Below are 57,671 nucleotides of genomic sequence, written 5' to 3' on the forward strand. Positions count from 1 at the left end.
AAGAAATATTTATTTTTTTATTAAACAGTTTACTCATTTATTAAATAAAGTTATCATACCTCCCAATCCGGATAATCATAACATATTTTGGAAAAATGTAGCATTTTTACAGAAAGTAAGATACATGTACACTAATTTATGGATATATTTATATTCTTCTTTATTTTCCATATTTAGTAGAAAGAAATAGATTATAGGCTGCTCTTTAGCTTGGTTTTTACAGAAAAAGCAATAAATATGCTTGAGCGAATGTTCGAACTTTTTTGAGAGAACGACGTTAGCTTATTATCAGGCAAGAGATTAGAGATTGCAAACGTGTAAGTAAAAAAATCGGGAATGTTTACAATGTAAGTGTTTAGTGCCTTTTCTTCAAGGCGATGGATTTGTTTTTGTTTAATCAATCATAAACATATTGTATTGCATACGTTTAATGTGAGAAAATAGGAGTGAAAACACTTTGATTTATCGTCAATGTTTATTTGCTTCGCTGGAGAATTTTCAAACTGTTCAAGTATATCTATCGTAGAATAAACTTTAAAGAGCAGTTTTTTTAATAGTGATAATGATGTAAATCTGCTGATTAACAAAAATTTCTGAGAATTGAAGTTGCCTTCTGAGGCTATGTTAATTACAAACCTCAAAAAATTCCCATATGAATTTCTGATCCTGGGTATTGAACTCCAATTAACCGGTATTTACCAATAAGTTCATCAGGGTTTGCTTCGGCTATTGGCTATTGCTATTGTGGGGCGTTGAATGAATTCGCGGTCTATTACATTTACGTTATAAATGGAGCTATACTCTTGCAAGGCATTATTTTCATTCTCAATTATCTATCACATATCTTCGGTTTCATAGTGAGAATTTATTTTTCTTGTTAATTGCTCTGTAATAAGCTTTATTTGTTATTCTTCATATTTGTTTGTAGGAAATCCTTTTGCTGTTTTACTGAGTACGTTATAAATATTTATGCGATAACTTTTCCTAAGTGGGCTTGAAATTACTCTGCTGTTCTTTGTTTCAGCTTATAATGCTGTTTTTTATTCTTATTGTTTTGTGCATATTGGATATCTTGAATATGAATATATTCAGCATTTTGTATAGGAACATCTGTTTGTTTTTGCTGTGGTAAAAGAGAGTTTTTCTCGTTCTCTTTGTATGTTTTTCTTTTTTCCAAATCTTCTAAAACCATTTATATTTGCCTATGAGATATTTCTGTTAGGTTTTTTATTTTTAAAAAAGAAAATATCTTTTCTTCTGCTGTTTATATTTTGTCCATTAATTTTTTAATTTGTTTAAGAATGTCATAAGAAACTATTTTATCTTGTGTGTAGTAGTTTTTTTCATTGATCTGTGTGGTTTGGCTTTCTTCATAAATGTTTGAAAATCCGAAAGCATAAAGTGCAGATTCTAGTTGTTTTATAACACAATATGTGTGCTGGATGTTTTTGCCAAGTTTCTGTTTAAGGGTGGTATTTGTTTTAAATATTCAGTGATCTCTATAGGATCTTTAATGTTTTTCAGACAGATATATAGTACATTTGATAGAAATGAGATTACCATTATTATCGAGATGATCTTGAAAGTTCATACCATCAAATTTAAGGGGTGATTTAATGATTTAGCCGTTGATAGAAATCCAGAGATAATACTGCGGCTTCTTTTAGGGTGTACGTAAATTTTGAAGTGATGGATTATCGGTTTGATCTGTTTCTATTTCTGATTTTGGAAATTCCTTTTTTCTATCATCTTCTTGTTTGGTAAAAATGAAATGCACATCCTCTTTCAGGTTATGGTTCGCAATACATCATTGAAATCAAATGGTAAGATCTTGTGATGTTTATAATCGCCTATTATACAGTGTATGGGCATTGATCATTTGAACGTAACCAGTTTTGTCTTTCACTTCATTCTCCATTACTGTTTATAGCTTTAGTCTCATCGATTATAATGGAGGAAAGGAGGAAGCTTTTTAAAACGCTTTGAATAACTTGAATAGTTTGAAAATACATCATACAAGCATAAACAGTTTTTCTCTTCTTAAGTGCCACAATTTTATCGTCATACTATTGCTGTCTATATCATCTAAAAAAACAAATGCTATACTGCTTTTAATAAAGCTGTGGTGTAGTCTACAATATTTTCAGTCTCCTAACGGAACGTTACTAAGAAAATTTCATCAGAGTTTATAGAAATTAGTTTGCCCAAAACTGTCTTGATACTTCCTATTTACTAACGGTTAATTCTTAGGATATGAAAGTTATATTTTATTTTTTATGAAAAATATCAATAAAAAATTCATAAAATATGAAGTTTTATGAAAGTAGAGGTTAATTATGGATAAAGCAATGTTAGAAGGACTTTGCAATTATGAAGATAATAAAGTGATGGCTGCCATTATATTTTGTCTGAAGAACGGGAATTCTCAAGAATCGTTAAAACAGCTTTTTGAATTTCAGGTTTTTCTTTATAATAAAATCAAATAATCTGTTCGGATTCTTTAATTTTAAAAGGGAGGATTTCACTAAAAAAATTAATAATTTCTATTAATCCACTTGTTCTTATTGAGCTTTTTATACCTGAAGCATTCAACATACTAGCAAAATAGATGGCAAAACTCCTAAATGGTTGGCTAGTTTTTTACTACCATGCTTATTTTTAGCTAATTGCTCATTAAGCCATGCCTTTAACTGATCTGATCGCATAAAACAAGACTTTTTCATATTAAATGAAAAATCAATAAAAAATATGAAATTTCCTCATTATGAGAAAAGAAACCTGCGTATAACAAAATATTTAGGTGGTTTTGTTAATGTTTTAAGTATTTTATAGAAATGTAAAGGTACTGTTTATCGCGTCACTTATTCTCAAAGACAAAGGTAGCGCTAACGGATATCCCCGTTGACTTATCAAATACAATTATTAAACTATGCATGTGCACATGGGATAGATTTGTGCCCTTATGATTTCTTTATCATGAATGCTTGCAGTTGTTAATGCAAGAGGGACAAGCATCCAATGTCGAAATTTGTAAAAAGTTCCAGTATTGATAGCGCATATGAAACTTTACAGCTTTAAGGAGATGATCAGGGCTGTAGAAAAAATGTGAATTCGTTAGCGACAATGGATGTCTATTTAATAGGCGCAGGCTTTATCACATCCGCGCACTAAGGTACTTTGATGATGTTATGGCTGGTAATTTAGGCGGCTTTATAGAAAAAGAAGACAACTTAAATTATGAAGGTGATTTTGGGCTTGATAGCTTTGCTATGGTTTCTGGTAATGCCAAGTTTTGAAGCATGCTACCATATGGCAACGCACGGTTTTTTGGCAATGCAGTAGTTTATGACAATGCTTTAGTTTACGGGCATGCCAAGATACGAGATCTCGCTAAGATTTATGGCAATGCTATTGTTTGTAACTATAAAAAATTTCGCTATGACGACAAAATTCACATGAATAAAGCCCTTAAGAATGGTGACGGCAAGGCGTGAGTAGAGTTTATACCGTCGTTAGCACTGATTGAAATCAGCAGATTTTTAGAGTTTGGAGCAAACAACTAGTGTGATGGCATGAATTGTAACCGTTTGCATGGCACTGTTTTGCATCATATTAGCATAGTTTAGAAGGGAAAATAAGGATGCGAGAGTGATTTATCACGCGTGGCACATGCGGTTTATTGCTTTCTTTTTTGATGGAATGCTAAGCCAAACAGATCGGTTATCATGACCGTCCTAAGAAATAAATGGAGATAAAATGATTTTAGATAAAAATATATTACTATTGGTGTTTGTATTGGTTTTATATTTGATTGTATGTGGTGTTATACTTGATTTTGCTTTGTATTATCGCTATCACTCTTAAGAGTATAAAAAAAACTCTTCAAAATTTTATAGAAGCCATCAGATAGAAAAGGCATGAATTTTCAGTGGAGCTTGTGAGTCAAAATAATGCGCATGATCAAGAGTTTAAAGCACGTAATCAAGAAATTGAAAAACTAACGCAAGAAATTGAACATTTTTATGGTGCTTTTAAAAGAAAAAAGTCAATAAAGTCAAAGGAGATAAATAAAGATGGGCGAGGGAAGTATTAGCACTGATAAATCATGTCTTATTATCATTTGTAATATGTGGACGTTTTTTAATCTTTATTTGAATTAATAAAGGGATTATATAATCTTGGAGAACATGATTAGAAATATGGATTGCATTGCAAAATGTTCCTAGTCATTTGAAATTATCCCAATAATTATTGTTTTGTTTCTCTATTCAACGAAAAAATCCGAGGCAAAAAATAGTTTCAAGCGTTTCTTCTCGATTATCAGATGCAGTGTGTTCAACTATAATGGTTATAGGTTTCCTGATTAGTAGTTATCCTGGATATATCTTAAAAAATAATAGAGAATGCACTGTTACCATCTATACTAAACAGATCAAAAAAGCCGCTTGGCTTTGGTTTTAGTATGGAGTCTATTAAATCAATATGTTTCGAGTTTATTATAGAAATTTTAACTACATCTTTATCTCTCTTAAGATCGTTAATATGGAGGGTAGAATTGAGATAGGATGCTTCAATAAATTGAAAGGAGCTGTTTTCTGCTATATTCTATGTAATTTATTTTAATTATTTGTTTTGTAAAATTATAGAGGACTAATGCCATGTTAATTTCTGTATCATTAGGACATCTTGTATTTAGTTCACCTCTTTCTCTATCTCTATATACATTATATACTTGCAATTTTGGTTTTAAGGCTCGCATTTTTTTCCGTATACAAGATGAAGATGTGCTCTTTTGCTGATTCCACTTGGCTTTTTAGGTGGTCTAATTGTTCTCTTACATTGCGTGACTCTTCTTTTTGGTTTTTAAATCTATCCATATTCCCAAAAATGATAGGAATAATGCATCGCAAACAGTATCCTTGATATCGGTTTTCGAGGTTACTTTGAAGAACATGCATGCAATGATAGCTCCCAGGATTCCTGTAGTTTTGAAAGAGCAGTTAATTAACGAAATAGAGGGAGTCAATTATTTTAGAGATTTGTGATCAACTTCAAGAGCTATTTGCATTGAGAGCAGGAAAAGAGGATAATTGCAAAGACATTTCGTATGCTGTCATGTAGTTTGAAAATAGAGTAAATTTAGATCATGAGGGAATGGCGTTGACCTATGGGATGGTTTTGAAGAATGTTTCATCATGATCATTTATGACAACGGTTAAACGGATTTTGTGTGATGAGATAGAGGATTTATCGGATACGTTTTTTCTTAGTACGCATGAGTTCGTGAAGTTGTATCGTGATTTAGAAAGCAATCTTTTGAGAAAAGCGAGTGTTGTTCGCAAAGCCAATTTAAATATATGTTAAAAAATGATGAAAGAAAAGACAACACAGGAAAACATTTTAACCCTTTATTTTTGTTCAAAAGTAAAAGTTTGAAAAGGTTTTAAAGGGATAGGAGGAGTAATGAAAATATTGGAGGATAGCAAAATAGTGGAATTTTCTGTTTGGTATTAGATTAGATATGTGGTCAAACGAAAAAAGCACCGTACAGAGCGATTTTATAAAGTTTATATTATAGTTGTATAATCAAAGATTTCTCTGTACGGCTAAATTTAAGGCAAATAGCCCTATTGGTAAAATTAAGAATAAAGATAAGCAAACCTTTTAAATGTCTTTTCTTAACAAAACGTGAACAAATAATTCAAAAAAATTATTGCAACGGCTATTAGTTATCCGTCATGGGGGAAGGGTAGCAGGGTGTTTTTACAACTTGTATAAGCATGAAGATGAGATGAATGAATATGAGGCTTTTAAAGGCGATTATACCGTGGAATGTCTGAGAAATTTAATTTTACGACTAAAGCATGAGCAAAAGTTTGTTTTTATAGCGTTATGGTATTTAAAAGTGTTGTCATTAGGAAAGATGAGCTATGAAGTTGTTGCAACTCAATATTTGAGGCAAGAGAAAAAATTCTAGTCAACGGAACCCATTGAGTTTAAAACAACTTACAAGGGAAAAGAACTTACTGAGAAAAACAAAGTCTAACAGAGAGAGATCTGTTTGATCCTAACAGAATTTTTTTCTGGATAGTAAAGAATAAAAAAGTATGGGGTACAAATATTGAAAAAATGGAAACAGAAACAGCACCTATTGGTTTTGATAACGAGTCTGTTAATTTGCATCATATGTTGCAAATACAAGATAGTCCTATAGTAGAGGTTAGCCAGTCATTCCACTAAAAACATATTTCTGTTATTTATATTTATCCCAAAACACAAAAATCACTTATCGATAGAGATATGTTTGAGAGGTGAAGACCAAAATATTAGAAGGAACGCACTAAGCGGTATAGAGAACATCAAAAAATTAATGGAGCAAACGAGAACATAAGAGATATTTGCTTTTGCGAAAATCAAGCATCTTGAAGATTTGTTTGAAAAGAAAGAAAAAACTGTTTTGAATAGTTTTAAAAAAAAATACAACGTTCGCAAATGGATAAAACACCACAACAAACGGCAGTGTGAAATAGAACAAAGAACAGCAGAGTGATTTCAAACACGATTAAGCGAAGTCACTGCATCAAATATTTACACTGTACTCAATAAAACAGCAAAAGGAACACCTAAAAGCAAATATGTGGGGTAGAAAATTAAACTCATCACAGAGCGTTTAACAGGAGAAATAAGCCAATCTTATACAACACCAGCTATACAATGGGGAATTGACCATGAGGATAATGTCATTGGAGAATATCTATTCATTTATAATATTAATGTCACAAAGTATGGATTTATCCAATACCTTACAATAGAAATGGCTGCTGCAAGTCTTGATGAGTTGGTTTGTGAGGACGGATTAGTTGAGATCAAATGTCCATAATCAACGACACATCTTCACTTTTTTGTCGATAATCAGATCAAGCTTGAATATAGCGCACAAATGCAATTTTAAATGGCTTGTACGGGATGCAAATAGTGTGATGTTATCAGTTATAACCCATGTTTACTGATAGCAGTTCGCTCGCACATGAAAATCAAACGCGTCGACAGTGATAAGAAACAAATTGAAGAGATTAATCAAGCTGTTGAAACCTTGTTAACAGAGATAGAACAAGACATGAAGCAGATCTTGACACAAGCTTCTTAACCTTATGAGGGTTCTCTCTCCTCCCAGCACCCCCATCCATTTACATAACATAAAAAATAGAAAGGTAATGAGATGATATTTGATGATGACGATAGATATGTAACGACTTGTGAGTGTGTAAAGCTTTTTAGTGTGTCCACAACAACGATTCGTAATTGGGTGCTTCAAGGGGTATTTTTAAAGTCATATAAGCTAGGGAGCGCAGTGAGGTGGAGAAAGAAATCTTAGCATTTACTCTAGAGAAAAATACCGAGCGAATAAGAACAAATTAGGTAAAATTGTATAAATTGCGAAGGGTGGACCAAAAGGTGGTCCGAAAATTGCTAATCAAAGAAACTGTATATTTCAATATGTTAAATGCAAAAAAAAACGGTGCCCAGACGCGGATTCGAACCACGGACACGCGGATTTTCAGTCCGCTGCTCTACCAACTGAGCTATCTGGGCACGTTTCACAAAATACGTGAACGTGTGCGGTTATAACATTAAAATTTTCTCTGTCCAGCTATCAAAAGAAAAATAATTGATTTTTTATAATTTTATTTCCAATTATAGTTGCTCTTGCCATAAAGTAAACTTGATAGGTATAGTGTGATACGTTAATGTTTTGCTATCAAGATACTGTCTTGTTGTGGTGAGACACGATGAACTTTTTGAAAGAAACAATTTAGGGGGATGATTAAGAGAAATATTTTTCACAAGGTTTCTGTTTAGCTTAAACTTACGAAGTAAATAGAGACTATTTTTGATATTTATCTAAAGAGGCTATAGGCACGGCCTTTGATAGTAATTGTTTTTCTTTAAAGAAAGGCAAGTCATCTAAAAGGGGAGAATAATGATAATATTAAAAAAACCAACTTGTCGTCCCAATAATCCTAATTTTTCTTCCGGTCCTTGTAGCAAGCGACCTGGCTGGACTCTTGAAGTTCTTAAAAAGGCGTTAGTTGGGCGTTCGCATCGATCGAGAGAAGCAGAATTAAGACTTGCTGAAGTCATAGATTTAACGCGTGAGATTCTTAAAGTGCCTTCTGATTATCGTATAGGGATTGTTCCTGCTTCAGATACCGGTGCTGTTGAGATATCTCTATGGTCTTTATTAGGTGAGCGTGGCGTTGATATGGCGGCATGGGAAAGCTTTGGTTTTAAGTGGATTACAGATGTAGTTGAGAAATTAAAGCTTTCTGATGTGCGTCGTTTTGAAGCCCCTTATGGAGAATTGCCGGATTTAACACAAATGGATTTTGATCGTGATGTTGTTTTTACATGGAATGGGACGACTGCTGGTGTGCGTATTCCTAACGCAGATTTTATTCCAGAGAGGCGAGCAGGATTGACAATTTGTGATGCAACATCAGCAGCTTTTGCGCAAAATCTTGATTTTTCAAAATTAGATGTTGTTACTTTTTCATGGCAAAAAGTTTTGGGAGGTGAAGCTGCACACGGTATGTTGATTTTAAGCCCTCGTGCTGTTGAGCGGCTTGAAAATTATGTTCCAGTTTGGCCTATACCGCAAATTTTCTGTCTAACAAAGGATGGAAAATTAAACGAAAATATTTTTAAGGGGGTAACTATTAATACACCCTCTTTGTTATGTATTGAAGATTTTCTTGATGCACTGAAGTGGGCAAAGGCACAGGGTGGTTTGCACGCATTAATGGCGCGAGTTGAGAAAAATTTTGCGGTACTTGATGCTTTTGTTCGCAAAACACCGTGGTTAGAATATTTGGCAAAAGATCCTCAAGTGCGTTCTAATACATCTGTTTGTTTAGATATTGTTGATCCAGTAGTTACGGCTTTAGATATTGAAAAGCGGATATCTTTTATAAAAGCGATTGTAAGTCGTCTTGATGAGGAAAGGGCTGCTTATGATATTGGTTCGTATAGAGATGCACCTCCAGGCCTTCGGATTTGGACAGGTATAACAATTGAGGCTTCCGATCTTGAGATTTTAACACCATGGCTTGAATGGGCATTTCAGGTCGAAAAAGCTCAACTTTAAGAAGTTGTAAGTGATTTTTATAACGCGGTTTTTTCTGAAAAAGAATATGGGAGATTATGATGCTCTTCTGTATCTTTGTATCAGACAAATGGTTTTCAAATATCGCACAAATCGTAAAAAGATTACGTAGGTAGTATGAGTGATTTATCAAATTTGGTAAAAGCAACAGCGATAAACTTTATAAATTTTTCTACTTTTTACAGCAAAAATAACTGATTTAAAATGAAGATATATTTTATATCTCACTATTTTTGTCCTTTATAATCGTAGAGCTGAAGATTGAGAAAAAGTTGAAATGAAGAGTCGCACTTTCTCTCAGGTTTCGTTATAAAGGAACGTTTGTTTTTGAATGCTGGTTTTGTTTGACCGAATACGATGGAGAAAGTTATGGCCAATGTAGTAGTTGTAGGGACGCAATGGGGCGATGAAGGCAAAGGTAAAATTGTAGATTGGTTGTCGGAGCGGGCAGATATCGTAGTCAGATATCAAGGTGGACACAATGCAGGCCATACATTAGTTGTTAATGGAGTTAATTATAAATTATCACTTTTACCATCTGGTTTAGTACGTGGGAAGTTATCAATTATCGGTAATGGTGTTGTCGTTGACCCTCATCATTTTGTAGCAGAATTAAAAAAACTACGTGATCAAGGTGTAAAAATTGCACCGGAAATTTTGCGTATTGCTGAAAATGCTCCGTTGATTCTTTCTTTGCATCGCGATCTTGACGCAACTCGTGAAAGTGGTATGTCGGGTTTAAAAATTGGTACGACAAAGCGTGGTATTGGTCCGGCTTATGAGGATAAGGTGGGGCGTCGTGCTATCCGCGTGATGGATTTGGCGGAAGCTGATACGCTTATGGCTAAGATTGAACGACTTTTGCGACATCATAATGCTTTGCGTCGTGGGATGGGCGTTGCAGAAATTGATTCTCAAGCACTTTATGATGAGTTGATGCAAGTAGCGGATGAAATTTTACCCTTTATGGATTGTACGTGGCGTCTTTTGGATGAAAGTTATCGGATGGGTAAGCACGTTCTTTTTGAAGGTGCGCAAGGTGCTTTATTAGATAATGATTTCGGGACTTATCCTTATGTGACGTCATCCAACACAGTTGCTGGGCAGGCGTGTACTGGCTCAGGTATGGGACCTAGTACAATTCATTATGTTTTGGGTATTGCAAAAGCTTATACAACACGTGTTGGAGAAGGGCCATTTCCGACAGAGCAGGTAAATGATATTGGCGAATTTCTTAGAATACGTGGGCATGAATTTGGCGTTGTGACTGGTCGAAAACGTCGATGTGGCTGGTTTGATGCTGTCTTAGTCCGTCAGATGGTAACGATTTGTGGTGTTCAGGGTATAGCATTGACAAAGCTTGATGTTTTAGATGGTTTGGATGAAATTAAAGTCTGTATTGGTTATGAACTTGATGGGAAAAGAATTGATTATTTACCCTCTTCTATGGGAGCACAATCCCGTGTAAAGCCTATTTACGAGACATTAGAAGGTTGGAAGAAAGCAACAGCGCATGCATTGAACTGGGAAGATTTACCAGTAGAGGCTACCAAATATATACGCTATATTGAAGAATTGATCGGTACGCAGGTGGCTTTATTATCCACGAGTCCCGAGCGTGAAGATACTATCCTTATTACGGATCCTTTCGCAAATTAATCATTATTTTTAGATTTCCATTTAGGTTTTCGGTTTGTTTTTGTGTTTTTCTAAGAAGAGAGAATTAAGAATGAAGGAGAGAAAACCACAAAAGAGCATTGTTTATTCTTTATATTCATTTTAAACTATTCGGATAGTTATATCAATATAAGTGATCATCAATTTAGACGGTTAAAATAAAAGTGTTTTTGGCTTTACGGCTGGGATTTCTTTTCTCAGTTTGAGGGAAATTATAGAGCATATGGTAGATTTCGTTGGAATCTTAAAAAAGGCAATCAATGTGCAAAGTAACGTTACACCACAATTGCGTAAGCGGATTTATAAGCGAGCTATCGAAACACTAGAACACCAATTTGTAGTAAGGACAATACCACAAGCAATAGAAGATAAGCAAAGAAAGATTTTACAAAGTGCTATTGCAACTGTTGAAGCAGAATATTTAGCGGTTGAAAAGGAATTGCTTTCTTCAGTTATTGGGTGGAATCTTAGAGGTGTAGCTGAAGCTGATAAACACACACAAACCTCTATATTGGCACGAGGTCATGAGTCTTCCGCTTCAGATGTATCAGATGCAGAGCCTGTCAATATGGAAGCTTGTTTGGCTTCTCAGCATACTGACAACAATACGTTAAGGAGTGCTCCTTTAGCTTCTCCTTCGCAAGGAGATGATCCGCACATTGTTTCGTATATTTTTTCTCAAGCTGTGCGTCGTGCTAATAGGTCATCGATGAAAAGGCGTATTGTAATAAGCACTGCTTTTGTTACGGGTTTTTTCACTTTAGTGATCGGTATTTGTTTTGTGGGTGGACGTGTATTTGTATTAAATGATTATCAGTTGTCTGGGGGAAATGTTCAAGCTTCTCATGTGTTACCGCAGGCACTTTCGGTCAAAAGGAAGCTAACGCAACGCTTATTAGAAGACGGGAGTGAAGTTGATACCGGTTTAGATCAAACGGCAGATTCTTCAAATGAAGAAGGAATCTCAACAGCTATTTCTAGCAATTTACAGTTAGTGGAACAGTTCGGTGAAGCTGTTTTTTATCAAGCACGTACGGATTATGATGCAGAAAAAGTAGCAACAGGGAGCGCACGTTGGACGCTTATAAAGGAATCTCGCGTGAAGGGAGCTCCAGAAGAATCGGCTATACAAGGTGATATAACAATTCCAGATAAAGGGTTATCATTACGGTTAATTTTACGTCGTAATACTGACGCGTCTTTTCCTGCTGCGTATATTATGGACCTTATTTTTATTCTTTCTGATAAATTTTCAGGCCAAGCTATAAGTAATGTTCAAGCATTAACTTTTAAAGCAAGTGAACAGTCCGTTGGGAAGGCTTTAACAAGCACTGTTACTGCGAAGATTGATGATGATTTTTTTCTTGTTGTTTTGAGCGGCAAACATCCATTTCTGAACCGAAATTTACAATTGATGCGGGAATTAGATTGGATGCGTTTGGTACTGACTGATAAAAACGGGCGTACAAACGAATTAACCTTCGCAAAAGGACCAATAGGTGAGTCTATTTTTAATAAGGTTATTGGAAAATGGCTTGAGTAACCAAAACAGCTAACAGTTCTTGGTAAGAAATAAACTCTCAATGTAGGTGATAGGAAAAGCTCTAAATAAAATTTTCATCACAAGAATTGTTCGGCAATTTAATGTAAAGACAAAGAGAAAACTTTTACTGGCTCTTTGTCATTTTAAAATGCGCAAAAATTGGAATCTACACTGAGCTTTGAGAGCTTTACACTTGATTTTGGGATAAAGCAGAAGCTTTAATAGAGCTTTGTACTTTTTCAAATGCACGCATTTCAATTTGTCTGACACGTTCCCGACTGATATTAAATTCAGCTGAGAGTTCTTCTAATGTCAGTGGTATATCGCTTAAACGACGTGCTTTGAAGATACGTTTTTCGCGTTCATTTAAATTATCCAAAGCGTTTGTTAGCATGGAACGACGATTTTCCAATTCATTTTGTTCGATTAAAGCTTGTTCCTGATTGTTGGAGTCATCCACCAGCCAATCCTGCCATTCGCTATTTTCACCTTCTTTTATTCGAAGCGGTGCATTGAGTGAAGTATCACCACCAAGCCGACGGTTCATTGAGACAACTTCATCTTCAGTGACATTTAATTGGGTTGCAATTTCTTTTACTTGCTCTGCGTTAAGATCACCATTGTCGAGTACTTGAAGTCTACTTTTTAACTTACGAAGGTTGAAAAACAAGCGTTTTTGATTAGCAGTTGTTCCCATTTTTACCAAACTCCAAGACCGCAATACATATTCCTGAATTGATGCTTTAATCCACCATATTGCATAGGTTGCAAGACGGAAACCGCGTTCCGGTTCGAAACGCTTAACGGCCTTCATAAGTCCAACATTACCCTCCGAAATGACTTCCCCAATGGGGAGTCCATAGCTACGATATCCCACTGCGATTTTGGCTACGAGGCGCAAGTGACTGGTTACCAATTTATGCGCGGCTTTTAGATCATTATACTTACGATAACGCTGAGCCAACATGTACTCTTCTTGTGGCTCAAGCATTGGAAAACGCCGTACTTCTTCCAGGTAACGATTCAATCCTCCATCACCTATTGTTACTGATAGCAGATTCATATGGGCCATATAGCACCCTCCTTTTGCATGAATTCCCTAATAAGGCAAATTCGATTTCTAGATATAAACACCTCTACAAGCTTACCATAACATAATTTTCAATTTTGTTCAAAAAGAGATATTTTATTGTGAAACCATGAGAGAGCTAAAAGTTTCAATTTATTTTTTTTAAATGCTTGATAAGTTCAGCCATATCTTGAGGAAGCGGTGAAGAAAAAGACATAATTTTATCTATAACAGGATGTTCAAAGGTAATACTGGTTGCATGGAGAGCTTGTCGGTTGAATTGATCGATTGCATTTTTAATGATAGGATTAAGCGTATTTGATTTTGTTTTAAAAGCGTTGCCATAAACAGTATCACCTATGAGCGGATGTCCGATATGAGCCATATGAACACGGATCTGGTGAGTCCGTCCAGTTTCCAGGCGACATTCCAGAAGACTGGCAAAAGGTATTTTATCTGCATGGGTTCCATATTTTTCTAGAAGAGAAAAGTGTGTAACAGCATGACGAGCATGAAGATATTGGTTATGGATGACAGTCTGCTTTGTTCGATTGTACGGAGAACGGCCAAGGGATGCATTAATTGTCCAAACATTACGGTCGGGGAATCCCCAAATCAAGGCATGGTAGCGTCGATCTAATGCACTAGTACGTCCATGGTCAGAAAATTGTGCACTGAGGTTTTTATGAGCAAGGTCATTTTTGGCGACAATCATGACTCCACTTGTATTTTTATCGAGACGATGCACAATGCCAGGACGCTTAACACCGCTGATACCAGACAAACTCTTACCACAGTGATGGATAAGGGCGTTAACTAGTGTTCCGGTCCAATTACCATTGCCGGGATGAACAACGAGACCAGCAGGTTTATTGATAACAATGACATGATCATCTTCAAAAAGAATATCCAATGCAATAGCTTCACCACTAGGTTCTGCATCACGAAGAGCAGGCATTATCAATTCGATGATTTGATTGGGTTTTAATTTTGTTTTCGGCTTCTTTATGAGTTGACCATCAACTTTAAGATAGCCTCCACGGATGAGGGCTTGTAGACGTGAACGTGACAACACATTGTTATATTGTTTAGCAAGCCACTGATCGAGTCGTTGCCCAAGAGCATTATCATCCGTTATTCGTTGTGTTACCATACAATTCCTATTAAGTTTTTCATAAGATCCTTTTACCAGTATGAAATTGCTTTGGTATCGAGAAATTCTTTAATTCCCCAGAGCCCTCCTTCACGAGCACGCCCAGAAAATTTTACGCCTCCAAAGTAACTTCCACTTGGTAATCCATGTCCGTTTACTTCTACCATACCAGAGCGTACTTGTGCGGCGATACGACGGCATTTGCTAAGATCTTGCGATTGTATATAGTTTGTAAGACCATATTCCGTATTATTGGCCAAAGTAATGGCTTCATCTTCTGTATTAAAAGGAAGAATAGAGAGGACTGGACCAAAGATTTCTTCTCGAAAAATGCGCATATTAGGTTTTACATCAGAAAAAACTGTTGGGCGAACATAATAACCACGCTCCATTCCCATTGGTAAACCAGTTCCACCTGCAACAAGAGTTGCACCTTCATCAATTCCAGATTGGATAAGACATTGGATTTTATCGTATTGTTGTTTTGAAACTACCGGACCAATATGGTTTCCTCTTTGGTATGCTGGTCCCACCCTTGTTTTTTCGGCGACATCTTTAGCTATTTTCACGGCCTTGTCGTAAATAGCTCGTTCCACAAGCATACGTGTTGGTGCATTACAGCTTTGTCCACTATTACAAAAGCATTGTTTTACACCCCGTTGAATAGCATCTGAGTCGGCATCAGAAAATATGATGTTTGCTCCTTTTCCTCCAAGCTCTAAACTGACACGTTTTAAAGTATTGCTAGCATTTTTAGAAATATCTTTTCCTGCTCTGGTTGATCCAGTAAAGCTGATCATTTCTATATCTGGATGAGCAGAGAGGTAAGAGCCGACATTAGCACCATCTCCATTAATTAAATTAAAAACACCAGCAGGTAAAGCGGTTTCATCTAAAATTTCAGCAAAGAGCATAGCAGAAAGAGGAGCAATTTCAGAGGGTTTTAACACCATAGTACAACCAGCCAACAAAGCAGGGATAACTTTAAGAGTCACTTGGTTCATAGGCCAATTCCATGGAGTAATCAATCCTACGACACCGATAGGATCATAATGAAGAATTGCTTGTTGATTTCCTTCTATTAAGACATCTTGGAATGCAAATTCTTTGTAAGCTTTTATAAAGTTACGAATATGGAAACTTCCTCTAGCGGTTTGTGCATTAAGTGCCATATCAATAGGTGCTCCCATTTCCATTGAAATAGCTTTTGCCATATCACCTGAGCGTTTTTCATAAATCTTTAAAATTTTTTCAACGAATCCAAGACGTTCATGAGGTGAGGTTGGTTTCCAGGTTTGAAAAGCTTTTTTAGCAGCATTAATTGCTTTATCTGCATCTTTTATGCTACCAAGACTAATGACAGCACAAGGCTCTTCTGTTGAAGGGTCAATGACATGTAAATCATGAGGAGTGCTTGGGTCATCCCATAAACCATTTATATAAAATTTCCGCTTATTCAACATGATACATTCCCTATTTTTTCTATTATTGAAATTTCCTCTTATTTGAGACTTTTTTAACAAGAATAACAAGGGTAATCTTATCAAGGCTACAGAAAATAGACTATTTTATCATAACAAGGCTGAAGAGTTAAATAAAGTACCAATCATAATAACTCTTTGTGTTAAAAGAGAACAAAAAGAAATAATGAGCGATTTTTCTGTAATTTTTTGTAACATAATTTTCTTTAAAATCAATTTCTTAAAGATAGATAAGAGCATAAATTTTGCAACTGAGGCAGTCAATGTTGAGGAATCTTCATTGAGAGGAATTAGAGCCTTCTTTTTTGGTCAGAAAGTGATCGTTAGCAAAAAGTTATTAACCTTCATACTATAGTCTCTATGCATTCTTTTTGAAGAGGTAATTGTTCTTATTTCTATAAGTTTGTTGGGTATCATGCATAATTCGAAAAAAAAATCCATTTCTACGCCTTCTTTATCTAATAAAAGTACACAAGGTGTATCAGAAAAAATTACACCTTCTAAGATTGCTGAAATATTTCCTTATCCGGAAGTATGGAAAAAGGCATTTACACTCGGACAGAATGTACGTTTTACGCGAACACCAGAAGTTGAGATTTTACGTCGTCGCATAGAAACTGACCCCATTTTTGCAAAACAGTTTAAAGTTTTCGCGAAGCAAGAGCAAGAAAATCTTATAAAAGTGATACACTATAATAAGAAAACAACAAATATTCCATCGATCAAAAAGGTGATGAATTCTCGATCGATAGAGAATAAAGCATCAATTTGTCATTCAACTTTTTTGAAGCAGTTGTCACGGCAAACCGTTCCTATGACGCTTGAGGAGGATGCAGGGAATCATAAATTACAAGTAGAAAATACAGTGCAAAAAACACAGCCCATTTTTTATCTTTCTAATGATGCATTTTTTGAGTGTGAAGCTTTTATGTTAGAACAGGTTGACACTAAAATTTTAGAAAAAAAAAACACACCGATTGATTTTACAAGTGATAAGGTTGTGTTGAATACAGATACTACCTTTGATGAGTCAATTACTGCTTTTTATCGTGTTCTTGAATACCGTTTTCCACAATTTTATAATGCCATTACATCGCAATTTTCAGAGGAGAAGAATCAGGGAATTGAAAAAACTTCTGATTTAATGCATGCAAAAAATGATACTGTTAAAGAGGTTCAAAAGTGTCATTCTGAAATGATTGTTGAAGATTCTGCTCATACGTTAAGCGATACAAGCGCGACTAATGAGCTCCAAAATAGCAACAATATTGGCAGTTGTATAAAAGAAAGCGTAGAGAAGAATTCAGAAGATTTCTCTATCATGAAAACAAAAAGAAAAGCATTGCGATCCGTTAGCACATCATTAAGCAGCTATGATTCTGTGTTTATGTCAAATACTCAATCTCTTAACTATGGCAATTATGAATTTCCGCCCATTGATTTATTACAGGAGCCTGTTTTTCATGAAGGTACGGTGATTCCGCAGGAAATATTGGAACGCGGTGCTGGACTTTTGGAAAGTGTTTTGGAAGATTTTGGAATTAAGGGTGAAATTATCCATGTTCATCCAGGGCCAGTGGTGACAATGTACGAATTTGAGCCTGCAGCTGGAGTAAAATCATCACGGGTCATCAATCTTTCTGATGATATTGCTCGTTCTATGTCTGCTATTTCTACACGTGTTGCTGTGATTCCTGGACGCAATGTAATTGGCATTGAGTTACCCAATATGGTTCGTGAAACCGTTTATTTGCGGGAATTAATTCAATCAAATTCTTTTCGTGAAAGCCAATTTAAATTAGCGCTTGCTTTGGGGAAAGGGATTAATGGGGAGCCTGTCATTGCAGAATTAGCGAAAATGCCTCATTTGTTGGTTGCGGGAACAACAGGATCTGGCAAGTCTGTTGCGATTAATACAATGATTTTGTCGATTCTTTATCGAATGACACCAAAGCAGTGCCGTTTGATTATGGTTGATCCTAAAATGTTAGAACTATCTGTCTATGACGGCATCCCACATCTTTTAACACCTGTTGTAACGGATCCAAAGAAAGCGGTAACAGCTTTAAAATGGGCTGTTCGTGAAATGGAAGAACGTTACCGCAAAATGGCTAAGTTAGGTGTACGTAATATTGATAGTTTTAATGCACGCGTTGCACTTGCGGCACAAAAAGGCGAAACGATTATGTGTACTGTACAGTTGGGTTTTGATAAAGAAAGTGGGGAAATGCTTTATCATGAAGAAGCAATGGATCTAACACAGCTTCCTTATATCGTTGTGATTGTTGATGAAATGGCCGACCTTATGATGGTAGCAGGTAAAGAAATAGAGAATGCTATTCAGCGCTTGGCACAAATGGCGCGTGCAGCAGGTATTCACCTTATTATGGCAACACAACGTCCTTCGGTTGATGTTATCACGGGCACGATTAAGGCGAATTTTCCTACCCGTATTTCTTTTCAGGTAACATCAAAAATTGACAGTCGTACAATCTTGGGAGAACAAGGTGCGGAAACGCTTTTAGGCCAGGGAGATATGCTTCATATGGTTAGTGGTGGGCGCATTGTGCGTGTTCATGGGCCTTTTGTTTCTGACGAAGAAGTTGAAGCGATTGTTGCACATCTTAAAATGCAAGGAAAGCCTGATTATTTAGCAACAATAACGGATAGTGAAGACGATAATAAAGAGGGAGAGATAGCTGATTCAGTTGCGGAAGTTCCTACGGTAGAAAATTTTGGTGAGGATGGAGAAGAACTTTATATGCAAGCTGTAAAGATTGTTATGCGTGATAAAAAATGTTCGACATCTTATATTCAACGCCGACTTGCAATTGGTTATAACAAGGCAGCTTCTCTCGTGGAGCGTATGGAAGAAAAAGGCATTGTTGGAGCCGCTAATCATGTTGGAAAACGTGAGATTCTCATTAATGATTTACAATAATAAGTAAGGAAATTTTAAAGATAAATGACTGAAAAATATTGAATATTCGTTATTTTAAGAGTTGATGCTTGGTTTATTTTACGGGCACGCGTGTTGTTATGTGATCATTTTTTTACTGTGAAAGATTAAAGAGACAATACATTGATTTATAACGATAATTTATTGTTTTGCATGTTGAATGAGAATTCTAAATATCTAAGTTTCTCTCATTTCAAACCTGTTTTGATTGCTTCAATATAAGAGTGGTTGAAATGAAAGAATCTTATGATATTAAGGTTTCTAATCCATATTATAAAACAATGAATTATCATTATAAATCAGTGCATTGCATCAGGTTGTAGAAATATTCTTTGGTCAAAGAATGTAGCAGCGTATTTTTTGTTTTTTCTTTTGTGGTTGCTATGATTGAAGAATGGTCTTTTTTTGATCAAGTGGTGCACGACAAAATATTAGAGTGCTCAATGTGTAGGTTCTGTTGCGTTAGGTGGTTTGAAGCGCTATACTGAACTTTTTATAATATCTATTGATGTTATTGATGGCAAAGTGCTTTTGCTGGAATCTTTCGGAGAAGAAGATATTTCTCTTATGGCTGGTTTGGATGATGCAACCGTGTCCGTTGCCGTGATTGATGAAAATGCAACGGTGTGATGGGCTTCTTCTCATTTTTGTTTTGTTGATGAAATGGTCAAAATTCTGCTACAGACCACTGATAGTGAGATATCAGTCAAAGCCATTTTATTTAGAGGAGATGTCCGTACTATAAATTGGCATTATTCTCTTGGAAGGAAAATCAGTAATTTAAAGGGTTTTATGCGTGTTTTTAAAGGCGGAGATGTTTAAGTATAACAAGACCTTATCGTGTTATGCCAGAGCTTTTGTCACGATGTTTTCCCTGAGAAATGGGTAAAAGTGGCCGTTTTTTGATATATCAAAAGAGTTAGCTGAAGTTGTTAAGTCTCTATTTTCATCTATTTTAGGATCTCTTTTGTATGAACTTACTAATCAATTTCATGAGGAGCGGTAGCGTATGTTCAGCGATTTTCATTGAGGTGGTTATGTCTTGGAGTTAACAAATTGTTTAAGGGAGTGTTGATAGTTGTTTAGAATGGCTTTATGTTAAACCCTCCACTTTGCCAATTTTAAATACCAAACGCAACATTTCAAAGGGAGGGTATGATTTTTGTGTTTTGAACATGCAAGAAAAAGTACAAGAAAAAAGAGCTGCAGATTTGAGTACAAAAACATCGAGTCTCTCAGAGATAGAGCGTTCAGCTTTTCGTGAGATTGCAGAACGTTTGCGTGACGAGTTGGATTTATCGGTAGAGGGAGCACATTTGGTTACAGAAACAGCCGGTGAGTTGCCATGTGCACAGACACTGTCTAGAAATATCATAAAGAAAGTTCTTATAAAAGAGCCGGAAGCAGTTTTATCATTGTTGAATAAAGCTACTGATGGTGTTTTGTGGCTGAATGAACAGGGTTTCATTCAAGCGATCAGTCGTTCTGCTTTGGCATTAACTGGCTATGAAATAAATGAATTACGCGCTCAGCCATTATCATCATTATTTACTTTGCAAAGTCGCTCTTTAGTTGAAAAATATTTTGAGTTGATCCGTATGAAAGGAAAAAATCATGCTTTTATTCGCAGTGATACAGCTAATTTAGTGAAGAAAAATTATAAGAATGTGACCGTTTCTATGACGATGGTGTCTTTGGCACGACAAGACAGTTATGCTGTTATACTGCATGATATGACAAGTGTGGTGCTACCCTTAGATAAAAAGGCCGAAGAGAATAAAATGGTTGGAGTTGTTCATGAAATACGCACACCTTTAAATGCTCTTATCGGTTTTGCAGAAATTATGAGAGATGGCCGTTTTGGTGCGATAGACAATGAGCGTTATCGCGGATATTTACGTGATATTATTTCATCTGGAAAACATATATTATCGCTGGTGAATCAATTACTAGAGTGTTCGAAAGCAAATTATTCTAGTTCAAATAACCAGAATAATAGGCCCATTGTAGCTGAAACATTTGATGTGACCTCCTGTTTGCGTGCGAGTATGGCTTTTCTTGAAACACAAGCGAATCATAATGGTATTATTATGCGTATTGTTGCACCGGTTTATGTGCCATTTATTTGTATACCGCAACGGATATTTCGTCAGATTATGTTGCATCTTCTTTCCAATGCCATCCGTTTTACACCATCGGGTGGACAAATTATTGTCCACGTTTCTTGTAACAAAAAAGAGTGGGTGAAGATTTCAGTGAGTGATAATGGTCTAGGGATGAATGATGAAGAGATTTTACAAGCACTGCAACCTTATGGTCAAGTAGAACGCAAAGATGGACGTTCTGGGGATAGCTTTTTTGTTGGCACTGGCCTAGGACTACCGATGTGTAAAGCAATGGTAGAAGAAAGAGGTGGGCAATTTTTGTTGTTTTCAAAGCCCAATTACGGGACAACTGTAGAAATATTTTTTCCTATATTTTACGCGTGAAGCGACGCATCAATTTATTTTTTCTTAGCCAACAAATCTCTGATTTCTGATAGAAGTTGCTCTTCCAGAGACATCTTTTTTGAAGTTTCTTCTTTTTCTTGTTTCCGGCGTATTTTATTCATACTTTTAACAAAAAAGAAGAGAACCCAGGTAATAATGAGAAAGTTGATAAGTAAAGTGATAAAGTTGCCATAGCTAATCGTTGCTCCGGCTGCTTTAGCTGCACTCAAAGTGGCTTGTTTTTCACCGGCAAGCTGAATAAACATGTTAGAAAAGTCAATTCCACCTGTGATGAGACCAATAACAGGCATAAAAATATCATTGACAATCGAATTGACTAAGCCACCGAAAGCTCCCCCTATAATCACACCGATGGCGAGATCAATCATATTACCTTTTAGGGCAAATTCTTTGAATTCTTTAAGCATTATGGTTTCCCCTTTGTATATTCGACATACAGTAACCTTAATTATCGCTTTTGATAAAAAAGGAAAGAGCAATTTTTACTTTCTTGCAGCATTATATTACAAATATCAAAATCCCTTTAAGACTACATAACATGTTAAAGATTTAATGAGGCGTTTTGTTTGGCTTGATAGGAGAATAGTTTATAAGCACAAACAGACAGTTTTTTGATAAGAACTGTATTTTTTCTTCTTTTCAACTAAGGACACATCATTGTTTTCAAATTATAAAATTGTTTCAAGACTTTGATGATAATATGTAGAAAAAAGAAATATATTTTACAGGTTTATATGTTGTTCTTTTTTATAGAGTGTTGCAATTTTCAATATCTGAATAATTATGAAAAAAAGAAAATATTTTTCTGTTCAATGTTCATAAACAGAAAGATGAAGAGCAATGGTATTATGAACTTTCTTTTAGTAGGGGTTACGTTATTATTGAGATAAAGTTCGATTTGTAATGTTAAGCTTTTATATTAAAAGCTTTACGTGAGGGTGTAATGGGTTGTTTGTGTATTTCGGAGAAGGATGGATGAATTTTTTTCGTTGTATTGGTCGTCCTGCTTTATTTATGTTGGATCCAGAATATGCACACCGTTTAGCAATTGTTGGGCTGAAAAGCGGATTGAACAGTTATCAGAAGGTCGTTGATAAGCGGTTATGTGTGGCTATTGCGGGTCTTAAATTTGAAAACTTTGTCGGTCTTGCTGCGGGTTTTGATAAGAATGCAGAGGTTGTCAATGACGTTTTTCATTTAGGATTTGGTTTTACTGAAATTGGTACTGTTACGCCAAGATCTCAGGTTGGAAACCCTAAACCACGGCTTTTTCGCTTGAGAAAAGATGAAGCAATTATTAATAGAATGGGTTTTAATAATGACGGGCGTCAAATTGTTTACAGCAGGCTTCGTGGATATAAACGTCTTGGTATTGTAGGAATTAATATTGGGGCTAATAAGGATACGGTCGATAAGATTAATGATTATATCACAAGTATTGCTTATTTTTATGACGTTGCTGATTACTTTACGGTTAATATTTCTTCACCAAATACACCTGGTTTACGTGATTTACAAGCGCGTGATAGTTTGCATCTTTTGATGAATGCAATTTCGCAAGCGCGTAGTGAACAAAAGGAAAAGCACGGATTCTCCGTTCCTATTTTTTTGAAAATTGCACCTGATTTATCGGAGAAAGAATTGGATGATATGGCTGAAGAAATGAAACTATCTGATTTTGATGGTCTCATTGTTTCCAATACCACTCTTTCACGCCAAGGTCTTAGGGAGAGTACTCTAAGGAACGAGGAGGGAGGACTTTCTGGACGTCCACTCTTCGAGCGTTCTACTATTGTGCTAGCAAAAATGCGTCAAAAATTGGGGAAAGAGATTGCAATCATTGGCGTTGGTGGCATAAGAGATGCACAAACAGCCTTGGAAAAAGTGAAAGCTGGTGCAGACTTGATCCAATTATACAGTGGGATGGTTTATGAAGGTCCAGACCTTGCCATAACTATTTTGAAAGAGATTTTACAGTTTATGCAGAAAGATGGCGTTGAGAACATAAAGGCTTATCGCGACCACCGTGTTGAGTATTGGGCAAAATGTGCGCTTTCTTCCTAATAAAATTATTTTTTTTTGATAAAAAATGCGAGATTTTTTTCAAGGGGCTTGCAAACTTTTCTAATCTTCCTTATGTCACACAAGAAAAGAGTAAGTGTTTACGAAAGAGTAAACAGTCTGATACATTGTTTATGCGGTTGTAGCTCAGTTGGTTAGAGCGCTGGTTTGTGGCACCAGAGGTCGTAGGTTCGAATCCCACCAACCGTACCAGTTTTTTCCCTATGTTTTATACGATAAACAGCTTATAATAATTACAAGGTCTTTTTTACCTTGATGGCAATTGTGTCATTCTTTAAAAATTAAGTTCATAAAGTTTTTTTGTGACGTTCATGTATGGGATGATACCATAAAAGCGCGATACTTGAGTGTTTTTTTAAGTTGGTGTGTTATGGCGGTGAAAAATGATAAACAAATGAAAAGGAAAGATTCTAAGCTTGCTTCTAATTTTCTCAAGAATTTACGTGGAGTAGATAATTGGGAGGAAGTTTCACAATGGCTTGCATGCCGTAATGTAGAAGATATTGAATGTATTACACCTGATCAAGCGGGTGTAGCCCGTGGTAAGATGATGCTTTCTAAAAAATTTACATCGGAAACGTCTTTAGCATTGCCTTCAGCCGTTTTTATGGCCACAATTTCAGGAGATTATCCTGAAGATGGTCATGGTTTTGAGTATCCTAAAACAGATGGCGATTTACGCCTTGAACCTGATCTTTCTACATTAAGTATTGTACCATGGGAAGAAGCCCCTACTGCACAAGTGATTTGTGATCTTGTGTATCAAAATGGTGAAGTTGTTGATTACACACCACGAAATGTTTTGCGAACAGTGGTCGATTTTTACACACAAATGGATTTAAAACCTGTTGTCTCACCAGAAATTGAATTTTATTTGGTGCAGAAAAATCCAGATCCTGATTATCCTTTAGTTCCTCCGGTTGGTCGTTCTGGACGTTCAATTGGTGGAGGACAAGGCTATTCGATTGCTGGTGTGAATGAATTTGATGATTTAATTGATGATATTTACCATTTTTCGGAAGCGCAAGGGCTAGAAATTGACACGCTTATTCATGAAGAAGGAGCAGGTCAGTTTGAAATTAATTTACGTCATGGCGATCCAATTGAGTTAGCTGATCAGGTTTTTATGTTTAAACGAACGATTCGTGAAGCTGCATTGAAGCATAATATGTATGCAACTTTTATGGCTAAGCCTATTCAAGGGCAACCTGGTTCTGCTATGCATATTCACCAATCGGTTGTTGATAAGAAAACGGGTATGAATATTTTTACACAGAAAGATGGAGAAGAAAGTGTTTGTTTTCGCTATTTTATTGGTGGATTACAAAGGCATATGGCTGGTGTTTTTGTGATGCTTGCTCCTTATGTTAATTCTTATAGACGTCTTGTACCTGATCTTTCGGCGCCTGTTAATTTGCGATGGGGATATGATAATCGTACTACAGCTTTTCGTGTACCTCGTTCTGCTCCTCGAGCACGGCGTGTTGAGAATAGACTTCCTTCATCAGATGCTAACCCTTATTTAGCGCTTGCGGCTTCTTTAGTGTGTGGTCTTATCGGATTACAGCAAAAGCTTGAACCAGATGAGCCGACAACGAGGAATGTGAATGCTGATAATATTGAATTACCGCGTGGACTTATTGAGGCTGTCAATTTATTTGAACAAGATACAGCAGTAAGGGTTATTCTAGGAGATGTATTTGTAAGTACTTATGCTGCCATCAAACGACAAGAGTTTGAAACTTTTATGGAAGTAATTAGCCCGTGGGAACGTGAATATCTTTTGTTGAATGTTTAAATTTTATCACGATGATTGAGTATAATCCGATTTCTCCAGAAATTTCTTGGTATGAAGACACTTTAGAAGAGCGTCCTTCTTATCCATTTTTTGACGGACAGTGTCAATATGATGTGGTTATTATTGGTGGTGGATTTACTGGGCTTTCGGCTGCTTACCATCTCGCTAAGGCTGGAGTTAGTGTTGTTTTGTGTGAAGCTTCGCGTTTTGGTGATGGTGCCTCAGGGCGCAATGGTGGGCAATTGGGAACGGGGCAACGACAATGGGTGGAAAATTTAGAGAAAAAATATGGTTTTGAACGAAGTAAAGCACTGTTTGATTTAGCTGAAGAAGCCAAAAGGGATATTTTGTCTTGGTGTGCGATGCCTGATTGTCAGTGTGATTTTATGGAAGGACAATTTTCTGTGATCCATAAAAGGCGTGGGGTAATATCTTATCAACGGCATGTTGAGATGATGCAGCGTTATGGTTATTATGATCTTACTTTTATGGACAGGGATGAAACAGCTAAACGACTTGGCTCGTCTTTTTATTATGGTGGTCTTTATGATGCTCATACTGGTCATATAAATCCCTTAAAGCTGGTTGTTTGGTTGGCAAAAAAAGCCAAAAATGCTGGCGCTACACTTTATGAGAAGACAAAAGTTACTGCGGTAAATCGTAAGGGGCGCCATTGGGTAGTGATAACAGAACGAGGAAAGATAAAGGCTGAACATGTTTTATTGGCAACCAATGCCTATAAGTTTGGACTTCAGAGTTTTGTTGAGAAAAATATTGTTTCTATCCGCTCTTATATTGGGGCAACAGAACCATTATCAAAAGAAAGCTCCATTCTTCCGGGAGGCGAATCGGTAGATGATTCTCGTTTTATGGTTCGCTATTTTCGTAAAAGCGTTGACAATCGCTTGTTATTTGGTGGAGTAGAAAGTTATGATAATCAGCATCCCGTAGATTTAGAAGAACGTATACGAGGACAAATTGCTGAAATTTATCCTCATCTCAAATCTATAAATCTCACGCATTGTTGGGGAGCAACGGTTGCTATAACAATTGAGCGCATGCCTTATGTTCGCCAACTTCTACCAGGTATGATTTATTGCGGCGGTTATTCGGGGCATGGGGTTATGCTTGCTCCTTTTATGGGGAAATTATATGCTGAATGGTTAACTGGGAAGCGTGAGCGTTTTGCGTATTTTCAGAATTTAAAGATTTCACCTTTTCCAGGGGGAAGAATACTGCGTTACCCGCTTGTATTTTTTGCGATGCATTGGTTTTCTTTGATGGATCATTTTTAATGGGACATCATTTGAAATGAATGAAATTAATGGCTTGTTTAGCATCTGTCAGCTTTAATGATAAGCTTCTATAAATTATTTAATCTTTTATAATTGAATGGAAAGAGAGACGAGTTTATGGTGAGTAAAATTATTCCAGTCTCTCCCTTTGACTGTATTGTTTTTGGTGGCAATGGTGATTTAGCATCCCGCAAACTTATACCTGCTTTATACCGTTGTCAGTGTGTTGGGCAATTGAATGAGCTAACACGTATTATTGGGGTTTCGCGTTCTTCGTTGAGTAGTGAAGAGTATCAAAATTTTGTTTGTGCTTCTTTAGAAGAATATATTCATCCAAGAGATCTCAATCAAATTGAACTCAATCGTTTTCTTGCCCGTTTAACCTATGTTTCTGTTGATATTACATCAAACCGGGGGTGGGGAGATCTCGCTTTACTGCTCTCAAAAGATCCAGCTGATATTCGAGCTTTTTATTTAGCGGTTGGTTCACCCCTTTTTGGTGATATTGCGATGAGATTGGGACAAAATGGTTTAGTGACGCAAAAAACACGGATTATCATTGAAAAACCTATTGGCCATAATGCAGAGACAGCAGTTCAACTCAATGATACATTTGCAAGCGTATTTGATGAAAATCAAATTTTTCGCATTGACCATTATCTTGGCAAGGAAACCGTTCAAAATTTGATGGCATTGCGGTTTGTTAATACACTTTATGAGCCGTTATGGAACTCCAGTTATATTGATCATGTTCAGATAACGGTGGCTGAATCTTTAGGATTGGAAGGGCGTGTAGAATATTATGAGAGTGCAGGCGCACTACGCGACATGGTACAAAATCATATGCTACAATTGCTCTGTTTAGTTGCTATGGAAATACCATTTACCAACAGTGCGAATGCCGTGCGTGATGAAAAACTTAAAGTTTTGCATTCTTTAATGCCTCTCGATGTTCATAATGTAGAGCAATATACTGTACGTGGGCAATATCTTTCTGGTATATTGGATGATGTTTCTGTGAAATCTTATCTTGATGATTTGGGGAAAGAGGTTAGTAGGAGTGAAACATTTGTAGCGCTTAAAACTAAGATTGATAATTGGCGGTGGGCAGATACGCCTTTTTATTTGCGAACAGGTAAACGTATGGCCACGCAGATGTCTGAAATTGTTGTCGTTTTCAAACCCATTCCCCATAATATTTTTGAGACGGATTCGAGTGAAATTTTTTCTAATCGGCTCGTCATTCGTCTCCAGCCTGATGAAGGCGTAAAACAATGGTTGATGATTAAGGATCCAGGTCCTGGCGGTATGCGATTTCGTCATATTCCATTGGACATGAGTTTTGCATCTGCATTTTCTCAGCGTAATCCTGATGCTTATGAACGCTTATTAATGGATGTTATTCGCGGAGATCAAACACTCTTTATGCGTCGTGATGAAGTTGAAGCTGCTTGGCGTTGGATTGATCCGATTCTTGAGGGATGGGAGTCCATAAAGCAGCCTGTCCACGGTTATAACGCTGGTTCATGGGGACCATCTGCTTCGACACTTTTGATGGAACGTGATGGGCGTATATGGAATAACTTGGTTTAGAGCGATAAATATGTATGGAATAAATATCGACCGTTTAAATTTTGCAACACCCACTGCCCTTGCTTTAGCATTAGCTGATCGAGTCGCAGCAGAGCTTAGTGTGTCTGTTCTTGAGCGTAAGCGAGCGATTTTGGCAGTTTCTGGTGGTAAAACACCAGAATTATTTTTTCATCATTTGTCAAAAGCTGATATTGATTGGGAAAACATCATCATTACTTTGGTTGATGAACGTTTTGTACCTGTTCATCATGAGCGTTCAAACGAACATGTCGTGCGACGCTATTTGTTACAAAATTTTGCGGCTAGAGCGCGTTTTGTGGGACTTTATCAGAAGGCAAATACCGTTGAACTTGCCGCTTTTTCAGCAGCGAGTCGTATCAATGTTTTGCCTAAACCATTTGATGTGATTGTTTTAGGAATGGGGGTTGATGGGCATACTGCTTCTTTTTTTCCTGATTCTGATCGTTTGAAACAAGCACTTGATCTTCAGACGCAAGCGCTCGTTTTACCACTTCATACGAAGAGTACTCTTGAGCCAAGACTTACGCTCACTTTGCCAGTTATAATGCAATCTCGTTGCATTATTCTCCATTTTGAAGGTTTTCAGAAACGCGATTGTTTTGAAACAGTTTGTCGGAACGGATCTGAAATGGAAATGCCTGTTCGAGCGGTTTTACGCAATGCTCATCATCTTGTTCAGGTTTATTGGTCGCCTACAGAAAATGAAATAACTGAAGCAGAACATAGGACCAGTAAAGTAAATACGCAATCCCTTTAACTCATGATAGGATGCGTAAATGAAAGGGAGAATAAACATGACACTCTCAAAGACAATTGCTACGGTTATGCGAAGAATTTGTGAACGTTCTGCCTCAACGCGGGAAGTTTATATCTAGATCGTATTTCAAAAGCGTAGGAAAATCATCCCGAGCGGAGTTTTTTTGAGGATGTGTCAATCAAGCCCATGGTTTTGCAGCCTGGGGTCCAATAAATAAAAAGCATTTGAATCATAATATCGTTGGAAACATTGGTATTATTATTACGTATAATGATATACTTTCAGCCCATAAACCTTTTGAGAGTTTTTCTCACTTAATTAAAGAGGCAGCCCGTATGGTTGATGGTGTGGCACAAGTGGCAGGTGGTGTGTTTGCGATGTGTAATGGTGTCACACAAAGGAATGCGGGAATGAAACTTTCCCTTTTTTCGCATGACGTGATTGCCATGGCGAGCTATAGGTTTATCACATGATATATTTGATGCAGTACTCTACCTCGAGGTTTGTGACAAAATCGTACCTGGTTTGGTGATTGGTGCACTAACATGGCTCCTTACCAGGAATTTTTGTTCCGGCTGGTCCCATGACAAGTAGTTAAGGCAATGATAAAAAAGCGAAAATATGCCAGCTTTATGCAGAAAATAAGATAGATCGTCAAACACTGTTGGAATCGGAAGACCGTTATTATCATGAGCCAGAAACATGTACATTTTATAGGAAGACTAACTCAAATCAGGTGATACTGGAGATGATAGGGGCTCCACATGCCGGGAAGCTCTTTCATCAATGCGAATACACCTTTGTGTGATGCTTTAACAAAGGAAGCTAGGAAGCGTGTACTTGAAATGACAGCTCTTAGCGATAGTCACAGTCTATTTGCTATGATAGTGGATGAGCTCTCTTTCGTGAACGCTATTTTAGGCTTAAATACAACGGGAGGATCTAATAATCATGCATTCATTTAATTGCTATGGCTGCTGCTGGTGGTATTCAATTGACACGGCGTGATATTGCAGAGATTTCGTCAGTTGTTCCCTTTTTAACGCGGATTTACCCTAATGGTTTGGTTGATATCAACCATTTTCACAAGCTGGTGGTATAGGATTCGTTATTCGTGAATTGATTAAGGAAGGTTTAGTTCATAAAGATGTTTGTACAGTTTTTGGTAAAGATTTCAATGCTTATGCAATTGGAGCAAAGCTTTACACTGATAGCAATATGGTGCGTGAGCCTGCTCTTAATGAGAGTTCTAATCATAAAGTATTAGAAGGGTGGAAGAAGCCGTTTCAGCCTGATGGTGGTATCCGTATTTTATCGGAAGATTTAGGCACAGCTATTATGAAAATTTCATCTGTCAAATCAGAGCATTGGCGGATTGAAGCTTTAGTTCTTGTCTTTAATGATCAAGAAGAACTGCAAAAGGGCTTTTAAAGCCGAGGGTATTGAATGATAAAGACTTTATTACTGTTATTCGTTATCAAGTGCCAAAAGCCAATGGTATGCTAGAGCTTCATAAATTAACGATAATTTTAGCTGTTTTACAAGATCGTGGTCAAAAGATAGCATTGGTAACGGATGATCATATGTCTGGTGCTTCAGGAAAAATCCCTGCTGCAATTTATGTGACACAAGAAGCTTTGAATGATGGCCCGATTGTGCGTTTGCAGGATGGTGACGTCGTTTGTCGTAATGTTTATGTGGGTAAATTAGTTATTTTAGAAGATAAGGTAGAATTAACGCACGAACAATTACCCCTCTTGACTTTGAAAAGAATGAATATGGCGTTGGACGTGAGCTTTTTCATATTTTTTACCACTCCGTTAATCGTGCAGATCAAGGAATATCTGTGCTTATAGCATGACTAAAGAGCGAAAAGTAGATAAAGTAATGCATATGCAATGAAAGTGCATACAATCCTTAGAATTTTGGTATGGGAAGGTTATGTAATCGAGCTGCAGCTTTGAGCGTATTAACCATAAGCATAGCGATTGTCATTGGTCCAACTCCTCCTGGAACAGGGGTAATTGCAGCAGCTTTTTCTTTTATTTCTTCAAAATCGACATCACCAACAAGACGTGTCTTTCCTACGCCTTTTTCTGGTGCTGCAACGCGGTTAATGCCAACGTCAATAACAACGGCACCATTTTTAACCCAATACTTTTTAATCATTTGTGGGCGACCTACAGCTGCTACTAAGATATCGGCGCTACGACACACATCATCAAGATCACGGGTACGACTATGAGCGATTGTCACAGTGGCATTTGCTGCTGTTAAGAGGGTGGCCATAGGTTTACCAACAATATTTGAGCGTCCAACAACAACGGCATCAAGACCAGATAAATCTCGTCCACATTGTTGTTCAATCATCATCATGACACCAGCTGGAGTACAAGGAATGATAGCGTCTTCAAGTGCATTTGCTGTGAGTTTTCCTATATTGATATAATGAAAACCATCAACATCTTTTTGGAAAGCGATGGCTTGTGTTATGCTGTTTGTATTAATATGGGCAGGGAGGGGAAGTTGCACCAAAATACCGTGGATTTGGGGATCGGAATTTAATGTTGCAATGAGTTGAAGGAGTTCTTTTTCCTGTGTTTCTTTTGAAATTATATGTTTGATTGAAAAAAAACCACATTCTTCGGCTTTTTTGCTTTTTGATGTAACATATACTTGGCTTGCTGGGTCGTCTCCAACAATAATGACAGCGATACCAGGTTGTATCTTATAGTTATTGCGCAGTTTTGTTGTTTCAGCCTTAACTTTCACAATAATTTTTTCAGCGAGCTTCTTTCCGTCAATAATATTGTTCATGGGAGCAATCCTTTCATAAGGGCTGTTTGTTTTTTTTGTAAAGCATTTGCTGACGATACAATAGAGCTTTGTAGCAGTATTAATCTGGGAATGCTAAGGATGGTTTGATAATGTTATATATTTGTTTTCGAGAAATTTTAGAATAATTACTTTATTAAGCAGCAGCAACATTGCCGTTTCAATAAACTTTGGATAAGAACAAGAATAATGCAGTTATTAACTAATATATAACGGATTTTAAGATTATAAGAAGTTTTTTAACGATATTGAGATGTGCTTTTAATCTGTTATAGGGGCAAAAGTGTAGAGGAAGATTGTGCACGCCAGAATAATAAAATTTTTGAGCGGGATTTTTATTACAATTATTGTTTTATTTGGAGTTGGTATTTTCATTTTACCTTATCTTGTATCGACAGATGCGATTCGTATTCGTTTAGCACAGGATTTGAGTGCGTGGACAGGCTATAATGTGGAATTGCGTGATCCACCGCAATTGGATCTTTTTCCTTACCCTAAAGCGTATCTTTCCGGTATTACTTTAACATCAAAAATGAATAATGCTGCACCTCTCATGGAAGCTGAATCGATAGAAGTTGATCTTTCTTTGGTGAATCTTCTTTGGGGGCATATTTCTTTTTCAGAGACGCGAATTGTGCGTCCTCAATTTATTATTGAAAAGCCTGTTAAGACAGTAGCGGATTTTTTTGCTAAATTTTCGCGGTCACGAGGTGCATTAGGATTAGCGATACGTAATGCTCGTGAAATATTGAAGCATAACTCTGATAAGCCAGATACAAAGCGTCTTTTGAAGCAACCTTTTGGGCGGATTATTATTGAAAATGGCGTTCTCGTATATCATGATAGTATTTCTAGCATAGCAGAAAAAATAACGGGATTAAATGCTGTTTTAGATTGGCCAGAATCCACACAGGAAGCGCGATTTCGTGCAGATGCTCGTTGGCGGGGAGAATTGACAAAATTATCAATTAATGCTGATCAAGCATTACTGCTTTTAGCAGGAGGGAAAAGCCAGGTTAAGGCAAGTCTCAATTCTGTGCGTGGTGGTATAACCTTTATAGGGCAGGCACGGTTATCTGAATACTATGTTTTTGACGGAAAAGTATCGATGCGCTCTCCGGGTTGGAATCAGACATTGGCTTGGATTGGAAACAATCAGTTTTGGGGGCATAGATTAAAAGAACCTATTGTATGGGAGTCTCGCTTTGTAGCACAGCCAATGCATATTCAAATGGATAATGTTACATTTACGATGGGTACAGCAAGTGCGCGTGGAGCTTTAGAAATTGGTTTTCAGGACTATGTACCAATTATAATTGGATCTTTAGCATTTGATAATTTAGATTTTAATCTCTTGAGATCAGTATTTTCTTCAGTTAAGAAAAAGAATCCATTTCTTGATATGGCAGATCGTATTAGGGTAGATGTACGGCTTTCTGCACCACAAGCAAAAGTAGGAAATGTTATATTGACTGATTTAGCTGCTGCCATACAAATAAAAAATGGGGATGGCATTTTTGATCTTGGATATGCTAACGTTTTTGGTGGGACACTTCAAAGCAATATTCAAATAACATCAGTTGGTCAGAAAGTGCAACTTAAAGGACGTGTTTCAGGGACTTCCATTGATACCCAGGTTGCTGCAGAAGCGCTAGGAATACGCCCATTTGCACAGTCCAAAGCTAATTTTATCATGACAGTAAAGACCTTTGCCAGTTTTTGGTCGGAAATTTTTGCGAAAATGCAGGGTGAATTAACACTGAATATGTTTTCTGGACGCTTGTTAGGATATGATTTGGATGATTTGCAGACAAAACTTTTTAAAAAGGAACAATTTCTTTTAATGAATCATGATTCCTTATCCACAGTCTTTGATCATTGGGATATTCAAACAAGATTTTCAGACGGCTCAATTACTGTGATTGAATCATTGATGCGTACGGCGGATTGGAGTTTATCCATTCAAGGAGCAATTGATGCTGCGATTGCTCAAGATCAACAGAATGAATTGACGTTACAGGCACAACTACGAAAAAATAATAATTCAGAAACTCTATGTAGAGATGTCGAATGTCTTGCGAATAATCTTGCGTGGCCTTTTTCTTTTTCTCTTAGCTCTAAAGGGCAGGAGCGAGGCAATTTTTGGGTTAAAAAAGACATTGATAGGAACTGATCATTGTTTTTCATTATGAGCAGGAATTTTAGAAAATTATTGAAAAACATTATATGAATATAAAATTTTGAAAATATGTAGCAGATACTTTTTGAATTTGAGAGGAGATGCCATAACCATCTTCTGTGATTGTGCGCTTCCCATCTGCTCCAACGGAGCCAATTCCTATAGTAATGAGAATAAAGGCGAAGAGGGTTGTAATAGTAATAATCGTAGCTTTTTTAGCAGACATATTTTCCTTCCAATCATTTAGATGCAATAGTAATAGTTGTATTATTACAAACCTGTATAAAAGCAGAATCATTTAATATTCTCTTTGTTCCCACTTTTATCTCATAAATGTAAAAAAAATTTTTATAGTTTTATAGATATAATGTTTTCTTTTTGTTATATATTTTCTTTATTTTTTCAACGATCATAGTGAGTTTGGCACAATTTTTTATGCACATGAATTATAAACTTAAAAGATTATTTATTCGACAGCCACTTGTCATAAATGAAAAAATAAAGATAGAAGGACCACAAGCTTCTTATATTGTACATGTTCTGCGTATGCAAGAAGGAGCGGAAATTTTACTTTTTAATGGACAGGATGGTGAGTGGCTTGCTAAACTTATCACCATTAAGAAAAAGTTTGTTGTAGTTCAGCTTATCCATCAAGAAAGATTTCAAACAGCGCTTTCAAATCTCATTTACTGTTTTGCTCCTCTCAAAGCCGCGCGTTTGGATTACATGGTGCAAAAAGCTGTAGAAATGGGGGTATCGGTTTTGCAGCCTGTTATAACGCATCACACACAGGTCACGCGTATCAATATGGCACGTATGGAATCTAATGTTGTTGAGGCTTCTGAACAGTGTGGCATTTTATCTTTGCCTGAATGTGTACCTGCAGTGTCGTTAGCGGAGCTTTTAGCACGTTGGGATGAGACACAACCGTTGTTCTTTTGTAATGAAGCGCACAAATCGCATAATCCATTACCTCTTCTAAAAAAGCGTGAAATGATAGCGCCGGGTGTTCTCATTGGACCAGAAGGTGGCTTTAGTCAAGAAGAGCGGAACTTTTTAAAAAAACATCCTTTTGTAATTTCGATACCATTAGGTCCGCGTATTTTACGTGCTGACACTGCAGCTGTTGCTGCTTTAGCTCTTTTGAATGCCACGATAGGTGATTGGTCAATTGATTGAGAAATCTGTAAATCATTCTAAACAATTCTTTTAAAATGGTAGAACTAACGATAGGATATAATAAGTTATGGCACTTGATATAACTGATGAAAGTGAAATTTATAACTTAGATTCCTTGGTTAGCTATTTCCAAGGGGGGTGTAAAGCAGAGCATGATTGGCGTATTGGTACAGAACATGAAAAATTTCCCTTTTATAGAGATAATTTGCGTCCTGTTCCTTATGAAGGTTCGAGAGGAATACGCGCACTTTTAGAGGGAATGCAAAAAGCCTTAGGATGGGAGTCTATTTTAGATGAGGGAAATATTATTGGGCTCGTAGGATCGGTTGGTCAAGGTGCTATTTCTTTGGAACCTGGAGGACAATTTGAATTATCTGGTGCATTACTAAAAACAATTAGTGATACTTATTGCGAGGTAATTGAGCATTTAGCTCTTCTCAAGAAAATTTCAGAGCCATTGGGTATTGGTTTTCTAGGCATTGGTGCTAGTCCAAAGTGGACATTAACTGAAACTCCACGAATGCCTAAGTCACGTTATCGGATTATGGCCAATTATATGCCGAAAGTTGGTCATAGTGGTCTTGATATGATGTACCGCACATCGACTGTTCAGGTTAATCTTGATTTTTCATCTGAAACGGATATGCGGCGAAAAATGCAAGTATCAATGAAGTTGCAGTCTATTGCGACGGCGTTATTTGCCAGTTCACCTTTTACTGAAGGGAAGCCGAATGGCTTTTTATCTTGGCGTTCTGAAATTTGGTGCAATACTGATAATCAGAGGACTGGAGTCCTTCCCTTTATATTTTCTGAGCGTTTTGGTTTTGTGGATTACATTGAATGGGCACTTGATGTCCCGATGTATTTCGTTGTGCGTGACGGTCGTTATTACGATTGTACACATATAACTTTTCGTCAGTTTATGAACGGAGCATTAAGAGGGCAGGTTGCAAATGCAACACCCAATATGGGGGATTGGATTACTCATCTATCGACTTTGTTTCCTGAAGTACGCTTAAAACAATTTTTGGAAATGAGAGGTGCTGATTGTGGTTCTTGGAAGCGTATTTGTGCGTTGTCGGCTTTTTGGGTTGGAATTCTTTATGATAGTGAAGCGCTTAATGAAGCAGAGGCTCTAACAAAAGATTGGTGTTGTGAAGAAGTTTTGGACATGCGCAAACGTGTCACTAAAGAAGGGTTAAAAACACCTTTTCGTCAGACTACCATTTTAGAAATAGCCCGTCAGGTTGTTGCTATTTCGCGCAAGGGCTTAAAAAATCGTCGGCAGTATGATTCTAATGGTTTGGATGAGACAAATTTTTTGGTTCCCTTAGAAGAGGTTATTGCAATTGGGCAAACAGATGCTGATAAATTTTTGTCTCTTTATTATTCTATTTGGAATCAATCTGTGGAACCTGTTTTTTGGGAATGCGTTTATTAAACTTTAAAGCAAGAAAAGCCACTGTGTGGTTTCGGAAGAAGTGCATACTATTTTTACAGCTCATGCACAGGCTTGGTTTAAGAGAAATATCTCAACTTTTCCCAATTTAATATCTGACACTTGCCCGTGAAGGGCATTATACAAGATTATTGGGCACTGTCATCTCTTTTATTTATGCAATTAACAAATCGGCACCCTCATGATATTTTCTTAATCAAAAGTTGTCTCTATTTTTGCATTTAAACTGTTCATAAAAAGGTATATTTGGTCCTTTCTTAAAAGCTTTTTATTCATATGCCAATTCCGCTTGTGATGTAGCGAGCAAAAGATTTTTTAATTTACTTTAAAACAGGCTTAAAATGAGGGAATTTTGATTATATTCAAGGTTCCCATTTAAGTGAAAAAAGTAATAAATTGTTTTTATAAATTAATATATTAACAATAATAAAAAAGGTAAGTATGAAGACTTTCACAATATCGATAATAAAATTGGTAAGGATGATTTGATATCGTATTAAGAAAAAGAAGCCATGCAATTGTTCAGCAGTTTATATATCGTTACTAGAAGTCTTATCGTTTGACGTAGCAAGAGAGAATGATAACATTATGCATATGATAAAGCATATCAAAATTGTTCTTTTAGTATCAGGATCTAATGAATACTGTTTATATTTTATCCTGTTTAAAGATTTTATGGATAAGATAAAATAATTTCATTTGATTTTTTTATCTTCTTTAAACAGTTATTAGGAGATAAAAATTTCCCTTTGAACCTATAAATTAAAAAAATAATGATTTTATAAAAGCCTCTTAAGCTTTATATTTTATTTTGAATATCACACATTAATTTTGGACTGTGCATATTATTCAATATCAAGCATAACAATAGTGAGCATAAACAATGACATTTAATTTTTTCATCAATTTATTTCTATTTGTTATTTTTTTGTTATGGCTTGCCCAAAGTGAGAGGATGAAATGGAGCCTCTCACTACGTGTTATGCTAGGGCTTATCCTTGGCTTGATTTTTGGCAGTGTTTTACAGGTTATTTATGGAAAAGGTGAAGCTACTTTGTTGAAATCCGTTGAATGGTTTAACATTGTTGGTAGTGGTTATATCTTGTTACTGCAAATGATTGTTATGCCATTGGTTTTTATCTCTATCGTTTCAGCGGTTGCTCATTTGCATTCTGTTTATGCTGTTGGAAAAATGAGTATAATAACAATTTCAATATTGCTCTTTACAACTGCTCTTTCAGCGTTGGTTGGCGTTTTGGTAGTTAATGCCTTTGGATTAACAGCGAGTGGTTTGGTATATGAAAGGCAAAATGTTTCTACTGTTCTCGGGGATCATATTTCTCAACTTGGTGATATGAATATCCCAAATATGGTTTTATCCTTGATTCCTAAAAACCCCTTTGCTGAGTTAAGTGGAGCCAAGCGTACATCAGTTATCAGTGTTGTTATTTTTGCGTCGTTTTTAGGGGCTGCGGTTCTTCTTTTAAAGAAAGATGATCCAGATAAAGGAGAAAAAGCACTTTTATTTATTCAAGTGGCACAATCTTGGATTATGCGATTAGTCCGTATTGTGATTGCTTTGACGCCTTATGGTATTTTTGCACTTATGACTAAAGTAGGTGCATCTTCGCATGTTGCAGATATTTTAAATTTATTGATTTTTATTATCGCCTCCTATGTTGGTATTATCCTTATATTTGGAGTTCATGGTGTATTGCTCAGCATATCAGGAATTAATCCCTTCCGTTTTTTCAAAAAGGTTTTGCCGGTTTTGACATTTGCTTTTAGCAGTCGTTCAAGTGCTGCAAGTATTCCTTTAAATATTGAGGCCCAAACGCAATGGATTGGTGTACCGCAATCAATAGCTAGTTTTGCAGCCTCTTTTGGGGCAACAATTGGACAAAATGGTTGTGCAGGCCTTTATCCAGCAATGCTTGCGACTATGATAGCGCCTTCTATGGGTATTAATTCTCTTGATCCTACGTGGATTGCTGCTCTTGTTTGTGTTGTAACGTTGAGTTCTATTGGTGTTGCTGGTGTTGGTGGTGGTGCTATTTTCGCTGCATTAATAGTGTTGCCAATTATGGGGCTTCCTGTTTCTTTGGTTGCTGTACTTATGTCTATTGAACCTTTCGTTGATATGGGGCGTACAGCTCTCAATGTGAGTGATTCAATGTTGGCTGGAACTATAACTAGTCAGATGTTACGGGCAACGGATAAAAGCATCTTTGAAAAATAATTTTTATGTTAAGTCTATGTTTTTTTCGGTTGTTTTACTAAAACATCTGCAAGAGATATTTTCGCTGAGCCTGGCTGTGTAGGTTTTTGTTGATTTGGGTGAGGAGCCCAACCAGAGAGCCAAATAAAAGAAAAATGCGCGCGAATACGACCATCAGGATCGCTAAATCGTTGTGCATAGATTTCAGCTGCGCGGAGAAAAAAGCGCTTGGATACAGGGTGTCGTGAACGATTAATAAGCGCATTTTGCATTCCCATAGCTCTAAGGTCATTTATGAGGTCAAACATTGTATTGTAGCGTATTGTGACATCTTCAATATCTGCTACAGGGAGAGCAAAACCAATACGCTGTAAAAGAGCACCTACCTCACGAATATCGGCAAAAGGATAGATCCTTGGGCTTGTCCCGCCATAAATTTCAATTTCAGCTTGCAAAAGGCATTCACGTAATTCTGCGAGTGTACCTGCCCCTGCCATAACAGCCAGAAATAAGCCATCTGGTTTAAGGATATTTTTTATCTGACTAAGAACGCCAGGGGTATCATTGGTCAATTGTAGTGAAAGAAGTGAAACGATAAGATCACAATAATTTTGAGGAAAATCAAGAAATTCTCGAGAACGTAAATGAAATTTTTTGTCATAGCTTTGATAAAGCATGTTGGTTTCAACACGTTCTATAGAATGGACTTTACCAGATTTCATAAGAGTTTGTGCTGCAAGATCTGTATGGCTGTGTAAATCTAAAGCTAATGTAAAGAGACGATCAACAGTTCTGAGACGTTTATAGAGATCTTCAGCCATGTAGGACAGTAGAAAGTCATGTCCTTCTTTTACTTTTTGGAAAGCACGTTTGCGGAATTGTTCAATGCGATTATGATCAAAAATTAAAGGATACAACATATCGTTAAGGTCTTTCAATCTTTAATGAGTATAGTTTTGAAAGGGTTCATTTTTGCGCAAGCTTTGTCAAGTTTATGATGTGAAATAAAAATAAATTTCTAAGAAGTAAGAGTTTTTAAAGGAATTAAAACTAAAAATACAAAATATTTTTTTGTACAGGGAAGCTATAAAAGCCTAAATTAACGATGTTCTGTTTTCAAGAAGTGGCTTTAAATGGCGGGAATATATTAAATAAGTTTATTGAGCGCTTGCTAACAATTTTGTATCCGCCGATTTGCCCTGGATGTAAGCAAAGAGTTTCTGCTTATAATACCATTTGCTCTGAGTGTTGGAAAAGTCTTCAATTTATTACAAAACCTTATTGCCCTGTTATGGGAGTCCCTTTTGTTTGTGATATGGGGGATGGTTTTCTCAGTGGCGAAGCGCTTCAGAATTCTCTACCTTTTTCGCGTGTTCGGTCGGTTATTGTTCATAAGGGGATAGCACAATCTCTGGTAACACGATTGAAATATGGTGATCATGTAGAATTGGCATCTTTGATGGCTAATTGGATGGTGTCTGCGGGACGTGAGATTATTGAAGATTGTGATATTATTATTTCCGTTCCTTTGCATTTTCGTCGTTTTTTGAAGCGACGTTATAATCAATCTGCTGAGCTTGCGCGTTATATTGCAATAGTTCAGAAAAAAGAATTTAAGCCCGGCTGGCTTGTACGTTGTCAGCATACTCGTCCGCAGGTGAATTTATCTGCTAGGGAGCGAAAATTGAATGTGCTGAATGCTTTTGAGGTGCCGCGTAGAGTTAAAAAATATCTACAGGGACGTTCTATTTTATTAATTGATGATGTTTTCACAACAGGTGCGACAGTTACAGCAGCAGCTGCAACATTAAAGTGTGCAGGTGCGCGGCAGGTTGATGTACTAACATTTTCGCGTGTACTAAAAGAGGCTTCTATATTTCCTGATTCTTGAGAGAATCTTTAATTTATAAATACTTTGAAAACATTGGAGAATAACACTATGAAAGAGATAATACTCTATACACGTCCTAACTGTCCTTATTGCAAGAGAGCACGAGATTTGCTTGATAAAAAAGGTGTAAAATATACAGATATTGACGCATCAACTTCTCTTCGCCAAGAAATGGTGCAGCGAGCGAATGGACGTAATACATTTCCACAAATTTTTATAGGTGATTATCATGTCGGGGGGTGTGATGATCTTTACGCTTTAGAAGATGAGGGGAAGCTCAATCCTTTGTTGCAAGACGTACAGTCATTGTAGATTATGTTCGCTTAAGACTTTTTTGCTAGAAGCAGATAGTTAACGTCCATATCTTTTGAGAGATTCCAGCTGTCGTTTAATAGATTATAAGTAATACCGATCTCATCAACGATAGTTAGAGCGTTTTGTAATAAAAGTTTTTTAAGTTCTCGAGGTTTTATAAACTTTTTATAGTTGTGGGTTCCTTTCGGCAGCCAACGTAAAATATATTCAGCGCCGACAATAGCTAGCCCCCATGCTTTCCATGTACGATTGAGTGTTGAGATAAACATCAATCCTTGTGGCTTGAGCATTTTTGCTGTAGCCGCTATGAAGAAGTTAACATCAGCCACATGTTCAACAACTTCCATATTAAGAATGATGTCAAATTGTTCTCCTTTAATGGCAAGTGCTTCTGCAGTAGTGGTGCGGTAGTCAATTGAAAGGCCATTTTGGGTTGCATGGATTTTTGCGACTTCAATATTTGTTTGGGCAGCATCAGCTCCTAAAACCATAGCGCCAAGACGTGCCATTGGTTCGCATAACAAACCTCCTCCACAACCAATATCAAGGATTTTTAAATTTTCGAAGGGCATAAGTGAAACAGGATCACGATGAAATTCTAAACAGATTTTTTCTCTAACGTAAGCAAGGCGTGTTGGATTAAATTGATGAAGTGGCCGAAATTTTCCGTGTGGATTCCACCATTCAGCGGCAATACGCGAAAAATGGTCAATTTCACTTTGGTCAAGTGTAGTGTGTGTTTCATTTATCATATTGCTCTTCTCTTATTTTTTCATAATTTAAATCAAGTTGATTTTACCTAAAGTCAAGGGAAATTAAAACACATAGAGTGGACTTGCACAAATGATAGATATTGGGTATGTGAAAAGTGGTTTGTTGATACGGGAGTAAGTCCTTATTTTTACTGTCGTTTGAGATAAGAAACGTAAAGGTAAGAGTATTATTGATGGCGCGGATTGTCATGAAATTTGGCGGAACATCTGTAGCAAATATTGAGCGTATTTATAATGTTGCACAGCATGTTAAAAGAGAGGTAGAAGCGGGCAATGAGGTTGCGGTGGTGGTATCCGCAATGGCCGGTAAAACTAATGAGCTTGTTCAGTGGACATGTGACGCTTCACCAATACATAAAGATGCTTACGAATATGATGTAGTCGTTGCTTCTGGTGAACAGGTAACGGCGGGTTTGTTGGCCCTTACACTTCAAGAAATGGGAATGAATGCTCGTTCATGGCTTGGTTGGCAAATTCCTATTCACACAGATAGTGTACATGGGAGTGCACGTATTACAGATATTGATGGATCTTTTTTAATACAACGTTTTCAGGAAGGTCAGGTAGCAGTTATTGCTGGTTTTCAAGGGTTGGCACCAGATAATCGGATTTCTACTTTGGGGCGTGGTGGATCAGATACAAGTGCTGTTGCAATAGCAGCAGCTATACAGGCTGATCGTTGTGATATTTATACAGACGTGGACGGTGTTTATACAACGGATCCGCGCGTAGAACCTAAGGCACGTCGTTTACCAAAAGTGGCTTTTGAAGAAATGCTGGAAATGGCTTCTCTTGGGGCAAAAGTTTTACAGGTTCGGTCGGTTGAATTGGCTATGGTTCATAACGTTCGTACCTTCGTGCGTTCAAGTTTTGAGGATCCCAATGCATTAGGCATGGGTAATTCAATGAATTCTTCTGGAACACTTATTTGCGATGAGGATGAAATCGTGGAACAACAGAATGTTACTGGCATTGCTTTTGCTAAGGATGAAGCGCAAATTTCGCTCCGTCGGCTTGCAGATCGTCCAGGGATCTCCGCAGCAATTTTTGGACCTTTGGCCGAAGAGCGAATTAATGTCGATATGATTGTGCAAAATATTTCTGAAGATGGTTCAAAAACCGATATGACTTTTACTGTACCATCAGCAGATGTAGATAAGGCGGTTGCGCTTCTTGAGAAAAATCGTAAAGAGATTGGGTTTGATGTTATCCAATCTGAAAGTGGTCTTGCCAAAGTATCTGTTATTGGTATTGGAATGCGCAGCCATGCAGGTGTTGCGGCTACAGCCTTTAAGGCTTTGGCTGAAAAGGGTATTAATATTCAAGCAATCACGACTTCAGAGATTAAGATTTCTATTTTGATTGATAGCGCTTATACTGAACTTGCAGTTAGAACATTACATGCTGTTTATGGACTTGATAAAGGTTAAAGCATAAAAGGTTTCTAAATAATGTGAATCATTCATAGATGTAGGGGAGGTGAGAACTCCTTACATAATTGTTCAATGGAAGATGAAAAATATACCACTCTCAAATATTATGTGTTACCTAGGAAAATTTGTGAATGTTAAATTAAATTATAGAGCCTATAGATTTGATTTCATTAAATTATTCACGAAATTATGCAAAATAAGATCGATGGGATATATTCCCTTAATGTTTTTTGTTTTCTCAAATGATGATTGAGAACTTTCTATAGATACCGTGGATTTAATTTTATTTTTTGCATAAGGGTGAATAAAAATCTAAAATAAGGAAGTGTACAGAAATTGTGAGTTGAAGGAGGATATTCACTTTAAAGAACGCACAAAATCTCTCTTTTTTCTTAATGTACTGATTTGCAGATTTGATTTATCTATTTCTATCGGCTTTGGATATGAGGTCATTTATATCAACTGCAGTAAGAAAGCCTCAGATAGTTTCAATCAAATTAAATAAAATCCACTGTGTTATGAAAAGCGTAGTTTGCATAATTATAGTTATGATGAAATCGAGACATTTGAGACCGCTCATTAAAATCTTTGGAAAAGGTTGCAATAGATAATTTGTTCCGTATTTCCTGCTTATTGATTATCTTACACACACCATTCATTTACATTGATCGATCAGGATTTAAACAAAATCAGATGAGGATATATTGTTTATGCAAATCATGCATTATGATAATGGATCTCCTTTAATAAGACTTTACGATGGAGTTAAATAGTTTTCAAAAAAGAAAAACGCCTTTTTCAATTGTCCATCGATGATGTTAGAATATTTCTCCTTATTCATTTTTGTAATTATGATACAGTCATAATGTAATAACTTAATCAAACTGTTTTGTAAAAGATGAACATAACAAAGTAGGTTGTCGTTTGTTTTATTGAGAAGTATGAGATACTTTTTTATTGCGTTTGATATAAATGAAGCCATATCCAAGCCCGATAAGAGCAGATAAACCGGATCCACAAAGAACACCAATTTTTGCAGAATCAAGCAAGACAATATCTTTAAAAGCAAGCATTGAAACGAAGATAGACATTGTAAAGCCAATTCCTGCTAAAAATCCAATCAACAAAATTCCTATCCATGTCATCTGAGGAGGCAATCGACACAGCCCTGATTTTACTGCTAGATAACTTGCAGTGATAATACCAAGAGGTTTACCAATAAAGAGACCAATTACAACACCAAGAACAATCAAGAGAGATTTGTCAGAAGAAAGATCAAAATTTGCAAAACTAACACCAGCATTTGCAAAAGCGAAAATTGGCATCACACCATATGCGACCCATGGGTGCAATGTTTTTTGAATACGCGTTACTGGTGCAATCATATCGCGCTGTCCTTTGCGCATTTTTTTCAATGCAGTTGAGATATGATGCAAGTCTGTTTTTGTATTTTTTTCTTGAAGAATTTGCATGGCGTTGCTCAGCATTGTAAGTGGAGCTACAAGAGTACGAGTGGGAAAAACTGGAGTCATCATACCTAAAATCACACCTGCAAGTGATGGATGAACACCCATTATCATTAAGCCCCACCAGATGATTGCACCAGGTAGAATGTAAAGCCATGCCGATGCGAGTCCAATCCATTGAAAAAATAATACTAAAGCAATACCTGCTACTCCAATGACGAGACCACTAGGATCAATATCTGTTGAATAGAAGAAAGCAATAATAAGAACAGCGATAATATCATCAATAATTGCTAAAGATAAGAGAATGATATGAAGGTTAGAAGGAATTTTTTTTCCAAGAAGAGCAAGAATGCCTAGCGCAAAGGCAATATCTGTTGCTGTTGGCACAGCCCAACCATGTATCTGGCCACTATTAAAGTTGAAGCTGAAATAAATAATTGCAGGAAGACAAACTCCACCTATTGCTGCAACAATTGGTAAAACTGCTTGTTTAAAATTAGCCAGGGCCCCCTCATGAATTTCACGCCGGATTTCCATTCCCGCGACGAGAAAAAAAACAGTCATGAGAGCATCATTAACCCAGAAATGTAAATCCCATGAAAGGGTAAAATGGCCAAAGTTAAAGCCAAGAGGTGTATGCCAGAAGGATTCATAAAGAGAAGCATGTTCAGAATTGGCAAACATGAGTGCAGCAGCAGCGGCTAATAAAAGAACAATACCGCTGAGAGCCTCAATATGGAGGAAACGCTCAATAGCTGAAAGCGCTTGATCCGTAACACGAGAAGCGCGATTGGGCAGGCGATTTGAGGATAAATCAGACATGAACAACTCCAACTATCGACAATTTTACGAATATATATTTTTTATGCAAACTATTCTGTATGGCACTCTCTTGTACCATACAAAAGAAGAATAAAGCTCTTAAATCTTATAGACAAGATCATTATGTTGAAAGCTAAACATATTTTTTAAGGTGATGATTCATTCTTGACAGTGAGATTTACTTTGCTCAAAGCTGTGGACAAATCATTTTGAAGTGCGGTTTCGAGATCAGTGATTGTGAGGCCTTTGTTATCTTTTGCTATTATTTTAATAATCAATGTTTGTGGATTTTTAGCAAAATCACCAAAAGACTTTGCAATATTTTCAGCTTTTTTATGATTTTTCAGCAATATTCGGGGGCTTTGTGTCATCATGATATAGAAGTCATGATAGAGTTCCTTCTTGAGATCATGTTTGCTGTCATTAAGATTTTGTGCGAGATAAGAAAAGAGCTTATCAATGAAACCAGCATCCGTATAGCGCACCTCAATTTCAGTTATACCAAAATTTTGAGAGACAGCAGTTATTGCTTCTTTTTGTCCAGAGAAGAGTTTTGCGTCAACATTAATAGCTTTAGCAGATATTTTTCCAGAGCCAATATTCTTTATGTTGAAAGACATTGGATTAAGAAGGAGGGTACGCTTTTTTTCATCATAGGAGATATTAAGTTTTCCTGAAAGATCAAGGCGTTCAACGTCCATGTTTTGGAGGAATTCTAAGTCTTTTTCATTCATTTTTTTAGGTACAATCGAGAGACTATCAAGAGAGAGAAGAAGTTTTTTCGGTATAGGCTGCTCCCATTGGCTTGGTTTGAATTGGAAGGATGCAAGGGTTGCTTTTAACTGAGGTATATCAATGGTGACGTTATTAATTTTGACCTCGACTAAGGTAGTAGCAAGTAGAGTATTTAGAATAATAGCGTTTCGTATTGTTTTTTCAGCTTCTTGGTTATTTTCTTTCCTTGCATTAAGATAAGCTTTGATTAATCTCTCAGGTGTTTGTTTGAGCGGCTTTATTTTTAGGCCAGATGTTTTCAATTTTCCAAGAGAGAAGGAAGTATTCTTCTTTTTTTCTTCAAAAACATCGACCATTACGTTCTCTAAAGAAATAGGACCAATAATAGTTTTTCCTTGATTGAGAATGTTTCTTTTTCCGGAAATGATAGAATATGCGTAATTGATGTCAATATCTTGAGCTTTTATTGTATTACTCTTGGCGTTCAGATACATCTGTTTTGTACCGTTTGCGGCTATCGTCGCAAGGACCATATTTTTGATGCCAACAGAACCAATACAACCATTTTTAAAATTAGAAAGCTGAAAACCCTTTATTTCAAATTTTTTGGTTAGCTTATTCTCGTTTTCTACAGAAAGGAATATATCTGGTGCAATAATGGAGGCAAGTTCAAGACGTATAATTGATTGCAAAAGGTGCGATGTAATTGTGTTATCCTTTTCTTTTAAGGATACGCTGTTAAAAGAAATTTTGGGAATTTGTAAATGAATATTGTGACGCTTTAAGTCAACATTATAAAGTGTGAAAGTGCCAGGAATAAAAGAAAGAGGAGGACGGGCTGAAATAGCACCAATTTTAAGTGATATTCCGGCAGGAACTGGTAGGGTAATATTCGTCAAGTTGATTTTGCCTATAATACTAACTTCGGATGTTTCTGCTTTTATGGAACGACGTGCTATTTCTTGTTTCACAAAACTGTCAAGATAGGGTTTTGCCATATAAAAACCGCCGACGACTATGATTACCAGAATAGCAAAAAATCCAATAATAAGTGTAAGCCAATATTTAAAACTACTTTGGTACCCACCATTAAGATTGACCATGATTTTTTCTTTCACTTTTATCATTCTCTCAAAAGAGTGAAAATAAATTTCTTTAAATAACGACAAATGTTAAAATATAACATGTACCATTTTCAACAGTTATCTACTTTTACGCTCTTTTTTAGAGTCATTCTCGTTTTTTTATAATGCAACTGTATTAATTATCACCAATTTTCTTTGGTTTTAGCCTTTTATAAAAAGGCACTCATAACAGACAATGCTGATCCTCATTTACCACTTTAAATCACTCTAAGGTATTCCTTTTATCTTGCTGCTGTTTATAAGAACAGTTAAAACACAGAAGATATGTTTTTGTTAATTACAATTTAATGGGGAGAAATGGGTATCATGACAGAAAATCAAATAATGGCTTTTTCTATCATTGGTCTCATGATGGTTTTTTTTATTTGGGATCGGTTCCGTTATGATCTTATAGCTATTTGTACATTACTGATTGCATGCATTGTTGGCCTTGTCAGCCCGAAGGAGGCTTTTAGCGGTTTTAGTAATGATATTGTTATCATTGTAGGGAGTGTGTTTGTTGTCAGTACGGCTGTATCGCGTTCTGGTATAATGGAATTTATTATCCAACGGATCTGGCCGGAGGTAAAATCTGTGCGCCTTCAATTGGCGTTTTTGGTTATTTCTGTGGTGTTTTTATCAATGTTTGTTAAAAACATTGGTGCTTTGGCTATCATGCTTCCAATTGCTTTTCAATTTGCTCGTCGTTCTCAGGTTTCACCTTCTGTCTTTTTGATGCCAATGGCATTTGGTTCTTTGTTGGGCGGTCTTATGACTCAGATAGGCACTTCCCCTAACGTTGTTATTTCAGCTATGCGAGAACGTTTATCTGGGGCTCCTTTTACCATGTTTGATTTTACACCGGTTGGTGCAGCTGTTGCTACTGCTGGTGTCTTATATTTGGTCTTTTTTTCTTGGCGTTTGCCTGTGCGTGTTCGTTCAGGTGTTTCGTTTGATGATGCGATTGATATTCGTAATTATGTTTTGGAAGTGCATATTCCAGCAAATTCACCGATTGTGGGAAAAACTATTGTTGATCTTGTTAAGCCATCAGGCGGTGATGTTATGGTAGTTCAAATTATCAGAAATAAAATATCTATTTCCCCATTGCCAGATTTTGTTTTGTCTGAAAATGATATTGTTTTGCTGGAAGGCTCACATACGGGGCTAGATAGTGTTATGAGTGCTGCTCGTTTAGAGTTTTCTAGTGGTCGAACTATTTCCACAGGTGATAAGGACAGCGACATTGATGTTGTTGAGGCAGTCATAACACATAATTCACCTCTTATTGGCATCAGTGCGAGAGGTTTTTCACTCTTTGATCGCTATGATGTAAATTTGCTTGCGTTAAGTCGCCAGCATGAAAGAGTACGGGGAAGGCTCGGTGATATTGATTTTCATCTTGGTGATGTGATTGTTTTGCAGGGACAAGATACGGTTATTCCAAACTTGTTACGGGAACTGAAATGTTTACCTTTAGCAAAACGTAATATTGTGTTTGGTAATTTACGACATGGTTTCGTCTCTTTAGCTATTCTCTTTATAGCAATCATTTTTACAGCTTTTCAGATTGTTCCAGTTGCGTTTTCTTTTTTTTCTGCTGCCGCTGCAATGGTGATTTTTCGAGTTTTGCCAGCGCGTGACTTGTATCAGGCACTCGATGGTCAAATATTAGTCTTATTAGCAGCTCTTATTCCAGTGAGTGAAGCGTTAGAGAAGACAGGATGTACAAATCTCATAGGTCAGTGGCTTAGTCAATTAGCTGTATTTTTTCCTCCATCTGGTGCATTAGCACTTATGTTGATTACAGCTATGTTGGTAACGCCATTTTTGAATAATGCAGCGACAGTGATGATGGTAGCACCAATCTCATCAAGTTTTGCGCATTCTCTTCATTATAAGCCTGAAGCTTTTCTGATGGCTGTTGCAATTGGTGCAGGGTGTGAGTTTCTCACACCTATTGGACATCAAAGTAATATGCTTGTGATGGCGCCAGGAGGATATCGTTTTAGTGATTATCCACGCTTTGGTACTCCTTTGGCGGTATTAATAATAATTGTTGCGGTTCCAATGCTCATGTGGATTTGGCCACTACAATAGAATATTGTTAGAACCTGTAAATATCAATCATAAAGGTTATTAATCTTATAAAGTTCAGTTGAAATTAAGAGACTTTGTGTAAAAAGTTTTGTTTGGAGTTTGTATTTGTATTAGGTTTTATCACGGATTCCAGCATTTCTTTTATACAGGTTAACAATGTCTGTTGATTTGGTTTAAAGTGTTTTCAATTGTGAAAGTTAAGTTATGGCTTTTTGCGATGTTTTTTAGTGAATTGGTTTTCCATTGTCATTTTACAATTGAGAATTTTGAGATCTACAATAAAACAGTTATTTTTAAGATTTTAAAAGATTTTTTCTGTACATATAATTGAGAGTGTTCTTAACTAGCTTAAGGGGAGTTAAGGATAATGCTATTGAGATTCTAAGCAAGCATGCATAGTGAAGATAAGCTAGCGATGATCTTCCTATTTTTATAAATAAAGATCTCTAAGAGCTGTAATGTGAACCAAAAAGATATTAACATTGTTTTTGATTGATGCATTTGAAAAAAATCAATCCGATAGATAAACAGTGATTTGAAACGAATAGACTGGCAATTTTAAAATTTTGAGTTAATTAGGGCTACCATATTTATTCATTTATGCGTAAAAGTGTAGAAAGTAATTTTTTTAAGGTTATGATACATGTCGTATGATAGTTTTATTTCTGAAGTTAATGCAGAGTTTCGTCAGGAAAAGGCTCTTGCTTTTTGGAGACGTTACGGCTTATGGATTGCTTCTGCAGCCATTATTTTTGTATTGATGATCATTATTTATCAAATTTATCATCATGTGCAAATGAAAAAAGCTGGTCATATTGGTGATGCATTTATAGAAGTTCTTGATTTTGCGGATACAAACCATTTTGATGAGGCGATGAAGCGATTGGAAGATGTTAAAGCCTCTAATTTTGGTGGATATCCTTTCCTTGCTCGTTTGCGTAAGGCTTCTTTACTTATGGAACAAGGGTATGCTGTTAAATCGGTGGAGATTTTTGATTCTATTGCATCTGACGAAAAAACACCACCAATTTTGCAGGCAGTTGCAAAAATTCGAGCAGCTTATATTTTGGTTGATATAGGGAGCTTAGATGATGTCAAAAAACGCGTCAAAGATATGGCAAATGATCTTGACCCTATGCGTATGTCTGCGAGAGAAGCTTTGGGTTTAGCTGCTTATAAAGCTGATAAAATGGATGAGGCGGTTGATTATTTTAGGAAGAATTCTAAAGAGGTCGCTCTAGGGTCAAAAATAGCAGAGAGGGCACGAATTATGCTTGAGCTTATACAAGCTGAGGGCAATGCAAACAGGGAATAAATTGATGAGCCTTACCATTGCTATAGTTGGTTGCCCCAATGTTGGGAAGTCAACGCTTTTTAATCGTTTGGTTGGGCAAAAATTGGCTTTGGTTGATGATAAACCTGGTGTAACACGCGATCGGCGTATTCATGCTGGAAGACTTCAAGATTTGCGTTTTGATGTAATTGATACGGCTGGGTTGGAAGAAGCCGGTGATCATACACTCGAAGGTCGTATGCGTTTTCATACAAAAGCTGCTATCGATGAAGCGGATCTTATTTTATTTATCTTTGATGCGAAGAGTGGAATAACGCTGAGTGATTTAAATTTTGCGTCACTGGTTCGCAAATCAGGAAAGCCGATTGTGCTTGTTGCCAATAAATCTGAGTCAAAAGCGGCAACCGAGAGAGAATATGAGGCATGGTTGTTAGGGTTGGGGGAGCCTTGTTCAATATCTGCTGAACATGGTTTGGGTCTTTCGGATCTTCGTGATGCAATTATGGAATCTATTGGGAGAGAAAGAGTTTTTGCAAGCAAGAACCAAGAAGAACATTTTACTTTGCAATCAGCAGCTCTTGATGGTTATATCGATAATTTAAAAGAAAAGGAGAATGTTTACGATGAAAGTAAACCCCTTCGTATTGCAGTTTCTGGTCGCCCAAACACAGGAAAATCAACTCTCATCAATAGGATGTTAGGACAAGATCGTTTGTTGACAGGACCTGAAGCAGGATTAACTCGTGATTCCATTTCTGTGGATTGGGAATGGCACGGTCGTAATATTAAACTCTTTGATACCGCAGGTTTACGTCGAAAGTCGAAAATTCAAGAAAAATTAGAAAAACTTTCTGTTGCAGATACTTTGCGTGCAATTCGTTTTGCAGAAGTGGTAGTAATTGTTTTTGATGCAACTGCACCTTTTGAAAAGCAGGATTTACAAATTGTTGATCTTGTGATTCGTGAAGGGCGTGTTCCACTTATTGCTTTCAATAAGTGGGATCTTATTGAAAATGGTCAGGCAACATTGGTTGATTTGCATGAAAAATGTACCCACCTTCTTCCTCAAGTTCGTGGTTTGAGAGCTGTTCCTTTATCGGGTAAATATGGTCAAGGGATTGATAAATTGATGGAAAATGTCATGATGATGCACCATGTGTGGAATCGTCGTATTTCCACGGGAAAATTGAACCGATGGCTTGAAACGATCGTTGCGCATCATCCTCCGCCTGCGGTTTCGGGGCGTCGACTTAAGATCAAATATGTTACACAGGTTAAGACTCGTCCACCTGGATTTGTATTTTCTTGCTCGCGACCAAAACTAATGCCTCAGTCGTATTTACGTTATCTTTCTAATGAATTGCGTAATACGTTTGATATGCTTGGAATACCAATTCGCATATCATTACAGGCATCTGAGAATCCTTTTGCAGCACGTTCCAAAAAGAAATAACCGCTTTCTATTTTCTCAAAGTTTATGAAATTTGCATTGAGAAACAAGTTTTTTAAATAAACTGTTTCATGAATTATTGAATTTTCAAAAATGAATTTATCAACAAAACAGACAATGATATTATCTTCAATAACAAATTGGTTTATATAAATAATTTATTAATCTCTTTATTGAATGAGAAAATTCGATAAAGTAATATTCTCTCGTGTCAATTCCCCTTATCAAAATTAAAAAAATGTTTACTTCCACAGTAGGGTAGAGATCAACATTTGGATAAAAATCGTTTGAGAAAGAATATATCCTCTTAATGCAGAAGCAGATGCAAAATTGAAGACTAGAAAACAGCATTATGGTGCTGGCTTGTTCAAATAGCTTTACACTACCTTTCCATAGTCAGTAAAGATTATGAGGGGCAAAAATGCCACTATTTGCGGTGGTCTATTCAAATAAAATTGTTTGCAGAAGCTATCAATATTCAAGTGGAAGAAAGAGAAGCGTTAAATTTGATTGCAGTTGCACAAAGTGGTATAGTAGTCATTTTTTAAATCCTACTTAACAGCCCTCTGTGCATGTTCTGTATGAAATGGTAAATCTATTGATATTTCGTACATTAAAAGAGAAATGAGTTTTATTGATGAATGATGGATGAAACCTAAAATAACAGATTTATTTCGGAGGATGTTTGCTCAGTGTGTTTCTAGATTTTGGATATGAGAACAGTTATGGCTTTATTTTAGGGTAATGCAACAGGGTGTGTCATCGGGGTAAGAGTGATAATTTAAATGTGCATTCATGGTTGTAGTTTATAAAATTGAGAGCTACGTTATTTATGCGATAAATTGTGATAGATTTCTTTTATTGGCTTGACGAATAAATTGGGGACCAATATGTTACGCACAATTTTGTGAGATGCGTTTTGACTTTGCTTTTTAATTAAGGAGCCAGTTATGGCGAAGGACAACGACCTCGTTGTACCAAAAAAGGAAGCTGAAGGGAAAAAGCAAGGAGACTGTTTTCATTCAGAGGATTTGGAATGTCGTAGTCAGAATTTAGGTTTAGCTTTAATGCGTAAAAAAGCATTGAGAAAGCGTGGGTACAGAAAAGAGGAAAGAAAGCCACAAGGTACGGTGGCGCATGCAATTAAGCTTTCTAGTGAGTTTTTGGCAAGTATTATCGTGGGCGTTGTTTTAGGGTTGGGATTTGACCAGCTAGTAGGTTCATTACCATGGGGATTGGTATTTTTTCTTTTTCTTGGATTTGCTGCTGGTGTCTTGAGTATTCTTCGGTCTGTAGGCTATATTGCCTTTAGTCAATTAGATCAAAAAGGCGTATCGCGCCAAGGTAAAGGGGCCGCTAAGAGGTCCGATAAATGAGGTTAAAGTGACATCGCACGCTCCAGATCCTGTTCATCAATTTGAGGTTTCACGGTTGATTAATATTTCCATAGGAAATATGGACTTATCTTTTACAAATGTATCATTTTTTATAGTTGCGACTGTCGTTGTAACTTCAGTCTTTCTCTTTATTTCCTCATCAAGTCGAGGGTTAGTGCCAACGCGAATGCAATCTATCTCAGAGATGGCGTATGAATTTGTAGCATCGACTTTGCGAGAATCATCTGGTGTGCAGGGGATGCAATTTTTTCCTTTAGTTTTTTCCCTGTTTACTTTTATTTTGGTTGCTAATTTTATTGGTCTTTTCCCTTATTTTTATACGATTACTTCTCAGATCATGATCACATTTTCACTGGCGATGTTGGTGATCTTAACAGTGATTGGTTATGGTTTTTATAAGCATGGGGTTGGTTTTTTGAAATTGTTCGTTCCCAGTGGTGTGCCTGTTGTGATTTTACCTTTGGTTACGATGATTGAAGTTATTTCTTTTTTCTCTCGTCCTATCAGTCTTTCACTTCGTTTGTTTGCAAATATGCTTGCTGGCCATATTACCCTCAAAGTTTTTTCTGGTTTTATTGTCTCAATGATTGGAATAGGAATTATGGGCGTTGGCGGTTCTATTTTACCGCTTACCATGACTGTAGCGATTACCGCTCTTGAATTTTTAGTTGCGTTTCTTCAGGCTTACGTTTTTACGGTTTTAACTTGTATGTATCTTAATGATGCAGTCCATCCAGGGCATTAATAAAACTGGCGGTTTTCCGTCAAATGGTGCAATTTCGTTTTAAAGGAGAATAAATAATATGGAATTAGTGCTTGCAGCAAAATATATTGGTGCTGGTCTTGCTTGCTTTGGTATGGCAGGTACAGCTTTAGGTCTTGGAAATATTTTTGGTAGCTATCTTTCTGGTGCATTACGCAATCCATCAGCCGCAGATAGTCAGTTTGGTCGTCTAGTTTTTGGTTTTGCTGTAACAGAGGCTTTAGGCATTTTTTCACTGCTTGTTGCTTTGTTACTTCTTTTTGCGGTTTGATCATTTTCAAAAGGGTATACCTGCTTTCGTTGTGAGAGATGGGCGTGCTTCTTTTGATTTTGTGTAAGAAAGAAACGTAGTCGTCCATCATTTGTTCTAAATAAAGAGTCTTAAGTCAGGTTATTTGAAGGATGAGAAAGAATGTTTATTTCCAGCGCTTATGCGCAGAACACTGAAAAACCGTTAGAGCATATTAAAAATGTAGCAGAACGTATCGATCGTGTATTTCCACCTTTTGATTTTGTGTATTTTTGTTCACATCTTTTTTGGTTAGCGATTTCTTTTGGGCTTTTTTATCTTTTCATTTCTCGTGTGATTGTACCGCGTATTGGTGGTGTTATTGAGACACGTCGGGATCGAATCGCATCTGATTTGGATCAAGCGATGCGCATGAAACAAGAAGCGGATATTGTTGTTGAAACTTACGAACGGAGGTTAGCGCAAGCACGTTCACAAGCTCATGTTATAGCGCAGGCAGCTGGTGAAGAGATAAAACAAAAGGTTGAGCTTGAACGAAAGGAAATTGAAGCAAGTTTAGAGAAAAAATTAACAGATGCTGAAAAACAGATAGCAAAAATTCGTGATAAAGCTATGCAGAATGTTGGCTCCATTGCTGAAGAGGTAGCCCTTGAAATTGTAAAAAAATTGATTGATGTGGATGTCAGTAGAGAGTCTGTTTGTTCAGCTGTTAAAGCTGCAGGTTACTAAGGATTACAAAAATGACAGATACTTTTTGGGCTTTTGTTGGATTAGTTCTTTTTTTAGCTCTTTTGATTTATTTCGAAGTTCCAGAAATGGTTTTGCGCTATCTTGATGTACGGGCAAAGCGTATCAAGGATGAGCTTGATGAAGCTCTTCGTCTTCGTGAAGAGGCTCAGGAAGTTCTATCTGAATATCAGCGCAAACATGTGGAAGCAGAAAAAGATGCACAAGAGATTATTGCCGCAGCTAAACGTGAAGTTGAGGCCGTTGTTTCTCAAGCCCGTATAAAAGCAGAAGAATATGTAAAGAATCGCAATAAATTGGCAGAGCAAAAAATTGCTCAAGCAGAAGCAGATGCGATACGTATGGTGTCGTCTTCTGCTATTGATTTGGCAGTCTCTGCTGCACGTATACTTATCGAAAGGGAACTAGATTCTCATAAAGAAAATGAACTCATTAAAGAGGCTCTCGTCGAAGAATCTCTCACCAAAATGAAAGCATATCTTAGTTAAGAATTAACCTATTTTAATGGAGGCCTTGGGCGGGTTCGAAAGCCTATTTCTTGAATAATAGCGTTTTTTTTCAAAGTTGGCAATGATTTTCTGATTTTTATCTCTTTTAGCTTTTACAGTTAATGATTTACTCAATTTTCTGCTTAATGAGGATAAAGTATTATTTACTAAACATAATTATAATTTTTTCAAATTGTCTCAAGCCTTGTAGTGAAGTTATATTATGAGATTCTTTTAGAATATTTAATGATAGTGCTAAGAAGAAGAATTCTATTCTCATTATATTTTCAATTTATGAAATATTAGATTTTTTCACTTCACTCTCTAAGCTAGAAAAATGATTAAGCTATAGAGAAAGAATTCCATAAAAAAAGAATCTTTTTTATTAAATCATGAAAGGACGCGTATATCTGGAGTGTTTGAGTTTATTGAAGAAGCCTTTGATTAAGGAGTGCTGTTTGTAAAGATTTATTATAGTTATGTGGTGTTTTTTGAAAAAAAGGTAAAAAAGGTTTCCTAAACTTCATACGCATTCCAGAGATTTACTTTAATAAATCGTAAATTCTTTGTAAATCTCTGTATTTGATATCATATTTCCCTATGATAATATTCCTATCTTTTACAAAGAGAATGCTCTCACGTATCTATCTTTATTCTCAAATCTCAAGCGGTAAACAGAGCCTAAATTTAAACTACAAGTTTTGAGAAATTTGCAGCTTTTTGTGTAAGAGTATGAATACGTTTGAGAAGAGCAAGACGGTTCACTCGAACAAGGGGATTTTTATCGTTCACTAACACTTTTTCAAAAAAATTGTCGATAAATTTCCCCAATGGTGTTAGCGTATTGAGTACGGGTGGTAAATTTGTCGCATTGATATAATCACAAACTTTTTTTTCTACCTCAATGATTGTTTGATAGAGCTGTTTTTCTTCTTTTTCAATAAAGAGTTCAGGGTTAATTTCATCTTTTATTGTTGAGCCTTTTGGGGATTCAGTCTCAAGAATATTTACGGTTCGTTTTACAGCGGCCAAAAAGCTATCTCCATCATTTGTATTGATAAAGGCGATAAGTGATTCGACACGACGCGCAACCAACAACAAATCGTCAGCATCTTTGTTTAAAACTGCTTCAAGAATATCATAACGAGCGCCTTCTTCTTTTAAATAGATTTTCAAACGCTCATGAAAAAAAAATAACAAATCTGATAAAATATGCTCTGTCTTTTCCGGAAGTACATTCTGCGATTGCATAGTTTCTCTCTGAGATGTTTCATATTGAGTTTTTTGTTGTAAGAAAAGATTCGCTGCCAGATTAAACAGTGGCATAAGATTGATTTTCCAATCACGCGAAAGCACAAGCCTAATAATTCCTAATGCCGCTCGTCTTAATGCATAGGGATCTTTTGAACCGGTTGGTTTTTCGTTAATGAGCCAAAAACCGACGAGCATGTCGATTTTATCTGCCAGTGCAACTGCTATAGCAAGAGGTTCTTGCGGAATACGATCTGTTGGTCCTTGAGGCTTATAATGGTCTTCGATTGCTTCAGCTACGCGAGGATCTTCTCCTTGAAGAAGGGCATATTTTCGTCCCATGATTCCTTGCAGTTCTGGAAACTCTTCAACAATTCCTGTTTGTAAATCAGCTTTTG

General features: G+C 36.6%; 41 protein-coding genes, 2 tRNA genes and 3 pseudogenes (1 of these 46 cut by a window edge). 33 read left to right on the forward strand and 13 right to left on the reverse strand.

Going from position 1 to position 57,671, the window contains the following annotated elements; translation table 11 throughout:
* Positions 1-1,000 precede the first annotated feature (1,000 nt).
* The gene (locus O9A_RS07370) at positions 1,001-1,192 is read right to left on the reverse strand and encodes a hypothetical protein (protein WP_051665540.1); all 192 of its coding nucleotides are present in this window, start codon (positions 1,190-1,192) and stop codon (positions 1,001-1,003) included.
* A 1,144-nt stretch (positions 1,193-2,336) separates the two neighbouring features.
* On the opposite strand from O9A_RS07370, the gene O9A_RS07940 reads away from it, so the two are divergent.
* The 5 genes and pseudogenes from O9A_RS07940 (at position 2,337) to O9A_RS08270 (ending at position 7,419) form a co-directional block, all read left to right on the forward strand.
* The gene (locus O9A_RS07940; protein ID WP_154656361.1) at positions 2,337-2,486 is read left to right on the forward strand and encodes a hypothetical protein; all 150 of its coding nucleotides are present in this window, start codon (positions 2,337-2,339) and stop codon (positions 2,484-2,486) included.
* A 1,451-nt stretch (positions 2,487-3,937) separates the two neighbouring features.
* Positions 3,938-4,093: a hypothetical protein gene (locus O9A_RS07945; RefSeq protein WP_154656362.1), complete on the forward strand. Its 156-nt coding sequence runs from the start codon at positions 3,938-3,940 to the stop codon at positions 4,091-4,093.
* A 2,036-nt stretch (positions 4,094-6,129) separates the two neighbouring features.
* A complete protein-coding gene (locus O9A_RS07665; RefSeq protein ID WP_084790492.1) occupies positions 6,130-6,240 on the forward strand; it encodes an HNH/ENDO VII family nuclease in 111 nt (36 codons plus the stop codon).
* 346 nt (positions 6,241-6,586) lie between these two features.
* Positions 6,587-7,147, forward strand: a pseudogene (locus O9A_RS02865) (YqaJ viral recombinase family protein).
* 72 nt (positions 7,148-7,219) lie between these two features.
* Positions 7,220-7,419: pseudogene (locus O9A_RS08270) on the forward strand (helix-turn-helix transcriptional regulator).
* A 101-nt stretch (positions 7,420-7,520) separates the two neighbouring features.
* Here the strand turns inward: O9A_RS08270 and O9A_RS02870 are convergent.
* A tRNA-Phe gene (locus O9A_RS02870) sits at positions 7,521-7,593 on the reverse strand.
* A gap of 388 nt (positions 7,594-7,981) precedes the next feature.
* Here O9A_RS02870 and O9A_RS02875 point away from each other — a divergent pair.
* The 3 genes from O9A_RS02875 to O9A_RS02885 all read left to right on the forward strand — a co-directional run bounded on the left by O9A_RS02875 (position 7,982) and on the right by O9A_RS02885 (position 12,383).
* On the forward strand, positions 7,982-9,145 hold the full coding sequence (locus O9A_RS02875; protein WP_034458602.1) for a phosphoserine transaminase: 1,164 nt from the start codon (positions 7,982-7,984) through the stop codon (positions 9,143-9,145).
* A gap of 387 nt (positions 9,146-9,532) precedes the next feature.
* Positions 9,533-10,822 carry an adenylosuccinate synthase gene (locus O9A_RS02880; protein WP_034458604.1) on the forward strand — a complete coding sequence of 430 codons (1,290 nt, stop codon included), beginning with the start codon at positions 9,533-9,535 and terminating at the stop codon, positions 10,820-10,822.
* A gap of 241 nt (positions 10,823-11,063) precedes the next feature.
* Positions 11,064-12,383, forward strand: a complete 1,320-nt coding sequence (locus O9A_RS02885) for a hypothetical protein (protein WP_034460171.1) — start codon at positions 11,064-11,066, stop codon at positions 12,381-12,383.
* Positions 12,384-12,570: 187 nt separating this feature from the next.
* Here the strand turns inward: O9A_RS02885 and rpoH are convergent, their stop codons facing one another.
* The 3 genes from rpoH to O9A_RS02900 form a co-directional block, all read right to left on the reverse strand.
* Positions 12,571-13,455 (reverse strand): RNA polymerase sigma factor RpoH, encoded by an 885-nt coding sequence (rpoH, locus tag O9A_RS02890; protein WP_034458607.1) that lies wholly within the window; start codon positions 13,453-13,455, stop codon positions 12,571-12,573.
* A gap of 145 nt (positions 13,456-13,600) precedes the next feature.
* Positions 13,601-14,605, reverse strand: a complete 1,005-nt coding sequence (locus O9A_RS02895; RefSeq protein ID WP_034458609.1) for an RluA family pseudouridine synthase — start codon at positions 14,603-14,605, stop codon at positions 13,601-13,603.
* Between the two features lie 32 nt (positions 14,606-14,637).
* Positions 14,638-16,068 carry an aldehyde dehydrogenase family protein gene (locus O9A_RS02900; RefSeq protein WP_034458612.1) on the reverse strand — a complete coding sequence of 477 codons (1,431 nt, stop codon included), beginning with the start codon at positions 16,066-16,068 and terminating at the stop codon, positions 14,638-14,640.
* 433 nt (positions 16,069-16,501) lie between these two features.
* Here O9A_RS02900 and O9A_RS02905 point away from each other — a divergent pair, with 433 nt between their 5' ends.
* The 3 genes from O9A_RS02905 to O9A_RS02915 all read left to right on the forward strand — a co-directional run bounded on the left by O9A_RS02905 (position 16,502) and on the right by O9A_RS02915 (position 21,534).
* Entirely contained in the window at positions 16,502-19,027 is a 2,526-nt protein-coding gene (locus O9A_RS02905) for a DNA translocase FtsK (RefSeq protein ID WP_034458614.1), read from the forward strand.
* 489 nt (positions 19,028-19,516) lie between these two features.
* Complete coding sequence (locus O9A_RS07950) at positions 19,517-19,675, forward strand: hypothetical protein (protein ID WP_154656363.1); 159 nt, start codon at positions 19,517-19,519, stop codon at positions 19,673-19,675.
* Between the two features lie 545 nt (positions 19,676-20,220).
* Complete coding sequence (locus O9A_RS02915; protein WP_195890914.1) at positions 20,221-21,534, forward strand: ATP-binding protein; 1,314 nt, start codon at positions 20,221-20,223, stop codon at positions 21,532-21,534.
* 14 nt (positions 21,535-21,548) lie between these two features.
* Here O9A_RS02915 and mscL read toward each other — a convergent pair whose 3' ends face one another.
* Complete coding sequence (mscL, locus tag O9A_RS02920) at positions 21,549-21,962, reverse strand: large conductance mechanosensitive channel protein MscL (protein WP_034458618.1); 414 nt, start codon at positions 21,960-21,962, stop codon at positions 21,549-21,551.
* 568 nt (positions 21,963-22,530) lie between these two features.
* On the opposite strand from mscL, the gene O9A_RS02925 reads away from it, so the two are divergent.
* From O9A_RS02925 to edd, 7 genes and pseudogenes are all read left to right on the forward strand, one after another.
* Positions 22,531-23,619 (forward strand): quinone-dependent dihydroorotate dehydrogenase, encoded by a 1,089-nt coding sequence (locus O9A_RS02925; protein WP_034458620.1) that lies wholly within the window; start codon positions 22,531-22,533, stop codon positions 23,617-23,619.
* Positions 23,620-23,752: 133 nt separating this feature from the next.
* Positions 23,753-23,829: transfer RNA gene (locus tag O9A_RS02930), tRNA-His, on the forward strand.
* A gap of 178 nt (positions 23,830-24,007) precedes the next feature.
* On the forward strand, positions 24,008-25,435 hold the full coding sequence (locus O9A_RS02935; RefSeq protein WP_034460173.1) for a glutamine synthetase family protein: 1,428 nt from the start codon (positions 24,008-24,010) through the stop codon (positions 25,433-25,435).
* Between the two features lie 11 nt (positions 25,436-25,446).
* Entirely contained in the window at positions 25,447-26,730 is a 1,284-nt protein-coding gene (locus O9A_RS02940) for an NAD(P)/FAD-dependent oxidoreductase (RefSeq protein ID WP_034458622.1), read from the forward strand.
* Between the two features lie 117 nt (positions 26,731-26,847).
* Entirely contained in the window at positions 26,848-28,323 is a 1,476-nt protein-coding gene (gene zwf / locus O9A_RS02945; RefSeq protein WP_034458624.1) for a glucose-6-phosphate dehydrogenase, read from the forward strand.
* 10 nt (positions 28,324-28,333) lie between these two features.
* Positions 28,334-29,101 carry a 6-phosphogluconolactonase gene (pgl, locus tag O9A_RS02950; RefSeq protein WP_034458626.1) on the forward strand — a complete coding sequence of 256 codons (768 nt, stop codon included), beginning with the start codon at positions 28,334-28,336 and terminating at the stop codon, positions 29,099-29,101.
* Between the two features lie 37 nt (positions 29,102-29,138).
* Positions 29,139-30,962, forward strand: a pseudogene (gene edd / locus O9A_RS08105) (phosphogluconate dehydratase).
* A gap of 56 nt (positions 30,963-31,018) precedes the next feature.
* Here edd and folD read toward each other — a convergent pair.
* Positions 31,019-31,918, reverse strand: a complete 900-nt coding sequence (folD, locus tag O9A_RS02960) for a bifunctional methylenetetrahydrofolate dehydrogenase/methenyltetrahydrofolate cyclohydrolase FolD (RefSeq protein WP_034458628.1) — start codon at positions 31,916-31,918, stop codon at positions 31,019-31,021.
* A 316-nt stretch (positions 31,919-32,234) separates the two neighbouring features.
* Between folD and O9A_RS02965 the strand changes: the two genes are divergently transcribed.
* On the forward strand, positions 32,235-34,109 hold the full coding sequence (locus O9A_RS02965; RefSeq protein ID WP_034458638.1) for an AsmA family protein: 1,875 nt from the start codon (positions 32,235-32,237) through the stop codon (positions 34,107-34,109).
* A 49-nt stretch (positions 34,110-34,158) separates the two neighbouring features.
* Here the strand turns inward: O9A_RS02965 and O9A_RS02970 are convergent, their stop codons facing one another.
* Positions 34,159-34,341: a hypothetical protein gene (locus tag O9A_RS02970; RefSeq protein ID WP_051665631.1), complete on the reverse strand. Its 183-nt coding sequence runs from the start codon at positions 34,339-34,341 to the stop codon at positions 34,159-34,161.
* A 209-nt stretch (positions 34,342-34,550) separates the two neighbouring features.
* Between O9A_RS02970 and O9A_RS02975 the strand changes: the two genes are divergently transcribed.
* The 3 genes from O9A_RS02975 (at position 34,551) to O9A_RS02985 (ending at position 38,992) form a co-directional block, all read left to right on the forward strand.
* On the forward strand, positions 34,551-35,294 hold the full coding sequence (locus O9A_RS02975) for a 16S rRNA (uracil(1498)-N(3))-methyltransferase (protein ID WP_034458642.1): 744 nt from the start codon (positions 34,551-34,553) through the stop codon (positions 35,292-35,294).
* Positions 35,295-35,361: 67 nt separating this feature from the next.
* On the forward strand, positions 35,362-36,735 hold the full coding sequence (locus O9A_RS02980) for a glutamate--cysteine ligase (RefSeq protein ID WP_034458644.1): 1,374 nt from the start codon (positions 35,362-35,364) through the stop codon (positions 36,733-36,735).
* 901 nt (positions 36,736-37,636) lie between these two features.
* Positions 37,637-38,992: an L-cystine transporter gene (locus O9A_RS02985; protein ID WP_034458646.1), complete on the forward strand. Its 1,356-nt coding sequence runs from the start codon at positions 37,637-37,639 to the stop codon at positions 38,990-38,992.
* 14 nt (positions 38,993-39,006) lie between these two features.
* Here O9A_RS02985 and O9A_RS02990 read toward each other — a convergent pair whose 3' ends face one another.
* Positions 39,007-39,891: a methyltransferase domain-containing protein gene (locus O9A_RS02990; protein WP_034458648.1), complete on the reverse strand. Its 885-nt coding sequence runs from the start codon at positions 39,889-39,891 to the stop codon at positions 39,007-39,009.
* A 185-nt stretch (positions 39,892-40,076) separates the two neighbouring features.
* Here O9A_RS02990 and O9A_RS02995 point away from each other — a divergent pair, with 185 nt between their 5' ends.
* Together O9A_RS02995 and grxC are read left to right on the forward strand one after the other, a co-directional pair.
* The gene (locus tag O9A_RS02995) at positions 40,077-40,862 is read left to right on the forward strand and encodes a ComF family protein (RefSeq protein WP_034458650.1); all 786 of its coding nucleotides are present in this window, start codon (positions 40,077-40,079) and stop codon (positions 40,860-40,862) included.
* Positions 40,863-40,910: 48 nt separating this feature from the next.
* Complete coding sequence (gene grxC, locus O9A_RS03000; protein WP_034458652.1) at positions 40,911-41,174, forward strand: glutaredoxin 3; 264 nt, start codon at positions 40,911-40,913, stop codon at positions 41,172-41,174.
* An 11-nt stretch (positions 41,175-41,185) separates the two neighbouring features.
* Here the strand turns inward: grxC and ubiG are convergent, their stop codons facing one another.
* A complete protein-coding gene (gene ubiG / locus O9A_RS03005; RefSeq protein WP_034458654.1) occupies positions 41,186-41,929 on the reverse strand; it encodes a bifunctional 2-polyprenyl-6-hydroxyphenol methylase/3-demethylubiquinol 3-O-methyltransferase UbiG in 744 nt (247 codons plus the stop codon).
* Between the two features lie 194 nt (positions 41,930-42,123).
* Here ubiG and O9A_RS03010 point away from each other — a divergent pair, with 194 nt between their 5' ends.
* Positions 42,124-43,380, forward strand: a complete 1,257-nt coding sequence (locus O9A_RS03010; RefSeq protein WP_034458656.1) for an aspartate kinase — start codon at positions 42,124-42,126, stop codon at positions 43,378-43,380.
* 932 nt (positions 43,381-44,312) lie between these two features.
* On the opposite strand, the gene nhaA is transcribed toward O9A_RS03010, so the two are convergent.
* Both nhaA and O9A_RS03020 read right to left on the reverse strand, forming a co-directional pair.
* Entirely contained in the window at positions 44,313-45,674 is a 1,362-nt protein-coding gene (nhaA, locus tag O9A_RS03015) for a Na+/H+ antiporter NhaA (RefSeq protein WP_034458658.1), read from the reverse strand.
* 146 nt (positions 45,675-45,820) lie between these two features.
* Complete coding sequence (locus O9A_RS03020) at positions 45,821-47,512, reverse strand: aq_1923 C-terminal domain (protein ID WP_034460174.1); 1,692 nt, start codon at positions 47,510-47,512, stop codon at positions 45,821-45,823.
* 348 nt (positions 47,513-47,860) lie between these two features.
* Between O9A_RS03020 and O9A_RS03025 the strand changes: the two genes are divergently transcribed.
* From O9A_RS03025 to O9A_RS03060, 8 genes are all read left to right on the forward strand, one after another.
* Entirely contained in the window at positions 47,861-49,633 is a 1,773-nt protein-coding gene (locus O9A_RS03025) for an SLC13 family permease (protein WP_034460176.1), read from the forward strand.
* A gap of 643 nt (positions 49,634-50,276) precedes the next feature.
* The gene (locus O9A_RS03030) at positions 50,277-50,948 is read left to right on the forward strand and encodes a DUF2659 family protein (protein WP_034458660.1); all 672 of its coding nucleotides are present in this window, start codon (positions 50,277-50,279) and stop codon (positions 50,946-50,948) included.
* Between the two features lie 4 nt (positions 50,949-50,952).
* Complete coding sequence (gene der / locus O9A_RS03035) at positions 50,953-52,380, forward strand: ribosome biogenesis GTPase Der (protein WP_034458662.1); 1,428 nt, start codon at positions 50,953-50,955, stop codon at positions 52,378-52,380.
* A gap of 947 nt (positions 52,381-53,327) precedes the next feature.
* Positions 53,328-53,753 carry an AtpZ/AtpI family protein gene (locus O9A_RS03040; RefSeq protein ID WP_034458664.1) on the forward strand — a complete coding sequence of 142 codons (426 nt, stop codon included), beginning with the start codon at positions 53,328-53,330 and terminating at the stop codon, positions 53,751-53,753.
* Positions 53,754-53,760: 7 nt separating this feature from the next.
* Positions 53,761-54,519: a F0F1 ATP synthase subunit A gene (locus O9A_RS03045; RefSeq protein ID WP_034458666.1), complete on the forward strand. Its 759-nt coding sequence runs from the start codon at positions 53,761-53,763 to the stop codon at positions 54,517-54,519.
* A gap of 58 nt (positions 54,520-54,577) precedes the next feature.
* Positions 54,578-54,808 carry a F0F1 ATP synthase subunit C gene (locus O9A_RS03050; RefSeq protein WP_004855165.1) on the forward strand — a complete coding sequence of 77 codons (231 nt, stop codon included), beginning with the start codon at positions 54,578-54,580 and terminating at the stop codon, positions 54,806-54,808.
* 141 nt (positions 54,809-54,949) lie between these two features.
* On the forward strand, positions 54,950-55,516 hold the full coding sequence (locus tag O9A_RS03055) for a F0F1 ATP synthase subunit B (protein ID WP_034458668.1): 567 nt from the start codon (positions 54,950-54,952) through the stop codon (positions 55,514-55,516).
* Between the two features lie 11 nt (positions 55,517-55,527).
* Positions 55,528-56,022, forward strand: coding sequence for a F0F1 ATP synthase subunit B (locus tag O9A_RS03060; RefSeq protein ID WP_034458670.1), 495 nt, complete (start codon positions 55,528-55,530; stop codon positions 56,020-56,022).
* 687 nt (positions 56,023-56,709) lie between these two features.
* Here the strand turns inward: O9A_RS03060 and glyS are convergent.
* Positions 56,710-57,671, reverse strand: the final stretch of a protein-coding gene (glyS, locus tag O9A_RS03065; protein ID WP_034458671.1) for a glycine--tRNA ligase subunit beta. Its footprint extends 1,261 nt past the window's final position; the window shows 962 of its 2,223 coding nt (coding positions 1,262-2,223); the start codon falls outside the window, past its right edge; it ends in the stop codon at positions 56,710-56,712.

It is taken from the genome of Bartonella koehlerae C-29 (assembly GCF_000706625.1).
In the GTDB taxonomy this organism is placed as follows: domain Bacteria; phylum Pseudomonadota; class Alphaproteobacteria; order Rhizobiales; family Rhizobiaceae; genus Bartonella; species Bartonella koehlerae.

Bases quoted from the DNA above. Each gene is read 5' to 3' on its own strand.
- O9A_RS07370 (WP_051665540.1), bottom strand. From the start codon at position 1,192: ATGGTTTTAGAAGATTTGGAAAAAAGAAAAACATACAAAGAGAACGAG.
- O9A_RS07940 (WP_154656361.1), top strand. From the start codon at position 2,337: ATGGATAAAGCAATGTTAGAAGGACTTTGCAATTATGAAGATAATAAA.
- O9A_RS07665 (WP_084790492.1), top strand. From the start codon at position 6,130: ATGGAAACAGAAACAGCACCTATTGGTTTTGATAACGAGTCTGTTAAT.
- O9A_RS02875 (WP_034458602.1), top strand. From the start codon at position 7,982: ATGATAATATTAAAAAAACCAACTTGTCGTCCCAATAATCCTAATTTT.
- O9A_RS02880 (WP_034458604.1), top strand. From the start codon at position 9,533: ATGGCCAATGTAGTAGTTGTAGGGACGCAATGGGGCGATGAAGGCAAA.
- O9A_RS02885 (WP_034460171.1), top strand. From the start codon at position 11,064: ATGGTAGATTTCGTTGGAATCTTAAAAAAGGCAATCAATGTGCAAAGT.
- rpoH (WP_034458607.1), bottom strand. From the start codon at position 13,455: ATGGCCCATATGAATCTGCTATCAGTAACAATAGGTGATGGAGGATTG.
- O9A_RS02895 (WP_034458609.1), bottom strand. From the start codon at position 14,605: ATGGTAACACAACGAATAACGGATGATAATGCTCTTGGGCAACGACTC.
- O9A_RS02900 (WP_034458612.1), bottom strand. From the start codon at position 16,068: ATGTTGAATAAGCGGAAATTTTATATAAATGGTTTATGGGATGACCCA.
- O9A_RS02905 (WP_034458614.1), top strand. From the start codon at position 16,502: ATGCATAATTCGAAAAAAAAATCCATTTCTACGCCTTCTTTATCTAAT.
- O9A_RS02915 (WP_195890914.1), top strand. From the start codon at position 20,221: ATGCAAGAAAAAGTACAAGAAAAAAGAGCTGCAGATTTGAGTACAAAA.
- mscL (WP_034458618.1), bottom strand. From the start codon at position 21,962: ATGCTTAAAGAATTCAAAGAATTTGCCCTAAAAGGTAATATGATTGAT.
- O9A_RS02925 (WP_034458620.1), top strand. From the start codon at position 22,531: ATGAATTTTTTTCGTTGTATTGGTCGTCCTGCTTTATTTATGTTGGAT.
- O9A_RS02935 (WP_034460173.1), top strand. From the start codon at position 24,008: ATGGCGGTGAAAAATGATAAACAAATGAAAAGGAAAGATTCTAAGCTT.
- O9A_RS02940 (WP_034458622.1), top strand. From the start codon at position 25,447: ATGATTGAGTATAATCCGATTTCTCCAGAAATTTCTTGGTATGAAGAC.
- zwf (WP_034458624.1), top strand. From the start codon at position 26,848: ATGGTGAGTAAAATTATTCCAGTCTCTCCCTTTGACTGTATTGTTTTT.
- pgl (WP_034458626.1), top strand. From the start codon at position 28,334: ATGTATGGAATAAATATCGACCGTTTAAATTTTGCAACACCCACTGCC.
- folD (WP_034458628.1), bottom strand. From the start codon at position 31,918: ATGAACAATATTATTGACGGAAAGAAGCTCGCTGAAAAAATTATTGTG.
- O9A_RS02970 (WP_051665631.1), bottom strand. From the start codon at position 34,341: ATGTCTGCTAAAAAAGCTACGATTATTACTATTACAACCCTCTTCGCC.
- O9A_RS02975 (WP_034458642.1), top strand. From the start codon at position 34,551: ATGCACATGAATTATAAACTTAAAAGATTATTTATTCGACAGCCACTT.
- O9A_RS02980 (WP_034458644.1), top strand. From the start codon at position 35,362: ATGGCACTTGATATAACTGATGAAAGTGAAATTTATAACTTAGATTCC.
- O9A_RS02985 (WP_034458646.1), top strand. From the start codon at position 37,637: ATGACATTTAATTTTTTCATCAATTTATTTCTATTTGTTATTTTTTTG.
- O9A_RS02990 (WP_034458648.1), bottom strand. From the start codon at position 39,891: ATGTTGTATCCTTTAATTTTTGATCATAATCGCATTGAACAATTCCGC.
- O9A_RS02995 (WP_034458650.1), top strand. From the start codon at position 40,077: ATGTTCTGTTTTCAAGAAGTGGCTTTAAATGGCGGGAATATATTAAAT.
- grxC (WP_034458652.1), top strand. From the start codon at position 40,911: ATGAAAGAGATAATACTCTATACACGTCCTAACTGTCCTTATTGCAAG.
- ubiG (WP_034458654.1), bottom strand. From the start codon at position 41,929: ATGATAAATGAAACACACACTACACTTGACCAAAGTGAAATTGACCAT.
- O9A_RS03010 (WP_034458656.1), top strand. From the start codon at position 42,124: ATGGCGCGGATTGTCATGAAATTTGGCGGAACATCTGTAGCAAATATT.
- nhaA (WP_034458658.1), bottom strand. From the start codon at position 45,674: ATGTCTGATTTATCCTCAAATCGCCTGCCCAATCGCGCTTCTCGTGTT.
- O9A_RS03020 (WP_034460174.1), bottom strand. From the start codon at position 47,512: ATGGTCAATCTTAATGGTGGGTACCAAAGTAGTTTTAAATATTGGCTT.
- O9A_RS03025 (WP_034460176.1), top strand. From the start codon at position 47,861: ATGACAGAAAATCAAATAATGGCTTTTTCTATCATTGGTCTCATGATG.
- O9A_RS03030 (WP_034458660.1), top strand. From the start codon at position 50,277: ATGTCGTATGATAGTTTTATTTCTGAAGTTAATGCAGAGTTTCGTCAG.
- der (WP_034458662.1), top strand. From the start codon at position 50,953: ATGAGCCTTACCATTGCTATAGTTGGTTGCCCCAATGTTGGGAAGTCA.
- O9A_RS03040 (WP_034458664.1), top strand. From the start codon at position 53,328: ATGGCGAAGGACAACGACCTCGTTGTACCAAAAAAGGAAGCTGAAGGG.
- O9A_RS03050 (WP_004855165.1), top strand. From the start codon at position 54,578: ATGGAATTAGTGCTTGCAGCAAAATATATTGGTGCTGGTCTTGCTTGC.
- O9A_RS03055 (WP_034458668.1), top strand. From the start codon at position 54,950: ATGTTTATTTCCAGCGCTTATGCGCAGAACACTGAAAAACCGTTAGAG.
- O9A_RS03060 (WP_034458670.1), top strand. From the start codon at position 55,528: ATGACAGATACTTTTTGGGCTTTTGTTGGATTAGTTCTTTTTTTAGCT.